The organism is Pseudomonas gregormendelii (assembly GCF_017114825.1).
Taxonomy (GTDB): domain Bacteria; phylum Pseudomonadota; class Gammaproteobacteria; order Pseudomonadales; family Pseudomonadaceae; genus Aquipseudomonas; species Aquipseudomonas gregormendelii.
Genome location: NZ_JADEVO010000025.1, coordinates 1 through 55,757 on the forward strand (window position 1 = coordinate 1; position 55,757 = coordinate 55,757).

Here is a 55,757-nt window from a genome sequence, read left to right on the forward strand (position 1 = left end):
ACCGCCCGCCGCACCAGCGACCGCCATCAGAATATCGACAGTAGTGCGCAGCCAGCCGGGAATCTCGTCATCTACCGGCAGGTAGCGGTGGGTGCCGCCGCCGATGAGCACGTTATCCGAACCGCTGGAGATCGTTGCGCCGCAGGTGATCTTGTCGCCCTTTCGGGCCGCTGCAGTGCCGTTGATGAAAACGTTGGTCGAACCCTCTGCGACCTGCACCGGACCTGGATGCTTGTCGCAGGCGCCAATGCTTTTTTCGACATGGGCAGCCTTGCGACTGTTAACAAATACGTTGTCCGACGCAATGACGATGGTGCCGGAGGGCGAGGAAAAACTACTGCCTATTTTCTCTCCCAAAGAGGTCAGCAGGCTACCTCCGACGCCTGCGGCCAGACCCGCCAAAAGCGCCACACCAAACCCACAGGTGAACGTCGCGATAGCGACCGTGGCAATCAATGCAATCCCGAGCGCGGCCCCAATCAGGAACCCGCCCAGGGCACTGGTGTGGCTTATTTCATCGCCAAACCTTGCGGCTTCGAACATGACCGTTACTCCTGTTCGCTGGAGTCGGTCTTGGTAGCGCCGGGCTGGCGAGGCTGGAAGCTGGCAAGCAGGTCAGCCCAGTTCTGATTCTGCTCACTGCTGAAGTCAGCCTGCGCCGTGGTGGAGAAAATGATTGCGCGGCCCGGCTCGATCAGGAATGCCGCCTGGCGCTGATAGAACGGGCGACCATCGGTCATGTAATACGCATCGATCTGGATGCCTTCAATCGGCGCAGTGCTGGAAAGCTCCACCGCCTTTTTGCCCAGCAGGGTGTAGCCACGCAGTTTCGATGCGAGCATTTTTACCTGGCGGTCTACGTAGGCCTTGAGCACCTCGGCCGGCAGGAGCATGTCCCTGGAGATGGTGATACTCAGTGGTGCAGGAATGCTCGCCCCCAGCACAAACATGTTTACCGTGCGGTCCTGAAAACCCTGCGGCAACGCGATGCTGCCTTCCTGCAATTCATAATCCATGTGATGTAAATTCCTGAAATCGAAAAAATTAGGTATCAGCGGGCCGCGAGGCCTTCGAGCATGCTGTCGAAATCAACCAGCCATAGACTCAGCGCAGGCTTGGTCGGATCAATCACGCACGAAATATTCAGCCATTGCACTTCGTCACGCCCGGCGACAGGAACGATGGCGCCCACCAGACGTCCGTGGCGTTCGGCGTGACCGGTCTTGAAGTGAAAATCCACGCACTTGGCGGCATTGCCTGCCAGGCTGTACTCGCGCTGACGGATGATGCGCAGCTGCGGATAAATCGTGTGGAACGACTGCACGGAGCCGTCAAAAAGATTTTCAAGATTCTGGCCCTGCGCCACATCGCGACGATTGATCGTCAGGATGATTGGCTCGCCTTCGTGCTCGATGGTTGTCTGAATATCGCGGAAGTTGAAACCCGATGGAAATGCCAGATTGAACCCGCCGAAGTTGAAGCTGCTCGGCGCGTCTTGCAGGGCAACCACAGGTACAGGTTCTGCCTCGGCCTCTGCTTCGACTATCGGTGCATTCTGCTGTTCAAGACGAGCCGCTTCCTCCAGCGCAATGCGCTTGGCAGAAATTCGGTCATAGAGGCTGGTTCTGGTCATTGGCACGATTCCCTAGTCATTGATCCGAACCTCGGAGCCGGTGATTTGGGTGGTGTCCGTGCTGGTAGTGGTGATCGTCTTGCCTCTGATCTCAATGCCGGCCGGAGTTAGCGTGATGCTGCTTTCTCCGACCTGCAAAATAATGTGCTCCTTGGCACTCACCTGAATGAACTGGTTATCGACCTGAATCGTCAGCGAGCCTTCCTGGACATTCATCACCGTGTCTTTCTTGATCGTCTCGGTATGCGTGCCACCCACCGTGATCGTGCGATTGCTGCCGACACTGTGGGTCTCATCGACCTCGATCTCGGTGTCCATGTTGCGCTCGGCGTGCATGATGACCTGCTCGGCGCCGGCCTTGTCTTCAAAGCGAAAGAAGTTCGCCGTGCCGCCGTCGCCTTTCATCGACCGCGTCAAAAACCCGCTCTGCGTCTTGTTCGCCGGCAACGACCAGGGCGGCGTGTTCTTGCTGTTGTACAAACTGCCCATGATCAACGGCCGATCAGGATTGCCGTCGAGGAACACCACCACCACTTCATCGCCAACACGGGGAATGAGGATGCTGCCGAAGCCACCGCTGGCGCCGGATTGGGCGACGCGCACCCAGCAGGAGCTTTTGTCGTTGAACTCGCCGTAGCGGTCCCAGTGGAACTGCACTTTCACGCGGCCCATTTCGTCAGTGTAGATTTCTTCGCCGGGCGGGCCGACGATGATGGCGGTCTGAGGACCACTGATCAACGCACGCGGGGTGCTCATCGGTGGTTTAAATGGAATTTTACGCCTAATGCAAATGAACTGGTTTTGGTAAAACGCTTCTCCTCCACCGGTATAGTTATTACGTCCAAAGTGCTTCACGCTCAATATCAGAAACTGCCGATCTTCTACCGGGCCGGTATCGTGATCATAGTGCTGAGTCAATTCGAAGTAGTAACCTGGCTGCATTGCACGACAATTACTTTTACCTTGAAATGTTTTTCCTTGTACTTCCATCGCCTCCAAGCGATTGCGCGCGATTTGCTGTCCGTGCTCAGGATCTGAGTAGCCATACAGCCCTTCGTATTCAAAAACCTCGTATTGTCCTACGTCACCTTGCTTGGCAATGGTTTCGAGCTGCACTTGGTTTGAGAAGTTAGGCTGTTTGTAATCGAACGACTTCAACGAAAGTCGGGTGGAATGAAATGTACGCTGGGAAGACCATTCAGTAATCGAGTCAAACTCTTCGGTTACGGAGGCCGTATGAAAACGGATAGACGGCTGACCCGGTAGCGGTCCAAAGTTAAGACTTTCGTCAAAAATAACCATGCAGTGGTTATCTGCGCTGTGTTCGAAATTAAAAAACAAACCTTCCTGCTGCAATAACCTTAATACAAAATTAAGATCCGACTCCTGATATTGAGTGCAGTAGCTGACGGGTTTCAGAGGACGACTCAACCTGAATTCGTAACTCGCGAGACTGAGGTAATAGGCAAAAACCTCTTTTATAATCTCTTCCACGGTTTTGTCTTGAAATATACGCGAATCACGGCGTCTACTTAAAATCCACAGCCATGGAACAACCTTGGCTACGTAATTGGCAACACCACCGTTAGCACCAACGTGATTAAAATGCGAACAATGCCCACTGATTACTTTTTTTCCGCCATCGGCCAATGTAATTTCCATGGAAACTTTCTTGCCGATCAGCTTTTTAAGCTCGATGGTCGCATCGCTGGACAAGAGCTGTAATTCGTACTCAAAAAGAATAGAAAGCCCTTCTTCGCCGGCAAAACTCTCGAGGATCAATTCCTGCTCGGGAGGCAACGGAGAGTCGAAGGTGATGAGGCGATTATTCTGGGCCGTAATTTGGCCGATGAGGTCCGATATCATTCGCTGCATCCTGCAAAAATTTAGCCTGAAGCCCGCGATGGAAACCTCTTGAAAGTTCTTTGTCAAGGTACCGATACACTGGCGTGTAGTGGCACTTAGCCTGTTTGATTTTATCTTGCCCTCGGTGCACCCTGCTGCACGAGCGCTTGCCACGCCGGGCAAGGGGACATGCAAACAGGGAGTTCGCCATGAGTTTGAGTGACACGCAACTCAACCAACTGGATCAGGAAATGGACGCTAATCAGCGTGAAATGGTCGTGCTTAGCCTGGACGATGCCAACGCGATGATGGCCGAACGAAATGGCTCATCCAGCCCAGGCACTCAACCAATGCAAATTTGCGCTAGAACGAATCCTGGCATGCTTGATGGCCTCTGGGGTGGCACCCAATCCATTTACAACTCGAGCGTACACTCTTTCGTCAACACTACGTGGGGAGTGCCCACAGCGCTGGGCGCCTACGATGCCTACAACATCAGTCGCTTGCTCAGCGACATAGGTGGGTTCGGAACTAAAATTCGAATTTCGGTAAAAAATGGCAAACAATATTTGATATTGACTGGATACCCGGGACTAAGGAACCGCTTGAAGGGGACCCGCTATGGTATTCGCAATGCGCAATTGGTGGAAATGGGAATAGGAAAATACGGCATACGGGGCTCCTCAATATCAGGATTTAAACTTTCATGTTATGTAGCGGTTGGCGTTGAAGCATTGGAATGGATATTTAACGACGAGGCAGTATTAACAGATCTTTTCGCGGGCGTTGGCGTTGAGTTAATTAAAGCGGGGATTGCATCGGCGATTGGATATGCAGCCGCCTTGGCTGCAGGTGCATTAATCACTACAGCTGCACTCCCAGCAATATTCGGCGCTATTGTAATATTTGCCATCGGCATTGGCCTCAATGAATTGGACAACAAATACAACATAAAGAATAGCGTAAAATCAGGAATGCGTTACGCAGTGGCCAACATACAATATCTACATGAGCAAGCGACCAAGATCACTACCAAGGACTTGCAGCTATACACTGAAGACGTTGCTGCCAGCATCATTCATGAGCTCATAGATCAGGCTTATGATGAAACCAAATCTTGGATTCTCCGAAAAATCCAACCAGGCGAATTCCCACTTCCCAGTTGGCCGAAAGCTCCGGGAATGCCGGACTTATCAAAATTTAAAATACCTAATTTCTAGGCGCCATATGAAAAAGAATACTGGCATGCCATTACACTCCACCTCTCCTCTGTTTTTCAGACTGGGCGCTCTGGCTTTCGTACTGTTCGCAATCATGATCGGTACGTTTTCTATGTATTGGCTCTGGGCACACGTTGTACCCATATACGGACGTATTTACCGAAACGCTCCAGTTGTAGAAACCCCCTATTTAGCTTTCTGCTTACTCATGGCACCACCTGCCATTCTAGTCGCCGTCATCGGGGCCTCCGTTGCTGCGTGGACTGGAAAAAAATTTGACCCTTCAAACAATTCTTTTTTGCATCGTTTCCAAACGCTAATGTTATACCTCTCCGTAAAGACACTTATTTACATCGTGCCCGCCACTATGATTTTGACCACGATTATTTTGCTTTACCGAGACTACACTCCGTGCCCAAAGCTTCTAATATCTGGATCGGCTTGGCAGCTGTTTTGGGTCAACCACGAAAACGCATGTTTTAAACCCACTCGCTACATCAACGATAACTGGCCTTGCAAAATGATCGGCGATCAGGAAGTGTGTATTCAGGTAGACGGCAGATGAATGGCGCCAGTGAGAGTGTCAAACTACTGAAAGAAGAGACACAGAGGCTACGGGCAGCCATTGACGCGCTGAAAGCAAAAGAGCCTGCCGCCGCAAAACTGGCCGTGGAGCTGGAACCGTTGCTGATCCAGGCGGAACGTGGTCAGATTCGGGCTCCAATGGAGTGGAGGGACATCCCCGGACGTTACCTGTTCACGGAAGAAGGCTTGCAGCAGTACGCCGAGCTCGAGCATGCCTTCGCCGAGTTCAAAATCGAACTCACCGGCGGACAATCACCGACGCTGCGTCGACTCAAGGCGCAGATGGAAGAGAAGAAGAACAGCGGCTTGAAGCCTGACTGACAACAGCGCAAACGCGTCACCAAGGAAGATCAATCAGCATGTGCGGCTGTCAATTTTGCAGCCGCAACCACACATCAGGGAGAGATCAGTTTGAAGCAATCCTGTTTCCGCCATGGCCCTTTGGCCTTCATCGCTGCAATGATTTTCACGACGCCCCTGTACGCAGAGGATGCGGAAAAAATACTCGCCGAGGTTGTTAATCAGCAGCAGCAACAGTTACCGATCATGCTCGACTTAGCCACACGCATCGACAACATCACGTACGCAGATCGAACCGTCCATTATAAATTGACGCTGTCGGGGTACGAAGGTCGCCCCGGTGAACAAGCTTATTATCAAAGCTATCTGGCCCAACAAATAAACAAATCCCTGTGCAGCCAAACCGCGTATTTGTTGATTCTGGCTTTAGGCAACAAAATCACTTACCAATACAATAGCGCTGATTTAAAAAACATCGCCGAAGTCACGTTAGCACCGGGTGATTGCAAAAGTTAACGATGAGCACAACATATCAACGCTCGGCTCCAGAGCGGGAGTGCTATTCAGCCACTTGAGCCTACTGAAGTTTTCGTTAGCAAGGTCGCGCCAACGGTAGTATTGGGGCATAGAATCACAAGAATGGGAGAGGTGGATCAGTATCTAGTGCCTGATCGGCGAGAGCGGTCCGCAGCAAAGCTCATTGGCGAAATCGAAAACCAGGAATTACCATGGATATTCTGGCGTTAAGGGCTAGCGGATCAACCTATCCACCTTCCTCATCCCGTCATAGAGACCCTTCAACACAACGACAGGCTCTTGATTCTGGTTGGTCCCGCACCCGATGTGATTTTCAACAGAAACGTCTTCGCACTGTCGATACACGGCGAACTGCTCTGGCAAACCGAAGAAAGCCCCCATGGCACGCAAGTCGATAAACCGTACGTGAATCTCTACTGCGACAAAAACGGGACAGTAATCGCCGGTAACTGGAATGGCGTCAGCTACTGATCAATGGTGGTAGTCGCCGTTGGATTCGTTGCAGGTTTGGCAGTGCAGCGGGCCATGGTTAAATTCGGGGTAGATAATGTGATTGGCAACGCGTTAAAGATCGAGAATCCATAATGATTGACTCAGATAAGCTCAAAAAATTTACGTGGTTTTTATTCGGTTTTTTTGTTTTATTGTTCGCCTTTGGTCATTCTGGGTTTAGGTATTTTTGGCCTGTTTATTTCGTGGTGTCTTTATCTGCATTTATGTGGACCTTGTATCTTGTCTATGCGTGCGAAAAATTTACTCTGTATATGACTTCGATACTAATTACGGTCGTAAGCGTCTTCTGTTTGTTCGCCTCCACCTCGGCCTATTTGGTTGCTGCCAGGTTCTGGGGTAAGACAAGTATTGCTGCCCTTATGATGTGGCCTGTTCCAATAGGGATCGTGACATTGACGTATTTGGTCCTGGCAAATGGCAAATCGTCATTTCATCCATTCGAATATGATGGAATCAAGGTCCAGCCACGCCCGCAAAACAAGCAAAAAACATCGGCCGCATATAGCCCTCTTTTGGTGGCCGGCGCAACCACCTTGGCGGCAAGTATTTTTACTAAAACAGCCGGCTTCCTCACTACCGGTATGGTTGTCCTGTTTGGGATGCTAGCTGTTTCCGTCACAATATTATTCTACGCACGCCACATAATCAGAGGCCTGCGCACCCTCCGCATCCAAGAAAAAACCATGCCCATCCCCTACACCTTCATGCAAATCGACGAAATTCGCGAAGCGCGCAGTCGTTGGTGGTTGAGCAGATTGTTCAAGTGGGTCGCTTCCTGTCGCAAGCAGTCGGGCCCCTGATTTTCGATGATCACTACGTGCAGGCCGCTCAAGCCTGATGACGTGTTACCGGGACGCCATCAAGGGCTTTTCGGAAGACCACTGGCCTGGGGTAGAGATAAACTTTTTCGACTTTAGCGTCGGTTCGCATCATGAGCTGCTGGCTCCGGAGGGCATCGGTAGCACAGCACCCGGGATCATCTGGCCGCTATGAATGTGGGGTTCATTGAGCGGTTACGATCAATCTGCTCAACGGCACCGTCAGGGTTGCTGCCTTTGACAAATAAAGCGCGGCTGACCGAGCTTTACTTCATTTACGTAGGTAGTCATCGCCAGTAACAGATTGTGAAATAATGTTTTTTAGTGCAATTACTCGATATAGCCATCACTTTCAACGGCCATTCTTCAAACTAAAAATCCCACCGAACGACTGGGATTATCCAAATTAGGTGAACCGCTTCACCTTTTTTGAAATTAATTTCAATTAAAAATTGGATCCACACCCCTCCTCAAACCCTTGAAGCTGCTGGGTTTCAGACCTTAATGTATGGCAAAACCCCAGACTAATGGCCAGCAGACATCATTGCGGCATGTATCAAAAACGAGAAAAAATCCGCTCCCTCGTGAACTTTTGTATGCGGAATGTTGCCATACACCACGTTGCTGGCCACTCGACATTGAAAGGCCAGTATTCAAAGACACTTTATTCCTGGCAGGGCGATTCCTTGGTGACAGACATCAGGGATTGCACTTTGCGAACAGGTGTTCATTCGAGAAATTAGTAGCTCTTCGCGCCAGCCTGTCGATGTACGGCGGGCCACAGCGAAGTGTTCAAGGACGATGTACCGATGACTCAGACGTTTGACGTTGAAGCACTGATCAAATTGCGCAGCCAGACCCGGGCCATTTCCGATGCGCTCAAGGTTCAGGCTTCGGATTACCTGTCGACCCTGGCCTTGCTGATCCGTCCGCAGTCGTTTTTCGGTGAGTACCTGCAAGGCGCGCAGCGCAGCAGCGGGCGTGAGACCCAGCACCATTTCAAAGAGCTCAAGGAACTGTACGACCGCATCGGTTCGGCTGCGCCGTTCCAGCTGGTCAACGAACTCGAAGTGCCCTTGAACCTGATCAGCACCACGCCGGAACTGTTCCCGCTGGAATACGACAAGGTGCTGTCCCAGAGCGGTCAGGTCATTCGCATTACCAGCCCGGTGCGCTGGGTGATCGGCTTCAGTTCGTTCGAACTGGCACGTTTTCGCACCGTGATCAAAGACCCCAATCGCAGCAGCGCCGAGCTGTATCGCTTCGTCGTGCACTACCTGGTGCTGTTCTACTGCCTGAGCAAATCCCCAGGCTTGAGCCGACTGCTCGATGGCCTGCGCTTTCCCGTGAGTTTTGAACGCCTTAAAGACTTCGGTGACCTGCCCTTCTGCGTCATCAGCTCGCCGGTGCGCGCGCAGTTGCCCGACGAAGCGGTGATCCGCAGCAGCACCCAGATTGCCGGCAACAGCAGCTTCGAAGAGCTGGTGGGCCACGACAATATTTTGCAGATGAACGATGAAATCCGTCAGCGCCTGCTGCTGACGATCGAAGGAATGTAACGCGCCCGGCCGACAGTTCAGCCGAACGCAAACGACTTGCAGCGAATTGGTTCGCACCAGGAGATGACGATGGCGAAGAAGGAAAGTACCCAGCACAAACTCGACCGCGTTCGCGCGCCTCGGGTCCATATCACCTACGACGTGGATATCGGTGACGCTCAGGAAAAGAAAGAGCTGCCCTTTGTCGTCGGTGTGCTGGGCGATTTCTCCGGCAACCCGCTGGAGCCGCTGCCGAAGCTCAAGGACCGCAAGTTCATCTTCATCGACCGTGACAATTTCAACGGCGTGCTCAAGGGCATCAAGCCGCGCCTGACTTATCGGGTCGACAACACCCTGGCCAAGAACGGCACGCAGCTGGGCGTCGAGCTCAACTTCAATGCCCTGGAAGACTTCGAGCCACAGAACGTGGTCAAGCAGGTCGAGCCGCTGCGCAAGCTGCTGGAAGTGCGCAACAAGCTGGCGGACCTGCGCAACAAGATGGGCGGCAACGACAAGCTCGAAGAGCTGTTGATGGACGTGTTGCAGAACACCGAAAAGTTGAAAACGCTGGGCAAGGAATTCGGCCGTGAAGCTGCCGTCCCTGCCACCGATGGCAAAGAGTAGGAGCCTGAAGATGAACGACAAGCAAACCGTGACTCAACAGGACAGCGAACTCGTCGAAGTGGAGAACTTCGCCCCGCAATCCTCCCTGCTCGACAGCATCATTTCGGAAAGCCGCGTGGCCCGCTCCGAGACCGAGCGTACCCGCACCCGTGACCTGATCGGTGAACTGGTCGGCCAGGTGCTGGAAGGCGAGATGACGCCGAGCAAGGACCTGATCGCCGTGCTCGATGCGCGCATCGCCGAAATCGACGCGATGCTCTCCGAGCAGATGAACGAGATCATGCATGCCCGCGAATTCCAGCAGCTGGAAGCGTCGTGGCGAGGCCTGAAGTATCAGGTGGACCAGACTGAAACCAGCACCACGCTGAAGATCCACCTGCTCAACGCCTCGAAGAAAGACCTGGTGCGCGACCTCAAGGCCGCCTCGGAATTCGACCAGAGCGCGCTGTTCAAGAAGATCTACGAAGAAGAATACGGCACCTTCGGTGGTGCGCCGTTCGGCATGTTGCTGGGTGACTACGAGTTCAACCGCAGCCCCGAAGACATGTACCTGCTCGAAGAAATCTCCCACGTCGCCGCTGCGGCCCACGCCCCGTTCATCTCGGCGGCCTCGCCTGAGCTGTTCGGCTGGGACTCGTTCACGGACATGTCCGGCCCACGGGACCTGGCGAAGATCTTCGACACCGTCGAATACGCCAAGTGGAAGTCGTTCCGCGCCTCGGAAGACTCGCGTTATGTCGGCCTGACCCTGCCCCACGTGCTCGGTCGCCTGCCGTACGGCCCGGATACCACGCCGGTGGAAGAATTCAACTTCGTCGAAAGCGTCGATGGCCGTGACCACAACAAGTACCTGTGGATGAACGCCGCCTACGCCCTGGGCACCCGGGTCACCGACGCGTTCTCGCGCTACGGCTGGTGTGTGGCGATTCGTGGCGTGGAAGGCGGTGGTCTGGTCGAAGGCCTGCCAACTCACACGTTCAAGACCGACGACGGCGAAATCGCCCTCAAGTGCCCCACCGAAATCGCCATCACCGACCGTCGTGAAAAAGAGCTGTCGGACCTGGGTTTCATTCCGCTGGTGCACTGCAAGGGCACCGACTACGCCGCGTTCTTCGGCACCCAGTCGGCGCAGAAGCAGAAGCAGTACAACACCGATATCGCCAACGCCAACGCCCGTCTCTCGGCGCAGTTGCAGTACATCTTCGCCACCTCGCGTATCGCGCACTACATGAAGGCGATCATGCGCGACAAGATCGGCAGCTTTGCTTCGCGCAAGGACGTCGAGCTGTTCCTCAACAAGTGGCTGTCGAGCTACGTGCTGCTGGACGACACCGCGAGCCAGGAAGCCAAGGCCAAGTTCCCGCTGCGTGAAGCCCGTGCCGAAGTGTTCGAGGTTCCGGGCAAGCCAGGCGTGTACAAGGCCGTGACCTACCTGCGTCCGCACTACCAGCTGGACGAACTGACCGCATCGCTGCGTCTGGTTGCCGAATTGCCGCAATCGACTCGCGGCTGATCTGCATCGTTGCCAGGGAGGCAGTATGAGTAGTCAACACAGGCTGTTGCCATCGCTGCTGGATCGATTGCTCGACGATCATCCGCACCAGTCCATGGAAGCTTCATCGCAACGCTTGTGTTCGCTGGCCGATTACAAGGCCAGCATCGTCCGCGACCTGGAGGTACTGGTGAACACGCGCCAGTCCCTGGTCGCCAACGAGCTGGAAGGTTTCGTCAATCTGGGCGGGACCATCCTCGACTACGGCATGCCCGACTTCACCAGCCGCAGTGTGCTGGACCCGCAGGATCGCCTGCTCATCCAGCGCCAGCTGGAGAAGGCGATCACTGTCGGCGATCGACGGTTTCGCAGCGTCAAGGTGCAACTGCTCGCGCAACAAACCGGCCAACGCATGCTGACCTTCCGCGTGGACGCAGTACTGCGCCTGCAGGACATCACCCGTCAGGTTTCCTTTGACGCGGTGCTGCAGGTCAATACCCAGGAATACAAAGTGCAGAACCTCAACTGATGCTCGACGATCTGCTGCCCTATTACGAAAAGGAACTGTCGCACCTGCGCTTTCTCGGCCAGGAGTTTGCGAGCCAGTACCCCAAGATTGCTTCGCGGTTGCTCATCGAGGGCGATAACTGCGAAGACCCGCACACCGAGCGCCTGATCGAAGCGTTCTCGTTCCTGTCCGCTCGCGTGCACAAAAAACTCGATGACGAGCTGCCGGAAATCGTCGAGTCGTTCCTTGAAGTGCTGTACCCGCATTACCTGCGCCCTACCCCGTCGATGTCGATCGTCGAGTTCAACCTGGGCAAGCAGGAGAAAATCACCGAAGCCTTCCGCGTGCCCCGGCACACCGAGCTCAGTGCCAACCCGATTGACAGCGTGGTGTGCAAATTCCGCACCTGCTACCCGGTCGAGCTGTGGCCGGTGGTGGTGCATCAGGCATCGTTCATCGAGATGGAACGTTCGGCGTTCAACGGCCACAGCGCCGACCTGGTCGCGCGCCTGCGCATCGGCTTGCGGGCCACCTCGGATGTGCTGTTCGGCAAGATGGAGATCGACCGCCTGCGGTTTTTCCTCGACGGCGAAAGCACCCTGATGCTGCAGCTCTACGAGTTGCTGTTCAACAACCTGGCCAAGGCCACCCTGAGTTTCGAAGACCAGGGCCGCACTCGCGAAATCACCTTGCCGGCGGACGCCCTGAAAGCGGTTGGCTACGGTCTGGACGAAGGCCTGGTGGACTACTCCGAGCGCTCATTCCTCGGTTATCGCCTGCTGCACGAGTACTTCACCTTCCCGGACAAGTTCATGTTCTTCGACCTGTCGGGGTTCGCGCGGCTGCTGGCGGGGAAGAATCTCGAAAAGATCGAGATCAACTTTTACTTTTCCGATTACGACCTCAGTGATCGGCTGTCGCGCCTGACCCAGAACATCGGGCGCAACAACTTCAAGCTCAACTGCACGCCGATCATCAACCTGTTCCGCCAGCAGGCCGAGCCGATCCACTTGACCCACGCCCAGCACGAATATTCGGTGACGCCGGATGTGCGCCTGCAAGGCCAGGCCGAAGTGGTGTCGATCGATCGGGTGCAGCGGGTGCGCAAGGTTGGCGGCATCGACCAGGTCGCCACCTGCCATCCGTTCTTCGAACCCCGTGGCGACCAGGGCCCTGGCCAGAGCTTCTGGATTGCCCGTCGGCGCCCGGTGCAGAACCGCCAGCAGGACGGCTCGAACATGGTCATCCGGGTGGTGGATCGCGAGCTCGAACTGCTCAACTCCAGCAACGACACCTTGAGCATCCGTCTGACCTGCAGCAACCGCGACCTGCCGCTGATGCTGCCATTCGGTGGCGAACGCGGCGATTTCAACATTCCCGGCAACTCGGTGATCAACGACATTCGCTGCCTGCGCAAACCCACCGCCACGGCGCGCGTGCCCTTGGGCAACGGGGTGATCTGGCGGCTGATTTCGCACCTGTCGCTCAACCACATGTCGTTGGTGTCCCGGGGCCGCGAGGTGCTGCTGGAGCTGCTGTCACTCTACAACTACCGCAACGTGTCGGCGATCCGCAAACAGATCAACGGGATTGTCTCGGTCAGCAGCGAACCGGTGGTGGCGCGCATTGGTCACCCACGGCCCAACTTCGTGCGCGGCGTCGGTATCACCCTCAATTTCGATGAAAGCCAGTACACCGGCAGCGGCGTGTTTTTGTTCGGCATGGTGCTGGACCACTTCTTCGGCCAGTACTGCAGCATGAACAGCTTTACCCAATTAACCCTTCGCACCTTGCAGCGCGAAAAGAGAGTCGTCCAATGGCCACCGCGAACCGGCGATCAACCCCTGGTCTGATCGACCAGGCACGGGCTGAGCCGCACCGATTCGAGTTTTTCCAATTGGTGCGCTTGCTCCGCCTGCATTACAGCAGAACCGGGCGCATGGACCTGGACACTCGACCGCACGAAGACCCTCTGCGTTTTCGCTCGCAGCTGTCGCTGAACTTCCCTGCCAGTGAAGTCAGCGACCTGCAGTTCGAGCGCGAAGGCAAGGTGTCGGCGGCCGGCCTGCCGCTGTCGGAAGTGCAAGTGACGTTCATGGGCCTGGTTGGCCCCTCGGGCGTGCTACCACGGCCGTACACCGAGTTGCTGATCGACCGGCACGTCCAGTACCGCGACGACGCCGCGCACGCGTTCCTGGATATTTTCTCGCACCGCATGACCACGCTGTTCTACGAGGCCTGGCAGAAATACAAGTTCTACATCGAGTACGAACGCAACGGCACCTCGGACTTTGACCGCTACTTGCTCAACCTGGTGGGCTTTGGCCCCGAGGCGCAGAAACAGAAGTTCGACAAACAGGGCTCACCGCTGCGTCGGGAATTGTTCAGCTATTTCTCCGGGTTGTTCGCGCAGAAACCGCGCAATGCGATGAACCTCGAAGCGATGCTCAGCTTCTATTTTTCCCTGCCGTTCAAGGTCAAGCCGTTTGCCGGTCGCTGGCTGCACCTCGACGCCAGCCAGTGCACGCAGCTGGGGCGCAAGAATGCCGTGCTCGGACAAAGCGCAGTGGCCGGCAACCGGGTCTGGGACTACCAGTCGTGCGTGCGCATCGAGCTGGGCCCCCTGGACCTGGCCGACTACCAACGCTTTCAGCCCGGCACCGCGGACTACCAGAAACTGGTGGAGCTGGTGCGCTTCTATGTTGGCGCCGAACTGGACTTCCAGCTCGCGCCCAAGCTCAAACCCGAAGCAGTACCCGTTGCTCGCCTGGGTCGCCAGGGCAACGTATCCCTGGGCTGGCTCGGCTGGCTCAAACGCCCTGGTGTCGACGTGGCACCGTCCCGTTGCGCCCTCTTCCACATTCCTTTTGATGGGGTCTCCCTGTGAACCTGAAGTCCCTGTTTGCCAAACTCAACGACACCAGCCGCACCGCCACTGAAAGCGCTGCCGCCCTGTGCCTGTCGGAGCAACATTACGACGTCGAGATCGAGCACCTGTTATTGCAGTTGCTCGACAGCAACGACAACGACCTGCCGGCCATCCTGCGCCATTACGACGTAGTGCCCGACCGCCTGCAGGCACAGTTGATGACGGCACTGGGGACGTTCAAGAAGGGCAATACCCACACCCCGGCACTGTCGCCGCACATCACGCGCATGATCGAGCAAGCCTGGGTGCTGGCCTCTATCGAGTTCGGCCAGGCGCAGATTCGCACCGGCCACCTGCTGCAGGCTTTGCTGGATGACAACGAGCTGCGCCGGGTGGTGATCGCCTCCGCCCCGGAGCTGGAAAAAATCAACGCCGACGACCTGCGGGTCAACCTCGGCGCACTGGTGGAAGGCAGCGCCGAATCGCAACAGGCCAAGCCCCTGTCCGGCGCGGACGTCACGCCCCGCAGTGCAGTCAAAGGCAACGGCAAGACCCCGGCCCTCGATCAGTACACCATCAACCTGACGCAAAGCGCTCGCGAAGGCCGGATCGATCCGGTGCTGGGGCGCGAGTTCGAAGTGCGGCAGATGGTCGACATCCTCACGCGCCGACGCCAGAACAACCCGATCCTGACCGGTGAAGCCGGCGTGGGCAAAACCGCGGTGGTCGAAGGCCTGGCGCTGCGCATCGTCCAGGGCGACGTGCCGTCGGTGCTCAAGGACGTCGCCATCCACACCCTCGACCTGGGCTTGCTGCAAGCCGGTGCCGGCGTCAAAGGCGAATTCGAAAACCGCCTCAAGTCAGTCATTGAAGAAACCAAGCGCAGCCTGCACCCGATCATCCTGTTCATCGACGAGGCACACACCCTGATCGGTTCCGGTGGCCAGGCCGGGCAGAACGATGCCGCCAACCTGCTGAAACCGGCGTTGGCCCGCGGTGAACTGCGCACCATTGCTGCGACCACCTGGGCGGAATACAAAAAGTACTTCGAGAAAGACGCCGCCCTCGCCCGCCGCTTCCAGGTGGTCAAGGTCGAAGAGCCGGACGAAGACAAGGCGATCCACATGCTGCGCGGCCTGCTGGGCAAGATGCAGGATCACCACAAGGTCACGGTGATGGACGAGGCGCTGGTGCAAGCCGTGCGCCTGTCCAGCCGCTACATCACCGGCCGCCAGCTGCCGGACAAGGCCGTCAGTGTGCTGGACACCGCCTGCGCCCGGGTCGCCCTTGGGCAATCGGCGCAGCCGGGGCCGCTGGAAGCCTGCAAGCGCCAGATCGACAACCTGCAGGCCGAAATCAACGTACTGGAGCAGGAAGCCGGCAAAGGCAGCGACCACTCGCGCCGCCTGGCCACCCTGCACAGCGAGCTGGGCACCGAACAGCAAACCCGCGAGGCCCTGGAACAACAGTGGCAGCGCGAACTGCAGCTGGTGGAGCAACTGGGCGCGCTCAGCCATCCGGACAACCAGGCCCCGGATGCCCGGCAGATTGCCGCCGTACGCGCCGAACTGACCAGCGTCCAGGGCGAACAACCGCTGGTGCATGCCCTGGTGGACGGCGGGACTATCGGCGAAGTGATTTCCGGCTGGACCGGCATTCCCCTGGGCAAGATGCTGCGTGACGAAATCGACACCGTGCAGCGCCTGCCTGAACTCTTGGGCGAACGCGTACTCGGCCAGGACCATGCGCTGCATGAGATCGGCAAGCGCATCAAGGTGTCCCGGGCCCGCATGGAAGACCCGAACAAACCGATCGGGGTGTTCCTGCTGCTGGGCCCGAGCGGCGTCGGCAAGACCGAAACCGCCCTGGCCCTGGCCGACACCCTGTACGGCGGCGAGCGCAACCTGATCACCATCAACATGTCCGAATACCAGGAAGCCCACACCGTCTCGAGCCTCAAGGGTTCGCCACCGGGCTATGTCGGTTACGGCGAAGGCGGCGTACTCACCGAAGCGGTGCGGCGCAAGCCTTACAGCGTAGTGCTGCTGGACGAAGTGGAAAAAGCCCACCCGGACGTGCTCGAACTGTTTTTCCAGGTATTCGACAAAGGTGTGCTGGATGACGGCGAAGGTCGCGAGATCAACTTCCGCAACACCGTGATCATCCTCACCTCCAACACCGGTACCGACCGCATCATGCAGTGGTGCCTGAACGCCGAGCAGCAACCCACGCCGGAAGACATCGTCGAGGGCCTGCGCGACGAGCTCAACCAGGTGTTCAAGCCGGCTTTCCTCGGGCGCCTGAGCATCGTGCCGTACTACCCGGTGCAGGACGCGATCCTGGAGCGCATCGTCGGGCTGAAACTGGAACACATTCGCCAGCGCTTCGAGCGCAACCATCAGGCGGTGCTGAGCTACGACGCAGCGCTGGTCAAGGCGATAGCCTCGCGCTGCACCGAAGTCGACAGCGGCGCGCGCAACATCGACAACATTCTCTCGCGAACGCTGATGCCGGAACTGGCCCAGCGCGTGCTGGAGCGGATGGCGCAGGACAAGCCGATCCAGAGCTTGAAGATCGAATTGGGCAGCGACGGCGATTTCGCCTACAGCCTGTGCTGAACGAGCATTTGAAGGTGAGCATCATGGATAACACACATTCAGGGAAGCGACTGGCGCAGCCGGCATTGGCCAAGTGCCTGACGGCCGCCGCAATGATGATGGTGCTGACCGCCTGCGGCGTCACCGACCGCGTGGGCAAGCGCGTCGACGACACCTGGGCCGGCGACATGCTGTTCGGCGATAACGAAAAGGTCATCCTGACGTCTGACGGCGGCAATCAGCTCAACCCCGACGAGTCGGGCAAACCGCTGTCGGTGGTGCTGCGCGTGTACCAGTTGAGCTCGCTGGAGCGCTTTGCCTCCACCGACGCCGACTCGCTGTGGGACAACCCGCAACAAGCCCTTGGCAACACCCTGATCGAAAACCGCGAGATCACCCTGCTGCCCGGCATGGGTCAGGTCGATCGCTGGCCGTTGAACAAGGCGGCGCGCTACGTCGGGGTCGCGGCGTTTTTCCGCCTGGACGAGAACAGTCGCTGGAAGGTCGCGTTTGACGCCAACTCCCTGCGCAAGGATGGCATCTGGTTTTCTTCCGATGGCTTGCGCGTGCTGGTGGACAACAACACCGTCAGCGCCGTTGGCGGCGTCGACGTGTTGAACAAGCCCAAGACCGCCGAACAACTGGCACAAGCTGCCGCGCAACCGGCAGAAGACAGCATGACCCAGCGCCTGCAGGACGCGGCCCTGGAGCAGGCGCAGGACACCGCTACCAGCTCGGCGAAAAAAGCCACCGAATCAAAATTAAACTCTCTATTGGAAGGCGTTCATGAGTAAGCAAAGCCGGGTGATGTGGTCGGAGGGCATGTTCCTTTTACCGCAGCATTTCCAATATCAGGACGAGTTCCACCAGCACCAGCTGGCGGAATCGACGCTGCGCAGCACGCCCTTCCATTGGGGCGTGCAGATGCTCCAGGTCGATGAAGAAGCCCTCGCGACCGGCTCGTTGCAGCTCAAGCGGCTCAAGCTGGTGTTCCCTGACGGCAGCCTGTTCGACGCGCCGCAGCACGACCCGCTGCCCGCCGCCCGGGACCTCAAGGACCTGCTCAAGAGCAACGACTTCAAGGTCTACGCCGCACTGAAACTGCCTGAACCCTTCGGCATGAACTACGTCGAGGACGGCCAGGAACAGAAAAGCGCGCGGCGTTTTCGCAAGCAGTTCGACACCCTGCCGGACCTCAACGAAGGTGATCTGGAAAACGAGATCACCAGCCTGCGCCTGAACGTGGTGATGCTGATCGATGGCGACAACCTCGACGGTTACAGCTACTGCCCGATCGCCCGGCTGTCGCGCAATAACATCGGCGGCTTCAACCTCGATGGGCATTTTGTCCACCCGACGCTGCATGTGGGCACTCACGAAACCTTGATCGGCCTGGGCAAACGTTTGCTCGGTGCCCTGCACTCCAAGAGCGCCGCACTGTCCGGTCGGCGCCGCGAGCGTGCGGACCAGATCGCCGAGTTCGGCTCCAGCGACGTCACCCTGTTCTGGCTGCTCAACACGGTGAACCGCGCCCACCCCGGCCTCGCGCATCTGCTTGCCCACCCGCGCCTGCACCCCGAGCGCCTGTACTTGTTCCTGGCGGAACTGGCCGGTGGCTTGCTGACGTTTTCCCTGGACACCCAGCTCAACGATATCCCCGAGTACGACCATCACGACCCGGCAGCGTCCCTGGTCAAGCTCGACGAGATGATCCGGGTGCTGCTCGACAATGTCGTGCCGAACCAGTGCGTGGTGATCAACCTGACCCAGACCAAGCCGTCGTACTGGCAGGGGCAGTTGCTCGACCCGCGCCTGGCCGATGCCGACTTCTATATTTCGGTGCACGCCGACATGCCCGGTTCCAGCCTGCTGGAACTGGTGCCACGGGCGTTCAAGGTGGGCTCGCCGGAAGACATCGAAGTGGTGGTCAACAGCGCCATGCCCGGCGTCACGCTCAACCACTCGACGCGCCTGCCGAATGCGATTCCTGTGCGCCTGGACAACCACTATTTCTCCATCGAGCCCCATGGCCGCGTGTACGAACGAATGATGAGCGCCCAGGCCATCTCGTTCTACGCACCCAGCGCCTTTACCAATCTCAAGCTTGAACTGATGGCGGTACTCAAATGACTGAAGCCGTAATGCAAGGCGCCGTGGCAGCCGCCACCGACAAACCGGTGCTCAAGGACCTGGTGCAGGACTTCATCAGCATGGCGCTGATCGTGCGCAAGGGCCGTCAGGTGACGTCGGTCACCGCGTTCGAGGCCAGCGTCGACACCTTCTTCGCCACCCTGGAGCGCGAAGCCCGCAGCGCCGACTACAGCGTTGAACAGGTCAAGGACACCCAATACGCCCTGTGCGCATTCCTCGACGAAAGCGTGCTGCGCGCCGAAGACAAAGACAATCCGCTGCGTCGCCACTTCGAGCTGCAGCCGTTGCAGTTCCGCTATTTCGGCGTGCACCTGGCCGGCCAGGGTTTCTTCGAGAAAATCGATTCGCTGCGCAGCGACGTCAAGCAGAATCTCGACGTGCTCGAGGTGTATCACCTGTGCCTGGCACTGGGTTTCGAGGGCAAATTCGCCGCCGGAGAGAAAGACCAGCTGCGCTACCTGGCCAACACCCTGGGCCAGGACATCGCGCGCTACCGCAAGAGCCCCAAAGCCCTGTCGCCGGATTGGGCCCTGCCTGACCAGGTGTCGCAGATGCTGCGCTACGAAGTGCCTGTCTGGGTCTACCTGGCCCTGATCGCGCTGGTCTGCGTCGGGGTTTACCTGACGCTGGACTGGCTGTTGGCCAAGGACGTCGCCGCTTTGTCCGAACAAATCAGCCAGCTGTTCAGTGCCTGAATCCAGGTCAGGTAATCGAGTCAGGAAGACATGAAGACATTATTGCGTTTGTTGAAAAGTTTTTGGTTTGTGGTTCCGGTCCTGTGGCTGGCGAGCCTGGCGGTCTGCTGGTTCGTGGCGCCGCACGTGAGCTGGCTGCGCGGTTATGCGCTGGAGGCGATGGCGATCATCAGCGCCTTCTATCTGTTGCTGATCGTGCTGCGCCAATACCAGCGCATCCGCGCCGAGCACAACCTTGAGCACCTGGTGCAGCTTGAAGTCGATCGCTCGCTCAAGTCCAACGGCGAATTCCGCGACCAGCAAGTGCTGCGCGAACGCCTCAAGCACGCCATCGCGATGCTGCGCACCGACCGCTCAGCCGGTGGTGGCGGCTCATCGGCGCTGTCCGACCTGCCGTGGTACCTGGTCATCGGCATGTCCGGCGCCGGGAAGACCTCGCTGCTGACCCGCTCCGGCCTGTCCGCAAGCATTGCCAACAGCGCCAACGACACCCAGAGCGGCACCCAGCATTGCGACTGGTACTTCAGCCCCGAAGCGGTGTTGATCGACACGGCCGGGCGTTACCTGCGCGACGACCAGTCCGCCAGCGAATTCGCCGCCTTCCTGCGCATGCTGAAAAAGCAGCGCAGCAAGGCCGCCGTCAACGGCCTGGTACTGGTGGTGAGCCTGCCGGAATTACTGGCATCGAGCGCTGGGGAGCGTCACACGCTGGCGGCGCAATTGGTCTCGCGCATCGAGGAATACACCGATTGCCTGGACGCCAACCCGCCGATCTATCTGATGCTGAGCAAGACCGACCAACTGCCAGGTTTCAGCCAGGCCTTCGAAGGCCTGGACCTCAACGAGCGCCAGCAACCCCTGGGCATGACCTTCGGCCTGTCGGAGATCCGCAACCAGGGCCTGCGTCCGGTGCTGGATGCCAAGCTGGCCAACCTGCACAGCCACATCCGCCGTCACGTCGACGCGCAGATGATTGCCCTGGGCGCCGATGCCAACAGCGCGCTGCTGAATTTCCCGAACTATTTCTCCGAGCTGTCAGCGGTGCTGGAGCAGTTCCTCCAGCACTTCGCCGATCACCGTCATGCCGGCGCGCCCCTGCTGCTGCGCGGCCTGTATTTCACCAGCGCACTGCAGACCGACCAGCAACTGAGCCAGGTGTATGAAGACGACCTCGCCGAGTCGTTTGCCCTGCAACCGCATGCCGGGCAGGACGCGGACAGCGACGGCAGGAAAATCAGCGACCGCAGCTACTTCATCACCGATACCTTTCGCCGGGTGATTTTCCCCGACCGCGACCTGACGCTGTACCAGTCGCGCCAGGGCCACAATAAATCCCTGAGCCCTGTGCTGCTTGGCGTGGCGCTGCTGGCCGGGCTGGGGTTCATTGGCTGGCAGGCGCTGTCGTACCAGAACAACCGCCAGTGGCTGGCTTCCTTGCGCGATCAGTTGAATCAGCTGCAGCAGTCCCCGGACCGAGCGCAATTGCTCGCCTCGGGCCAGGGCCTGGAATTGCTGCGCAATCAGCTCAGCGCCATCGAGAAACACCGCGCCCAGGGCGTGCCGCTGCAACTGAGTGCCGGCCTGTACCGTGGCGATGACATCTACCAGGTCGCGCAAAATGCCTATCTGCAGCAACTGCGCTCCCAGGCACTGGAACCGGTGACCTTGCAGTTGCAATTGCAGATGCGCGCATTCAACGAATTCGCCAGGACCATGGACCCGCAAAACGCCCTCGTCGCCGCACCGGCCAAGGCCGGCAGCACCAAAGCCAAGGCGCAGTCCCAGGGCTTGAAACTGCCCACCCGCCTGAGCAGCGTGCCGCGCAGTGCCGGTGAAGTCAGCAGTCGCCTGAGCGGCAGCGCCAGATCTGCTGCGACCAAGGTGCGGGGCGATGCGATAAACAGCCTGCGCAACCCGGCCACCGCCAGCGATGCCGCCGATCTGTCGGCGACGACCGGTGGGCTGTCGTTGTCCGAGGAAATGCTCGGGCGCCTGGACGAGCGTCAGGTCGAGTCGATCATCGAATCCTACAACGCGCTGAAGCTGTACCTGATGCTGACCCAACCGGACTCGCACCCGGAGCCGGAGTTCGTCGGGGCTGCTTTCCCGGCCGCCTGGGCCAATACCGCGACGGCGCAGAACCCGGTGAGCACCGAGGTGATCCAGGACAACGCGCCGGTTTACGTCCAGCTGCTGAAAAACCGCCAGGCGCCTACCCTGCCGCGCAACGAACAGTTGATCAGCGAAACCCGCAACAGCTTGAAGTCATTCATGATCTCCAGCTCCCTGGTGGACCGCGAATACCTGCGCCTGCAACTGGAATCCAGCCGTCAGTTCCCCGCCGTCGGCCTGAGCGATCTGGTGCCCTTGCCCGGTCGTCAATTGCTCTACGGCAGCGAGGCCGTGCCGGCGATTTTCACCCGCCAGGGCTGGGAGCAGTTCGTCAAGCCGGAGCTGATCAAGCTGGTCTCGGGCAACCTGCGCAACGAATCGGACTGGGTACTTGACGGTGAAGGCGGCGACAGCCTGGTGCAGAAAGCCAACTTCATCCGCGAGTTCATGACGCGCTACAAGCGCGACTACACCCAGGCCTGGTACGGCTTCATCGACAGCGTCGGCGTGCGCCATTTCACCGACATGGCCAACGCCACCCAGCAACTGTCGCTGCTCAGCGACGTGCAGAATTCGCCAGTGAAAAACCTGCTGGCGGCGGTCAACGACAACACCCAATGGGACGTGCCGGCACCGCGCACCACCGAGCAACCGGGGATCAAGCGCGATGACGGTTTCTGGGGCAAGGTCTCGGGCATTTTCGATGGCCAGGACACTTCACCCAACGCGCTGATTTCACCGCTGCCAGCAGTGGATGATGGCAGCCTGGCCAAGCGCTTCGAGCCGGTATCGCGAGTGTTCGCGGTGCAGAACGCCGAAGGCGCCGACAGCACCATCATGGATCGCTACCTGGCAGCGCTGCGCAAGCTCAAGGTGCGGATGAACAACATCCAGCGCTCCCAGGACGTGGGTAAAAGCAGCAAGCAGCTGATCAGCGAGACCCTGGAAGGCCAGCAGAGCGAAGTCACCAGCGTGCGCAACTACGTCGAGACCACGGTGGATACCAGCCAGGGCGGCCTGTCGAGTTCGCTGCAAGGGCTGTTCAGCCTGCCGATCCAGTTCGCCTGGGAGACCCTGCGCGACCCGGCCGGCGAACAGATCGCCAAGGCCTGGGCGCAACAGATTTCCAAGCCCTGGGAACAGGTCATGGCGCACCGCTTCCCGATTGCCGCTGGCAGTCGCAACGAAGCGTCGGTGAAGGATCTGCAGCGTTTCGTCGACCCCGAGTCCGGCCTGCTGCCGAACTTCAAGCGCAACGAAATCGGCAACCTGTCCGGCGGTGAAGGCCTGGGCATGAGCAGCGCGAGCAAATCGGCGCCGCTGGTCAACCCGAACATGGTCAACAGCATCGACAAGGCCAGCTCCCTGGGCCAGGTGATCGCCAGCCTGTCGGACCGCGAGAACGGCTTTGAAATCATGCTGGAACCTTCGGCTTACTTCACCGACATCATCTTCACCCTCGATGGCCAGGTGCAGCATTACCGCAATGGCAAGACCAGCTGGAGCCGCTTCTCCTGGCCCGGCACTACCACCGCTCCGGGGGCACGCATGGACGTGGTGACCCTGACCGGCGAACGCATCACCGTGTTCGACTACCCTGGGCGCTGGGGCCTGCTGCGCATGAACGACAGTGCGCGGGTCAGTGACCTGGACGGCATCCAGCAACGCTTCAGCTGGAACACCGCCAGTGGCCAGGTCAGCCTCGCCGTGCGCAACTACGGCGGCGTCAAGCTGACTGACCTGGCCAACGTCAAGGCCTTGAGTTCGCTCAATGCGGCAGGCGGGCGGGTCCAGTGAGCAGGCTGGCACTGAACCAAGGGCGCGGCCAATGATTGGCTGCTTCGGCAAGGTGCCCGCGAGCCCGGACTTCGTCAGCCTGCACGGCGCGGCTGACGACGTCTGCGAGTTCGATGGCTGGCTGCAAGGCGCCCTCGCGGCCCTGCAGCATCGCGAAGACTGGCGCAGCCTGTTCGACGCCTTGCCGCTGTGCTTTTTCAGCTACCGCGCACGCAGCGGCAACTGGCTGCTGGGCGGGCTGATCAGCTCGATGGACGCCAGCCAGCGGCGCTACCCGTTCTTCATTTTCCAGACAGTCAAAGCCGCTGAAGCCGAGCCCTTCGTCAACCCCTTCACGTTGGGCGAGCTGTTCAGCGCGCAGATCAAGCCGTTGCTGCACATGGCGGCCCAGGGCGAAAGCACCGCGGTGCTGTTCGAACGCATCAAGGCCCTGCGCCCGCTGCAGGCCCAGGACTTCGACCTGTTCCGCCGGGTGCACGGCAAATTCCTGGTGAACTTCAACCTGCGCGACATTGCTACTGCACTGGAAGGCTCGTACCCGGAGTTCGTCACCAATGCCGTGCTGACCCGTCTGCAAGCCTTGCACAGCCCCCTGCGACACGGCACGCCGATCGGCATCACTCTGCCCTTGCCGGCGGAGCGCGGTTTGAAGAACCCGACCGCCGATCTTTGGCTCACCTGGCTCACGCGCATGACGCCGGGCAAGGCCGTGCCGCAGGTGAGCCTGCTGGCGGACGACTTCATGCGCCCGCGCCTGATCTGCTTTGCCTCACGCACCACCAGCAACGCCTACCGCGTACTCACCGGCTGCGGCGACCGCGCGCAGAGCTATGACGTGCTGGCGTCCTTCGATGCCTTTGACGAGCACCACCTTGCACCCGCTTTTCCCGCAATCGACCGTCCCCTTGATGACGCCATCGACCGTTTTGTCGATGCCCTGGATTCGAAGTCTGTATGAACAAGATCAAGTATTACTTCCTGCGGTATCAACCCTACATTCTGGGGATCGCCTTCTTCCTCTCGATCTTCGTGGTCTGGGGCATCGGCCGGGCGTTGGACTTCAGCTCGCTGAACAGCTTGCTGACCGGCATTGGCGTGTTCCTGCTGCTGGCGTGCGGCTACGTGCTGCTGCTCTATCGCGGGGTGTCGCGGCATCACAACCTTGAAGGGCTGCTGCGCGATGACGCCGACCAGGCCGTGTTGAACGCCAGCCCGGGGGATCGCGAGGAAGTCAGCCTGCTGCGCGAACGCCTGCTGCAAAGCATCGAGCGCCTGCACAACAACAAGCCCCGGGGCAGCAACCCCAAAGACGCGTTGTACGCCCTGCCCTGGTACCTGGTGATCGGCCAGCCAGCGGCCGGCAAGAGCACCATGCTCTATCAGTCGGGCTTGAACTTCCCCTACGCCGAACGCGAAGGCGCCCGGGTCGCCGGCTTGGGTGGCACGCGCAATTGCGACTGGTTTTTCAGCTCCGAAGCCGTGCTGCTGGACACCGCCGGACGCTACATGAACAACCAGGAAGAAGCCGGCAAGTGGCGCGCTTTCCTGCAACTGCTGCGTCAGCATCGCCAGCGCCGGCCGCTCAACGGCTTGATCGTCACCGTGAGCATCCACGACATCCTGCAAGCGTCCCTCGACGACCAGGAACGCATCGCCAAGCGCCTGCGCGAACGCATCCAGGAAACCCACGCGCTGCTGGAAGTGCGCCTGCCGGTGTACCTGGTGTTCACCAAGTGCGACCTTGTGCCGGGTTTTGCGCCCTTCTACCGCCAGCTGGATGAAGCGGCCCGCGGCGAGGTGATGGGCAAGACCTTTGCCCACAAGGGCTATGAACAGGCGGACTGGGGTCGGCAATTTGGCGTGGCGATGGACGAGCTGGTTGCCTACTGGCAGCAGGTGGCGAGCCGGCAACTGGTGACCCAGGACATTCAGATCACCCGCCAGGATTCAGCGGTGTACCGCTTCCCGCTGGAACTGGCGGCGCTGAAACCGCGCCTGCAATTGTTCGTCGATGCGCTGTTGCGCGCCAACCCTTACCAGAAGGCCGAACTGCTGCGCGGCTTCTATTTCACCAGCGCCCTGGACGCCGACCAGCCGGAGCTGGGGGGCCACGCCCGCCAGGTCACCGAGCGCTTCTCCCTGGAGAACGACCAGGCGAGCGTCGGCGGTGACGCGCAACCGCGCCCGCTGTTTATCAATAGCCTGTTCCGCAAAGTGATCATTCCGGACCAGCATCTGGTGGCGCTGTATACCACCAACCATCGTGAACGCCGGCGCAAAGCGGCGTGGATCGGTTGCGCCGGTGTGCTGGCGATGCTGCTGTGCGGCCTGCTGGGCTGGTCTTACGTGAACAACCGCAACACCGTGCAGAGCATCTCGACGGAACTGGCCCAGGAGGCGTCCGCTGACGCGGCGGCGACAGGCCAATACACCGAGTGGCAAACCCTGGACCGCATGCGCTTCTGGACCGCTCACTACTACGCCCGGCATCACCAGGACGGTGTGCCGCTGCGCATGCGCCTGGGGTTGTACCAGGGCTACAAAGTCGAGCCGCTGCTGCGCAGCGAGTATTTCAGCCGCCTGGAAAGCGTGATGCTCAAGCCAACAGCGGACAACCTGACCCGATCGCTGTACCTGCTGACCACCCTCAAGGTGTATCAACGCAACACTCAGCAGCTGTTACCCGTGACCGGCGTCGACAGCGTAGAACCCAAGGCCCTGCCCAACGACAACCGCGCGCAGTCCATCGCCGCCTTCGGCAAGACCACCCTGGACACCTACGTGATGCTCTCCCGGGCCCAGCGCGAGAAGGCTGACCCGGCGTTCCTCAAGGCGAAAATCCCGGACTACTGGTACCCGGCGATTGCCCGCCAGACCGGCCAGACTATCGGTGCCGCCAACGGTGATCCGGGGGCCAATCAGGACTACGAGTACGCCAGCCGGCAGATCAATTTCTACAGCGACCAGATCCACGAGCAGGACGTGCCGCGCATTCTCGACAACGCGTTCCTCACCTCCAGTTCGCGCAACTACATCAACAGCCTGCTGAGCCAGTCGCTGCGCTCGATTGAGACCATCACCCTGGAGTCGGACACCCTGTTCGCCTTTGGCCGCGCGGACTTCCAGAGCCTGAAAACCGCAGGGCAAAGCCAGCTCAGCGCCATCGCCGGCAAGCTGCTCAACACCCCGGACATCGGCAAGATCATCATCGCCGGTCACGCCGACCAACTGGGCGACCTGCAGGGCAACTTGCAGGTGTCCAGGCAACGCGCGCAGACCATCAAGACCTATCTGGTGGGCAAAGGTGTCCCCGGCGAGCTGGTCGAAGCCGTCGGCGAAGGCAGCACCAAGCCTCTGGTCAAGTGCGACATGACACAACCCCGGGCGCAGCTGATTCAGTGCCTGGAGCCTAACCGCCGGGTGGAAATCGAAGTGCGGGCGATCAACTGAACGCGCGCCACCAGAGCAAGAAAAATCGCTGCCCGGGTCGACTCGATACACGAGCCGGGCAACGGTAAGACACCTCTCTTGAGCGTATTCAAAGAGGTTAAAACGAAGGGCTGTCGACTGCTCGCAGCGGCACCTTTAAATGAAGGTAAGGAGAAATTAGAAATGGCATTTGACGCATACATCCAGATCGAAGGCATTCCAGGCGAAGTACTGGACGAAAAGCACAAAGATTGGATCGAAGTGCTGGGCTATGAGTTTGGCGCGACCCAGGCCACCTCCGCGACGGCAAGTTCTTCGGGCGGTGCTTCTTCGGAACGCGTGGTGTTGAGCAACTTCACCATCCGCAAAGCTGCCGATAAAGCCACTGCCAAGCTGTTTGAAGCGTGCTGCAAAGGCACCCACATTGCCAAGATCCAGCTGAACGTGAACCGTGCCGGTGGCGACAAGGTGACCTATCTGACCTACAACCTCGAAGAAGTAGTCGTGGCCTCCGTCAATACCGTTGCCGGCGGTAGCAAGGGCGGCAAGGACGAAGCGGAAAGCGATCTGCCTGTCGAAGAAATCAGCTTCAACTTCGCGCGCATCAAGACCACTTACACCCAGCAGAGCCGTGCCGATGGCCAGGGCGGCGGCAACGTCACCGGCGGTTGGGACCGCACCGCGAACAAGGTGTTCGCTTAAGTCTGCAGCGTTAGCGGGCCGTGCGAGCGGCCCGCCTTAAGCACTGCGCCCGTGGTCCGGGCGCGGTGTTCTTTTATCCTGATCAGAGTTGCCTATGTCTGAATTTCTCAACGACCTTTCCCTGGCCGAACTGACAGCGCCCATCAATGAGGGGAGCGGTGAAGACCTGAGCTTTTCCACCTTGTTTGACCAGGTGAAAGAAGCGCGTCGAGCAGACCCCGATTATCTCACCCAGGGTGATTGGCAAACCGACCTCAAATCTTCGGATTGGGACCTGACCATCACCTTGGCCGCACAGGGCCTGGCTCGCCAGAGCAAGGACCTGATGCTGGTCGCCTGGCTTAATGAAGGCCTGGCGCACAAATACCATTTTGTCGGTATCACCTTTGGCCTGACGCTGGCCGAGCGCATCCTGGATACGTTCTGGGCAGACCTGTTCCCATCGCTGGAAGACGGCCTCGATGAACGCGCCGCACGTCTGGCGTGGTTAAAAGCCTCGCTGGCGGACGTCGTCGGCGGTTTGCCGATCACCCAGGGCCAGCAGTTCGGCCTGCTGCGTTACGACGAATCCCGGCACATCGAAAACCTCGCGCTGCAAAATCCCCAGGCCATGCGTGCCGCGATTGACGAAGGCAAGATCAACGCCGAGGTGTTCCAGCGTTCGGTGGTACTGACCGACTCCGACCACCTGCGCCTCAAGGCCGGCGAAATCGCCGCCAGCCTGCGCGCTTGCCAGCAGCTGCAGAGCACCGCGGACCGCCTGTTTGGCGCGGATGCCCCGAGTTTCGCCGCGCTGACGGACGTACTGACCCGTGCCGGGCAACTGGCCGAGAAACTGCTCAAGGACCGCGGCATCGAGCTGCACCCCGCCCCCGTTGCGCCCGTCCAGCCAAGCGTTGTCGACCAACCCGCAGGTGCCGCCATGACCCAGACCCAGCCAGATCCCTCATCCATCCCCCTGCGCACCACCCCCCTGACCCGCGACGAGGCCTTCACCCAACTGGCGGGCATCGCCCAGTTCTTCAAACAGACCGAACCGCAAAGCCCGGTGCCGTACCTGATCGAACGCGCGATCAAATGGGGCAACATGCCGCTTGAGGGCTGGCTGAATGATGTGATCAAGGACAGCAACGTCGTGGACAGCATCCGTGATGTGCTGGGGACGAAGGAATCGAAAGGCTGACAGCCGCGATCAACTGTAGGAGCTGCGTAGGAGCTGCGTAGGAGCTGCGTAGGAGCTGCGTAGGAGCTGCGTAGGAGCTGCGTAGGAGCTGCGTAGGAGCTTGCTCCTACCATGAATGCTGAAGCATCCCCCCGCAAATTCCTGCACCACCGAAAAGAAAGGGAACTGGCGATAAGCCATTAGAGTCGTAATGGCTTCGCCTGGAGAATCGGATGCGCCCCCTGCATTTTCAAATCACTTACCGCTTGAACGACGCTCGACAGGTCTTTGTCCAGCCCGATTCACACATGACCGATGCCGATGCCTGGTATTACGCCTGCCTGCACGCGGGTGTCGGCTTGGCCTATGGCGAGGATCCGGCGCAACAGGGTCTGGCTGAACTGCGGGCGCAGGCGCAAAAATGCGGGTTGACCGACGTCAGGTGGGAGGCGCTGCCGTGACAGTGACAGCGGCGCGGATAAATCCCGGGCAAAAAAAAATCCCAGGCAGCTGATGGACGCCTGGGACTTAAAAATGCATAAACCGTGGTGGTGAACGCGGGGCGAATATTACTTAATATTTCCCACTGTAACAAGATGTTTTAATTAACCATAAAGTTACTAAGGTTTCTAAGCCATTATATATCCACATGTTTTTTAAGGATGCGTTACATGAACCAGCGATATTCCCGCGCGCTGATTTCGTTCATGAATGCCAAATGATCCTGCCGTTTGTTCTCGCAATACACATCGACAAACTCCGCCCCCAAGCCTTCGCGAACTGAGGCGTGGCCTTGCATGGCCTGCACGGCTTCGAGCATTTGCGTGGGGAAATCAATGCCGCTGGTGCGATCTTCGTTTAACGCAGGTATCGGTTCGCGGCCGGCTTCCAGACCTTGTTCCAGACCGATCAGAATCGCCGCCAGCACCAGGTACGGGTTGGCATCTGCGCCGGCCAGGCGATGTTCGACCCGCAGGTTCCTCGCATCCGAATCCGGCACCCGCAGGCAGGCGTCGCGGTCTTCATAGCCCCAGCTGGCGTGGGTGGCGGTGTTCACCGTGCCACTGAGGCGGCGCATGGCGTTGTGGTTCGGGGCGAAGATCGGCATGCAGTGCGGCAGCACTTCCAGGCACCCGGCGACGGCATGGCGCAAGGGTTGCTGGTTGTTGGCTGCCAGCAGGTTGTTGCCGGCCTCGTCGTAGAGGCTGACGTGCACGTGCATGCCGCTGCCGGGGTGCTGCACGTAGGGTTTGGCCATGAAGCTGGCGCGGTAGTTGTGCTTGAGGGCCACGCCCCGGGTGCTGCGACAGAACAGGGCCGCCCAGTCCGCGGCGCGCAATCCATCATCAAGGTGACCGAAGTTGATCTCGAACTGACCGGGGCCCAACTCGGCCGTGATCACAGTGGTTTCGATACCCTGCTCCCGCGCAGTTTCGACCATGTCATCCAGCACCGTGGAGAAACGCGACAAGCGCTCGATGTGCATGTTCGGCTGGTCATCCGCATCATCGCTAAGCGGGTCCCGGGCGAACTGCGGCAGGCCGTCGCGCAGTTGACGATCAAACAGATAGAACTCCAGTTCGAAGGCAACCACCGGAAAAATGCCTTTGCCCTTGAGCCGTTGCAGCACCTGCGCCAGGACCTCGCGAGGCTCGAATTCGATCGGCTTGGCGGTGCCATCGGAGGTAATCAGCATCTGCCCCAAAGGTTGCTTTTCCCAGTTCACCAGCTTCAGCGTACCGGGCACGAGGCGGCGGGTGGCATCCGGGTCGCCATCGTTGAAGCAGTAGTCACCGATCTTGAACAGGCCGCCCTGAGTGCCCAGCAGCACGCAGTTCTGCGGCAGTTTGAGAACGCTTCCGGCCGCGACCTTTTCGAGCATCTCGATCGGGTAGCGCTTGCCATAGAAGTGCCCGGGGATATCCAGGGCGATCAGGTCGACATAGCGAACGTCCGGAAAGCGCTGACGAAACGCACGTACTTCAGCAACCAGATCAGAGCAGACAGCATCCATCATTGTGTTCCTTGTTGTTTTATCAGGTGTAGACCCAGAGCACGCGGGTAAGCCGGTCACCAAGATTGCCGTAGCGACAATGGGTGTGACTGGCCAGTTGAAAGCTGTCGCCGGTTCGCAGCGTGACGGGCTGGGCGTCATCGAGCCACAACGTCAGCTCGCCTTCGAGCACGTAGCCGCCCTGCTCCGAGCTGTCGTTCATATGCCGGTCGCCACTGCTTGCCCCTGGTTCCAGGCGGCTTTCGAGCATCGAGAACGAGGCGCGCATTTTTGGCGAGACCAGGATGTCGGTGATGCCATCGGCGTAGTACAGGGTGCGGCGCTCGTCCGGGCGGGTGACCCACGGCAGCGCCATGGGTTTGGGCAGGCTGTAGAAGTAGGTGGTGGGCACGCCGAGGGTTTCGCTGATGGCCGTCAGGTCTGCCACTGTCGGCCGGGACAACCCACGCTCGACCTGGGAGAGAAAACCCACCGAGCGGCCGATTTTGTCCGCCAGCTCCTTGAGCGTGTACTTTTTGTGTTTGCGCAAGTCCTGGATCAGGATCGCCAGCGCCGATATTTCTTCTTGCATGTCCATCAGAAGGCTCCGGAAATTGTGCGGTTCACAGACTGTCGCGCAGTCGATACCAGGCCTTGCCCACGGCTTCGAGCGGCGCGGCCAGGTACTTGCCGCCGGGAAAACGCTCGTTGACCAGCCCTTGGTACAGCGCAAGGTCATCCGGCTGGCCGAGTATCGCGTCGGACACCGCGCGGGCCCCGGCCAGTGTCGGCAGCACGCCGTGGCCGGAGTAGCCCTGCAGCCAGTAAAGGTCACCCCGACGACCAATGTCGGGCGTGCGCTTGAGGGTCAGATCGATGTGCCCGCCCCAGGCGTATTCCAGGTCCACGCCTTTGAGTTGGGGAAACACCCGCTCCAGAAACGGCCGGGTCGCGGCGCCGATGTCCTTGGGCATGCCCCCCAGGTAAGTGCAGCCGCCGCCGAACAGCAGGCGGTGATCCGGCGTGCGCCGAAAGTAATCGAGCACGAATTGATTGTCGGTCACGCACACATTGCGCGGCAGCAGTGCAATCGCCTGCTGCTCTGCCAGCGGTGCGGTTGCGACCTGATAGGTGCCGACCGGCAGTACGCAACTCGACAGTTGCGGGTCCAGTTGATCCAGGTACGCATTGCACGCCAGCACCAGTACATCGGCGCGAATGCGCCCACGCTCGGTGGTGACCACATACCCGCCGCGTTCCTGGCGATAATCCAGCGCCTTGCTCTGTTCATGGATACGGCCGCCGGCTCGCTCGATGGCGGCGGCCAGGCCGAGTGCCAGTTTCAGCGGGTTGAGGTGCCCGCCTTCGGGGTCGAACAGCCCGGCCTGGTAACGGTCACTCGCCACCCAGTTCGGCAACTCCGCCCGGGGAATGAACTGCAAGGCGTCGTGGCCCCACTTGTGGCTGGCCTCGTGTTGCCACTGCGTGAGCAGGCTGACCCGTCGCGGCATCACTGAGGTCCAGAGATGGCCGGGGCGGTAATCGCAGTCGAAATAATGCCGCCCGGGCAGGTCCCGCAGTTCCCTCGCCGCCCAGCGCATGCTGTCCCACAGACGCCGCGCGCGCTCGTACCCCAAAGCGGCCTCCAGCGGCGGCATGTCGCAAGACCAGCCAAGAATGGCCTGCCCGCCATTGCGCCCGGACGCCGCCCACGCCACCCGACTGGCTTCCAGCAACGTCACGCGTTTGCCGGCGAGCGCCAGGCGCAAGGCCGTGTGCAACCCGCTGAACCCCGCCCCGATGATCAGCACCTCGGTGTCCTGCTCGCCCACCAGCGGGTCGCGCTCTACCAGCCGATCGGCGCAGGTGTGGGCGTAATAGCTGGGGACATGCTGGGGGGATTGGTGAAACATGCGGGCCTCATGAAATTTTATTATTTAAATTTCATGAAAATTTACACAGATTATTTCACATAGGCAAGTGTTCATCCCTGGGGCCGACGTGCGCCTACGTCGTGCCGTGAGTCGTCATATGCCGTCGTGCGCCGTCATGCGCCGTCGTGTAGGAGCTGCCGAGTGCAACGAGGCTGCGATCTTTTGGCGGCTGCCCTCAAAAGAACAGGATCAAAAGATCGCAGCCTCGTTGCACTCGACAGCTCCTACGGGGCAATCAGGCAATCAGGCAATCGGGATCAGCGGATCGGCAGCGGCCCACGCGGATTCACGATTGGCTGCAGGCGGATAGATCCACTGGGTGTTGATCTGGGTCTTCAACGCCTTGCCTTCCTGACGGACCAGCTTGACCTGGCGATCCCACCCTTCGGTGTACACCGCGCCCCAGGCCCCGAGGTCCAGGCAGGTCACGTACTTGGGCTGGCTGTAGGGCGTCGGGGCGACACCGAGCAATTGGGCGGCGACGTTGTTGCCGGCGTGGCGACCGAGGACGATGGCATGCTGGCAGGTCATCAGAGCATGGTTGCCGATGTCATCGGACGACGCGTAGGCCACATCGCCGGTGGCAAAGATGTCGTCCTGGCCAATCACTTTCAGGTGGCTGTCCACATGCAGGCGGCCCAAGGCATCGCGCTCGCCGGGGATCTGTTCGGTGAGCGAGCTGGCACGTACGCCGGTGGTCCAGATCACGGTACTGGCTTCAATGCGCTGCCCATCGGCCAAGGTCACTCCGTCGGCATCGACGCCGGCCACCGACGATAGTCGGAGATAAAACATGTCTCTTTACAGCGCGGGCGTCGAGTACGGCATTCATTGCCTGCTGTTTCTGGTGGGCAACCGTGGCGAGACCCGGGAGGCGAGCGTGCGCGACCTTGCCGAGCTGCAAGGAGTACCGCTGGATTACCTGGCCAAGATCTTTACCCGGCTGGCCAAGGCCAAGCTGGTGAGTGCCACCGAGGGCGTGCGCGGCGGGTTCAAGCTGGCCCGCCCTGCTGACGAAATCAGCCTGCTCGACATCGTCAATGCGATCGATGGCCAGAAGCTGATTTTCGACTGCAAGGAAATACGCGGGCGGTGTGCGTTATTCGAGGGAACTACGCCGGAGTGGGCGCTGGATGGCCCCTGTTCAGTGCACGGCGCCATGATGGTGGCGCAAAAACGCATGGAAGAAGCACTGGCCCAGCAGACCATTCTTGATCTGGCGAGGAAGGTCGGGCGCAAGGCCCCGGCAGAATTCTCCGAGCAGGTGGACACCTGGATCACTGATCGGCGCGACAGGAAAAGCGCCAGCGCCCAAGGCATCCCGCTGACCGACATCAGCGACTGAACACCAGCGCGGCTGAAGCCTACAGGCAGTCGCGCACGGCCTGACGCAGCGCGCCGGATTTGGCCCAGGGCGGCCCCTGGTAAAGGGACACGCGGCTGCCATTCTTGTTCTTCACGATATCGAGGATCTCGTCTGCGGTGATCATGCCGGGGGCATTGATCCGGTAGCCGTTGGAGATCGAGGTCTGGCGCGTGGCCGAGACTTGCTTCTGCCATAACGGCAAGACGCACGCGGCGTACTCCTTGGGCGGCTTCTCGCTGTACTTGCTGACGTTCGGTTCACCGGGCACGACGGAAGCGGGCAATGAACAACCCGCCAGTGTCGCCAGCATGATTCCTGCGATGAGCATCCGCATGAAGGTTTCCTTCGCTTAAAAAGGAAAATGTAGCGCGTGCCGGCGCAGACATCCATCTGATACACAAAAGCTCATCATTGCCCGTTGTTATCGGGCGTCTCGTAAGTTCGCGCATTCAGGTAATTCATCCAGCGCTCATAGGCCTCGTGTTGCCATTGAGTGACCCGCTCCCACTCCGGGCCGCTGAGCTGATGGGCGGATATCAGCTTCATCATTTCCGTGGTGGCCGCATCCAGATCAACGATCAGCTCATGGGCGTGAAACCTGAAATCATCGGTGGTCGTCATTTGAAAGTGACCTCTGACACAGCGCGAAATCGCTACTCCAATACGACAGCGCCGCTGCGGGCTCGCTTAATCTTCCCGACCAAAGGCAAACGCCTGCGCGCAGCGACACAACTTCCGTCACGGTGAAAAGGGTCTAGTATTCCGAGACGGAGAATCATTGCAGGAGGTCAGCATGTGGCTTAACGAATCGGAACAGCAACTTCGGCGGGACTTGCAGGGCGTTGCCTCGGACCTGCGCTGGTCGGCGGTAGAGCTTTTGCGCATTGCCGAGCAATTCCAGCAGGCGGGCAACGAGGTGGACGCCAAAGCCGCCAAGCGCCTGTGTGAAGTGCTTCAAGGGGATGAAGAGCGCCTGGCGCAGTATGCCGGGGAAGTGAAGGCCAGGGCGATCACGCGCAACCAGGCGCACTGAGCGAACGGGTGGCGAGGGAGCATGCTCCCCCGCCACCGCACATTTAACGCAAGCCGCTACTGTTTAGTGGCAGGTCTGGGCGATCTGTCGCGGTAGCCGGGCAAGGACGCCGCAAAGGCCAGCGCCTCCTCGCGGCTGGCAAACGCGCCCAGACGGTCGCCTTTGGTGCAGACACGCCAAGGGCCATTGTTCACGCTGAGCACGTCGTAACCGTTCATATGCATCTTATTTAGCATCGGTGCACTCATGACAACCTCCGTTGCGCCATCATCTCCAGGATTGACCTCTCTACCTTACACCTGCTCCTGGCGAACGTACTGACCAGACGTCGTGACGACAGCGATTGCACTTTCACCCTCCTCCCGGGCTCCAATCATCTGAAACCCTACGCTGCACGGTCTGAATATTGCAGTTTCATGACATTATTGTGACAGCCAATATCTGGATAGAGCATGAAAGTACGCGCCACCGTTATCTGCGAGCAGGATCGCCACATACTTCTGGTACGCAAGCATAGATGCCGCTGGACCCTGCCCGGAGGCAAGGTCGAGCGCGGCGAAACCGTTGCGGACGCGGCCAGACGCGAGCTTCAGGAGGAAACCAGCCTGGGGGTCGACGAGCTTCTGTACCTGATGGCACTGGAATCCGGCGACACCTGTCACCACGTGTACGAAGCGTCGGTGGTGGATTACGAGGTCGCGCGGCCGACCAATGAAATCGTCGACTGCATCTGGCACCCACTCGATTCGGTGCACAATCTGAGCACCAACGATGCCACGCTGCGCATCGTCAGGGCGTTCCAGCGTCGGCTCTAGGGTTGCTCATGCCTGGGCCAGTCAGCCCTGGTCGCCGCCTCCCACGGGCATGACCATGCCGGTGATGTAGGAGGCGTCGTCGCTGGCCAGAAACAGAATTGCACCTGCCTGCTCATCAAGCGTGCCATAGCGTTTCATCAGGCTGCTATCGAGCGTCTGGTCGACGATCTGCTGGTACCACACCTTCTCTTCGGCACTCTGTTCGGCGTTATTGCGCGGGATGACCCGTGGCGGCGCATCGGTGCCGCCGGGGGCCGTGGCATTGACGCGAACGCCACGCCCGGCCGTTTCGAACGCCAGGCACGCGGTCAGTGCGTTGACCCCGCCTTTCGCCGCACCGTAGGGCACACGGTTGATGCTGCGAGTGGCAATGGAGGAGACGTTGACGATCGCCCCGCTGCCTTGCTCCAGCATGAACGGCAGTGCGGCATGGCAGCACCACAGGGTCGGGAACAGCGAGCGACGCACTTCGGCTTCGATCTGCGACGCTTCGTAGTGCTCGAAAGGCTTGGCCCAGATCGTCCCGCCGACGTTGTTGATCAGGATGTCCAGGCGACCAAAACGTTCAACGGCGGTCTGCATCACGCGCTCGCATTCGCTGTATTGCTCGAGATCGGCGGTCAGCGCGAAGCTGCCCTGGCCCAGTTGCTCTTGCAGCTCGAACACCAGCTCGGAGCGGTCGACCAGGATCAGCCGCGCACCTTCGGCCGCCATGCGTTCGGCGACCCGCCGGCCGATGCCTTGCGCGGCGCCGGTGATCAGGGCGACTTTTTCGTGGAATCTGTTCATGTGTACCTCAATGGCTCAGGTGCAGCAGTTCTTGTACGGGCTCACGCCGCGCTGGCGGCGAATTTCTCGTAGTAGAAATTGGCCGGGGCGATGCCCTGTTCGCGAATGTACTGGCTGACCGCCTCGACCATCGGCGGCGGGCCGCACAGGTAGACGTCTACGTCACCATCGTTCAGATGCCGTGGCTCGATGTGCTGGGTCACATAGCCCTTGAGCGGGTGCTGGCTGTCAGGGCTGGCCACGCAGGCGCTGAAGCTGAAGTTGGGGATGCGGGCGGCGAAGGCTTCGAGGCGATCGAGTTCCACCAGGTCGAAATCATGGGTCACGCCATAAATCAGGTGCAACGGATGCTCACTGCCCTGCTCGGCGATCTTCTCCAGCATCGCTGTAAATGGCGCCAGCCCGGTGCCACCGGCCAGCAGCAACAACGGACGACGGATGTCGCGCAGGTAGAAGCTGCCCAATGGCCCGGCCAGGCTCATGCTGTCGCCGGCCTTGGCCATGCCGGTGAGAAAACTGCTCATCAGCCCCCCAGGCACGTTGCGAATCAGGAAGCTCACTTCGCCGTCATGCTGCAGCGAGCTGAAGGAGTAGGCACGGGTCTGGGTACTGCCCGGGACCCCAAGGTTGACATATTGCCCCGGCAGGAACGCCAGTTTGTTCAGGGCCTCGCCCTTGATCGACAGTGCAATGGTGCTGTCGGACAGCTGGCGCACGGCGCTGATGGTTGCTTCAAAGCTGGCCTGCCGGGTGCGGCAGACATCCGAGGAAGCCGGCACCCGCACCACGCAGTCGCTCTGGGCGCGCATCTGGCAGGTGAGGACAAAACCATGTTCGGCTTCGTCGGCAGTCAGGGCGTCATCAATGTATTCCTCGCCCAAGTCATAACGACCGGCTTCGGCAAAACACTTGCAGGTACCGCAGGCGCCGTCGCGGCAGTCCAGCGGGATGTTGATGCCCTGGCGATACGCGGCATCGGCCACGGTTTCACCTGGATTGGCGTCGATGAACCGGGTGACGCCGTCTTCGAAATTGAATGCGATGGAATGAGTCATGGCGACGGCCTCACAAATGGTAGACATCAATGACCTGACGAACATAGTCGTTCTTCAGGATCACTTTCTTGGCCTTGATCAGCGGGTTGTCACCGCGCATGTCCAGGGTGTAGAAACTGCTGCCGAAGTAGCTGTCGACGGTCTTGTAGCGAAAGCTCAGGGTGTGCCAGTTGAAGCGCACCTTGCAGATGCCGTCGGCCTGTTCCAGCAGTTCGATGTTGCTCAGGTTATGCGAGGTGCGGGTGTCCGGCACGCTGGCGCTGGAGCGTTCGGTCTTGATGCGGAACACGCGGTCTTCAAGGCCGGTGCGATTGCCGTACCAGATCAGCGAGATTTCCCGCTGCGGGTCCTCGGTCAGCTCGTCGTTGTCGTCCCAGGACGGCATCCAGAAGGTCGCGTCCGGCGCGTACAGTTCCAGCCATTCATCCCACTGGCGATCGTCGAGGTAGCGCGCTTCGCGGTAGAGGAAATCGCGCACGGATTCGTAGGTAATGGTCATCACACTGTCTCCACGTCGATCAGCTTCGCCTGCTCGGCGGCCAGCGCCTTGAGCATGGTCTGCTGCCAGTACTTGTGCTGCAGCACGAACAGACCTTCGTCTTCGGTGCGCACGCCGCTGAGCAACGGCTGCAGGTCGATTTCCCTGGCTGCCTCATCGGCGCCTTCGACCCAGTGCTCGGCACCGCGGGACATGTCGTTCCAGGCGGTGACGCTGCCCTGGTAACCGGTCTGGCAGGAACGAAACTCTTCGAGATCGTCCGGCGTCGCCATACCGCTGACGTTGAAGAAGTCCTCGTACTGGCGAATGCGGCTGGAGCGCGCGTGATCGCTTTCGCCTTTAGGCGCGATGCAGTAGATGGTGATTTCCGTGCGGTTGACCGAGATCGGCCGGGCAATGCGGATCTGCGAGCTGAACTGGTCCATCAGGTACACGTTGGGGTACAGGCACAGGTTGCGCGAGTTCTCGATCATCCAGTCGGCGCGAGCCTTGCCGAAGTCCTGGGCGAGCTCGTCGCGGCGCTCGTACAGTGGGCGGTCTTCCGGGTTGGCCCAGCGGGTCCAGAGCAGCATGTGCCCCTTGTCGAAGGAATAGAAACCACCGCCCTGCTTGGCCCAGCTGCCGGCGCTCATGGTCGGGTTGGTATCGCCGGCCTCGCGCTGCTTGCGCTGGTTCTGGGTGGCGGCATAGTTCCAGTGCACGGAGCTGACGTGGTAGCCGTCGGCACCGTTTTCCGCAGTGAGTTTCCAGTTGCCTTCGTAGATGTAGCTGGAAGAACCGCGCAACACTTCGAGGCCATCGGCGGATTGATCGACGATCATGTCGATGATCTTGGCCGATTCGCCAAGGTGTTCCACCAGCGGGACTACGTCGGCCTTGAGGCTGCCGAACAGGAAGCCGCGATAGGATTCGAAACGGGCGACCCGGGTCAGGTCGTGGGAGCCTTCGCAGTTGAAGCTCGCCGGGTAACCGGCCGCCGCCGGGTCCTTGACCTTGAGCAGCTTGCCGGAATTGTTGAAGGTCCAGCCGTGGAACGGGCAGGTATAGGAGCTCTTGTTGCCGGATTTGTGCCGGCACAGCATCGCGCCGCGGTGACTGCAGGCGTTGATGAAGGCGTTGAGTTCACCGTCCTTGTTGCGCGCGATGAAGATCGACTGGCGCCCCATGGTGGTGGTGTAGAAATCGTTTTTGTTGGGGATCTGGCTTTCGTGGGCGAGGTACAGCCAGTTGCCTTCGAAGATGTGTTCCATCTCGAGGTCGAACAGCCGCGGGTCGGTGAACATCTCGCGTTTGCAGCGATAGATGCCCTGCTCTGGATCGTCTTCAAGCAGGGATTGCAGGTATTCGGGTCGCAGGGTCATGGCCGCCGCCTCCATTGTTTTTATTTCAGGCAGGGCCATGCTAGGACGGGGGGACGGGACGGACTATCCGCAGGGTGCAGACCTGTATCCGTTTAGTGCAGCTCTGTGGGGCCGCTGCGTAGGAGCTGCGTAGGAGCTGTCGAGTGCAACGAGGCTGCGATCTTTTGATCTTGAAAAGCAAAGTCAAAAGATCGCAGCCTCGTTGCACTCGACAGCTCCTACAGAGGTATTGGTGGTGTTTGCGGGTTCAATGCCGGCGCTTGAGGGTGTCCGAGGGCAGTTCGCCGAATTGTTTGCGGTAGCTGTCGGAGAACCGTCCCAGGTGCAGGAAGCCGTAATCCATCGCCACTTCGGTGACGTTGCGCACGATGCAGGTCGGGTCACTGAGGCAAGCGTTGACTCGTTCCAGGCGCTTCTGGCGGATGTAGTTTTTCGGCGTGGTGCAGGCGTTGCGTTCAAACAGGCCATATAACGAACGCAGGCTCATGCTGGCCTGGCGCGCGAGTTCCTCGCTGTCGATGTCGTGCTTGAGGTTGCGGGCGATGAAATCGGCAATCGCTTCGAACGTCGCAGCCTGCGAACCGAGTTCCAGGCGGCTGACGTTGGTCTTCATCAGGCTGAGCATCTTGCTGACGATGATCTGCGTGTAGTGCTCCTGCACCCGGGGAATCTGCTCGGTGGCCTCGGCCTCCTGGCAAATCATCGCCAGCAGATTGACGAAACCTTCCAGTTCATTGAGCTGGTAGCGGTTTTCCAGAAACCGTACGCCCTGCCCCGGATAACGCCAGCGCTGCTCGTCGCAGACCGACTCCAGCAACGAGGCAGGGACTTTGAGGATGAATTTTTCGCAATCGTCGGAATAGGTCAGATCCACCGGATCGTCGGGGTTGATCAGCAGCAATTCGCCGGGGGCGAAGTAATGCTCCTGGGCGTGACCACGCCACAGGCAATTGCCGCGCAATAACACTTGCAGGTGATAGATGGTTTCCAGCGCGCCCGAGGTGACGCGAACGCTGCCGCCGTAGCTGATACGGCACAGGTCGAGGCTGGCGAATTTGCGATGATTGAGACTGGCCAGGGGTTGCCCGGCACGGGGCATCAGGATGCAATGGTTGCCAACATGCTGATTGACGTAGCCCGACACGGCGTAGGGGTCGGCCTGGTCGAATACCGTGCTGCGCTGACTCAACAGTTGCGCGTGCATCATCGGGTCACTCTCGTTGTTGTTATAGATGTTCTGGTCATTCTAGAGCAGTACCGGCACCGATGTACGAGTTGACCGACACGTGGGAGCGGGCAAATCTTGCAGGAGCCTTATGCATCGCCATCGCCGGCAAGCCTGGCTCCTGCAGATTTGTGGCGAGCCAAAATCCCGCGCACACCCGGGCCCCTGTGGGAGCCTGGCTTGCCAGCGATGGCGGCATCACATTCACCATCGCCATCGGGGGCAAGCCGGGCTCCTGCAGGTTGTACGGGGATCAGTCTTCGAGTGCGCGAACCCGCTCCATGCGTTGCTGCTCTTGCGGCTGGGCCGAGGACTGCAAGGTGAAGTCGAAGACGATTTCAGCAAAGCGGCCGCTGACACCGTAGGCCGCAGCGCGGGCCTGGTCTTCGCTGAAGGTGATTTTGGCGATCAACTCGTCACGGGTGGCGTAGGCGAAGTCATCGTGCAGGTACTCATCGCCGTCCAGGTTGATCTGGGTGGTGAGGTGGCGATGGTCTGCGGCCGAGATGAAGAAATGGATATGCGCCGGGCGCTGGCCGTGACGGCCCAGTTGATCGAGCAGTTGCTGGGTCGGGCCATCCGGTGGGCAGCCGTAGCCTGACGGCACGATGCTGCGGAAGCGATAACGACCCTCGGCGTCGGTCACAATGCGCCGGCGCAGGTTGAATTCCGATTGGCTGCTGTCGAAGTAGGAGTAAGTCCCACCGGTATTGGCCTGCCAGACGTCCACTACCGCACCTGCCAGAGGTTCGCCAGCGGTATTGAGCACCTGGCCCTGCATGAACAGCGGCACGCCCGGATCAATGCCATCGTCGAGTCGAGCCTCGAAGTTGGACAAGGGGGCACCGGCCACGTACAGCGGGCCTTCGATGGTGCGCGGGGTGCCGCCAGCCTTGCCGGCCTGCTCGTCTTCGGCATCCATCAACAGATCCAGATAGTGCTCCAGCCCCAGGCCCGCGACCACCAGCCCGGCCTCCTGGCGCGAACCCAGCACGTTGAGGTAGTTGACGGCTTTCCAGAACTCTTCCGGCGTTACCGCCAGGTCTTCGATGATGTTCACCGAGTCACGCAGGATGCGGTAGATCAGCGCCTTGACCCGGGGGCTGCCAGCATCGTTGTGCAGGCCGCTGGCTTCTTCGAGAAATTGCTGGGCAGCAGCAGTATGGGAAATCTTGACGTTCATGGTGGTTCCTCATCTTGTAATTATTAGCGTAGCGAACTGAACTGGCTGGGTTCAGCGGTCATCCTCGCGAATCGACGAAGGATGCCGGCACATCGCGGTGACTTCGATCGCCATGTACGGGTAGAGCGGCAATTGCATCAGCAGGTCGTGCAGTTCCTGGACACTGTCGACGTCGAACACGCTGTAGTTGGCATACAGCCCGGCAATGCGCCACAGGTGGCGCCACTTGCCCTGGTCTTGCAGGCGCTGGGAGAAGGCCTTTTCGTCGGCCTTGAGTCTGGTGGCCAACTCGGTATTCATGTCGACCGGCAGGTTCACGGTCATCTTTACGTGGAACAGCATGATGCACTCCTCAGACTTGATGAAGAACAGTGGAAGACTTGTCGCGGCGGAAAAACGCCAGGCGCTCTTCGTCCAGTTTCAGGCCCAGGCCCGGGGTGGTCGGTACATGCAACTCGAAATCGCGATACTCCAGCGGTTCGCTGAGGATGTCTTCAGTCAGCAGCAACGGGCCGAACAATTCGGTGTCCCAGGCCAGTTTGTTCAGGGTGATGAACGCCTGGGCCGAGGCCATGGTGCCGATGCCGCCTTCGAGCATGGTGCCGCCGTACAGCGCAATACCCGCCGCTTCGGCGATGGCCGCAGTCTTGAGCACTGCGCGCGGGCCGCCGTTCTTGGCGATCTTCAGGGCGAAGATCGACGCGGCGCCCTCACGGGCCAGGTTGAAGGCGTCTTCCACACATTCGATGGATTCATCGGCCATGATCGGCGCCGGGCTCATGGCGTTCAGGCGCGCCATGCCGGCGCGGTTGTTGCGCGAGATCGGCTGTTCGATCAGGTCGATGCCGTTGGTGCCGAGAATTCGGCAGGCACGGATGGCCACCGCTTCGTCCCAGGCCTGGTTGACGTCCACCCTGACGCTGGCGCGATCACCCAGGGCTTTCTTGATGGCGATCACATGCGCCAGGTCGCGATTGACTTCACCGGCGCCGATTTTCAGCTTGAAGATGCGATGGCGGCGCAGGTCGAGCATCTGCTCCGCTTCGGCGATGTCCTTGGCGGTATCGCCACTGGCCAGGGTCCAGGCCACCGGCAGCGCATTGCGCACCCGGCCACCGAGCAATTCGCTGACCGCCAGGCCCAGGCGCTTGCCCTGGGCGTCGAGCAAGGCGGTTTCGATACCTGACTTGGCGAAAGTGTTGCCACGGATGCTGCGCTCCAGGCGCAACATTGCAGCATTCACATTGGCGCTGTCCTGGCCCAGCAGCAGCGGTGCGAAGTGGCGGTCGATGTTGGTCTTGATGCTGTCCGGGCTCTCGTTGCCATACGCCAGGCCACCGATGGTGGTGGCTTCGCCGATGCCTTCGATGCCGTCGGCGCAACGCACGCGAATGATCACCAGCGTCTGGTTCTGCATGGTGTGCATGGCCAGCTTGTGCGGGCGAATGGTCGGCAGATCGACGATGATCGTCTCGATCGATTCAATGGCTGTTGCAAGCATTTCGATACCCGTCAGGTTCTTGGAGTTCTGGACCCGATTCTGGTACGGCTTTTTTCTGGAAGCCAATATAGAATTGGTCTGACTTGATACCTTAAAGGTATGCAGCCGATCAGCTTTTGGAGGTTCCATGGAACTGCGTCACCTGCGCTATTTTCAGGTGCTGGCGAAAACCCTCAACTTCACCCGCGCCGCTGAGCTGCTGCACATCGCGCAACCGCCCCTCAGCCGGCAGATTCAACAGCTGGAGGATGAGCTGGGCGTGATGTTGCTGGAGCGCGGCCGGCCGTTGAAGTTGACCGATGCCGGCCGGTTCTTCCATGAACATTCCAGTGCGCTTCTGGAACAGCTGGGCAAGGTGTGCGACAACACCCGGCGCATAGGCCAGGGGGAAAAGACCTGGCTGGGCATCGGTTTTGCGCCATCGACGCTTTATGGGGTGCTGCCGGAATTGATCCGGCGCTTGCGCAGCGGCGAGCCACTGGAGCTGGAACTTGGGCTGTCGGAATTGACCACGCTCCAGCAGGTCCATGCCCTCAAGGCTGGCAGGATCGATATCGGCTTTGGACGAATCCGCATCGACGACCCGGCCATTATCCAGACCGTGCTCACCGAAGACCGGCTGGTCGCCGCCCTCCCCGCCGGCCACCCACTGCTGGGCGCGCCGATCAGCCTGCGGGAGCTGGCCAGGGAACCGTTCGTACTGTACCCGGGCAATCCGCGGCCAAGTTATGCCGACCATGTGATCGCCCTGTTCGAGTCTTATGGTGTGAGCATCCAGGTGGCGCAATGGACCAATGAGTTGCAGACCGCGATCGGCCTGGTCGGGGCTGGCATCGGCGTCACCCTGGTGCCGGCGTCTTTGCAGTTGTTGCACCGTGACGACATTGGGTTTACGGCACTGCTGGAGGACAACGCGACTTCACCGATCATCCTCAGCCGGCGGGCGGGCGATGTGTCGCCGGGGTTGAAGCACTGCCTGCAGATGATCGATGAGTTGTTGCCGCGCGCGCTGGAATCCACTCAGGACACCTGAGCTGCAGCCTGGGGCAGGAAGCGCGCTCAACCGGCGAACGCGCGGCGCCCGGCGTTCATTTCCGTGCGCAGTTCGGCAATGAGGTTGTTGATGTCGCGGATGGTGGCCAGGTCCGCTGTGGAGACATTGCGGACCAGCAGCACAACCTCGTGGGTATCAGGATCGAATACGGTGATTTCCAGCAATCCCAGGCTCTCCGTGCATTCACAGGACAGCGGCTCGAAACCGGATTCCACAATACTGGAAAGGACTGCAATGGGGACCATGGCTGACGACTCTGGCGGCAGTTAATGGAAAAGATCCCATTGACGATAGATGCACTTCGCCCATTGCGCGCACGCCAAATGTTATCCAGCTCTCACTTTGAGCGTTTTTCAGCGTGAATCCCCAGACCAGATCCAGTTCCACAGGCCCGGCAGTTGCTCCGGCTGCGAACTGTCGCGCACGGTGCGCGCCAGAGCGGCCCGTTGCAGAGCAGCGGTGTCATCATAAAAAGGTTTTTGCGCAACCGTCACCCCTGTCTCCCGGGCGCTGTCGAGGAGAATCTGCAGATACTCGCGCGCATGCCTTGCGGTGTAGCGGTTGAGATCATGAAAGGTCACCACCACGGGAATCACCCCGTCCACCACCGGCAATTGACCTTGCGCGATACGCTCGCGAACTTCGGACATCGAACGCAGCATATGCGATCGCCGCCGCGGGCTGGCGTTAAACCCCCAGATCTTGCCGTCGTTGGCACTGAGGTCCGTCAGCAGCATGTGCAGGCCGTGCCGCTGATAGGCGGCGAAGGTGCGCTTGTCGTAACTCCAGAACGGCGGCCGCAGCAGGACAGGCGCCGCGCCGGTGATCGCGGCGATATCGGCGCTGCCATTGGCGAGCGATTGCTCCAGCGCCTGATCGTCCAGGGATCGATGGTTGCTGTGTCCGGGGGTGGCGGTGTGAAAGCCGATGACATGACCTTCAGCCTGTTCCCGACGCATGACCTCGCGCCCAATCTCACTGCCCCCGGCCCTGGAAGCCCGGGTCTGCACGAAAAACACCGCCTTGATGTGCGGTTGCAGCGGATTTTGCGCGAGGCTGTCGAGAACAGTCAGCGTCGGGTTCCAGAAACTTGAAGCACTGGGGCCGTCGTCGAAGGTCAGTAAAAAGCGGATGGGAGGTTGCGCCGTTAAACGTTGTTCGGTTTGCGGGGTCATTGCTATAGGAGCAGCAATGCAGCCGACCAGCCCGGTGGCTAGAACCAGTGGAGCGAGGAGTTTGTACAGCTGTTTCATGGTTTGCCTTGGCCAGGCGATGCGGTGGATCAGTCTACATTGATGGTGAATGATAAGCCGCCATCGCGAGCAAGCTTTGCTCCCACAGGAGGTCATATGCAGACATATAAGCGCAGCGCGCCGGCTTGACGCCTTGGTCGGCCCGAAGGCCGCCACGGCGAGCTGTAGATTGCAGGCGCCCCGTTAACCACGCTGGCCGAACGCAGGCATTGCGCAGCGGGGAAACCGGCAAGGATGCCGGTTTAGCCGCGCTGGGCCAGGGATGGCCCATCGCGGCGACCCGCGGAGTAATGCCGGAGTGAGGGCACACCGAGCCTGAGCGAGGTGCCGAGTGGTGGGGCAAGAGCGCTTTGGTTACTTTCGCGCTTTTCGAAAGTGACCCGCCGTAAGGGCGGAACCCTAAGCAGCCGTTACCGCAGCAATGGATATGTACACAAAGCAAGATCAAAAGATCGCAGCCTCGTTTCTCTCGACAGCTCCTACAGAAGAACGGTGTAGCGCGCCGTAAGGGCGGGACCAGCTACTGCAGCAGCGGATATGTACCCGACCACCGGAGGACCAACCCATGTGCGGACGCCTGACCCAATACCGTGGCATTCACGATTTTGTCGCAGCACTGAGCATCCCCGACGCACTGATCAACCATATCGGCGATGAACCCCTGGCCCGCTACAACGCCGCCCCGACCACCCGTCTTGCCCTGCTGCATCTGGAAAACGACGGCCTGCACGCCGACCTGGTGCGCTGGGGTTGGCGACCGCACTGGGCCAAAGACCGCGCACCACCCATCAACGCCCGAGTGGAAAAGGTCGCCCACGGCCCCTACTTCCGACCCATCTGGCCGCACCGGGCCATCGTACCGGTAGACAACTGGTTCGAATGGGTCGACAGCGGCGACGGTAGCAAACAACCCTGGTTGATCCGCCGCAAGGACCGGGCTCCGGTCTACTGCGCCGCCATTGGGCAGTTTCCCGCAGCGGCCGCCGAACCCACCCCCGAGGACGGCTTTGTCATCCTGACCGCCGACAGCGCCGGCGGCATGCTCGACATCCACGACCGCCGCCCCATCGTGTTATCGCCGGAACTGGCCGAGGAATGGCTCGACCCCTCCACACCCAGGGAACGCGCCGAACAGATGGCATTATTTGAAGGTGAAGCCAGCGAAGTGTTCGAGTGGTTCCGGGTCAGCAAGGCAGTCGGCAATGTGCGCAACCAGGGCCCCGAATTGATCGAACCGCAAGCCTGAAAGGAACCGTTAAATCTGCAGGCCCTCGCAACGTTACACATAGTGTTTCACCCATGTAACAGTCCAATGAAATATGGCCATTTGCCGCGCCAACCGCCTGTCTGACAATTTAATTGTCATACATACATTCAGGGGCAGTGCCGCTAGCATGCGCGCCGCATTTCCACGGACGGAAAACCCAGAAACTCCAGCCTTGCAGAGAACCCAGTTGCGCGACGATTCCTACATCCAGCAAGTCAGCAGTGTCGAGTGTGTCCACCTCTCGACTACGGAACGTTATCAACTCGATTGTTTCATCGGGCAATACATCAAGACCCGAGACCTGGCCTCAGTGCCCAATATCGATACCACGCTGCGCGCAACCTTGCAGCGCTACCCGGGCAAGCCGCCGGTGATGGTCAATGAACTGAATGCCTGGATCGACAGGAAGTTGGGCTATCGGGCAACGCACCCCGATTTCTGCGAGCAGGAAGATGTCTGAGCGTCCCTCTGAATCGCGGCAGCGCCTGCACACAAGCTTGCAGGCGCCGCCGCGAGCGAAAAGTACGCTTCAAGGTTTCAGCGGGCGCTCCTGATCACGGTCCGAGAGTTCTCGACTGTCGTCATGTTTCCAATCTTGCGTCGAACGCTTTTTCTGCTCTTCTATTTCCTCTTGCGTAGGCTCATCCGGGTCCGGCTGCTTGGGTTCATTCGCCATGTTCGCCTCTCTTCCTGAAGGGATCGTTAATCGGTTTAAGCGTAGAACAGATTCACAGCCACCAACGCAGCACGAAGAACACCGCCATGCTCAAGAGCATGCTGAGCAAGGTGCTGCGGGTGTACAGCACAAGCCCCACCGCCACCAATGAACTGAGCAAGTACGGGTTGTCCCATTGCAGGTTCAGTTGTTTGTCCGGCATGAACACGATTGGCCCGCAGATGGCGGTGAGCATGCCCGGCACGGCAAAGCCGAGAAACTGCCTGGCGTTACTGCTCAGGCGCACGGGCAGGCGCGGCTCCAGAAACACGTAGCGGTTGAGGAACACCAGCGCACCCATCCCGAATATCACCGCCCAGACCATCATGCTGTTTGCCTCAGATAAAGTTTGTTGCACATAAATCCCGCCGTCATACCTGCCAGCCCCGCCAGCACCAGCGCCGAGCCCCACTGCCAGTAACTGAACAGCACGGAACAAAACAGCGCCACCGCGACGCACACCACCGTGGGCACGTTACGCACCACCGGGGTGATCAGGGCAATGAAGGTTGCGGCAATCGAGAAGTCCAGGCCCAGGTGCTCCAGCCCCGGGATGCTGCTGCCGAGCACGATGCCGGCCAGGGTGAAAAGATTCCAGGCCACGTAGAACGTCAACCCGACGCCAAGGGCGTACCAGCGATTGAACTGCTGCTTGTCATGCTGGCTGGTCAGGGCGAACAGTTCGTCGGTCAGCAAAAAGCCCAGACCCACGCGCCAGCGTCCCGGCAGCGGTGAGATCACCGAGCGCAGGCTCATGCCGTAGAGCAGATGCTGGGAGGTCAGCAGCAGCGTGGTCAGCAGTATCGAGAAAATCCCGGCACCGCCCTTGAGCATGCCGATGGCCACCAGCTGTGCCGCGCCGGCAAACACGATGCTCGACAGGCCCTGGCCTTGCAGGGGCGTGAGGTTGGCTTCGATGGCCATGGAACCGGCCAGCAGGCCCCAGGGCGCAGTCGCCAGGGACAAGGGAAGGATCGCCACGGCGCCGCGCAGGAATGCGCTGCGGGGCATATGAGCGTTGGACATGACGTTCTGCGACCGGAAAAAAGACCTGCAACTTTGCCAGTACTTACCCGCGAAGGCATGCACAATTTCGAGTTATTTGCCGGCCATCGACCGGGTAACATGGTGCGGTCCATCCGGCACACCCAGGGAAGCCCACATGCTGTACCGAATCGCCGCCGACGGGCTGGTGCTGTTTCATCTGCTGTTCATTCTGTTCGTGCTGTTCGGCGGGCTGCTGGTGCTCAAATGGCGCCACTTGGCGGTGCTGCACCTGCCTGCGGTCGCGTGGGGTATCTCGGTGGAAGTCTTTCACCTGATGTGCCCGCTGACCGACTGGGAGAACCGCATGCGCGATGCCGCCGGCCAGAGCGGCTACGGCGGTGGTTTTGTCGAGCATTACATCTGGCCGGCGATCTATCCCGCCGGCCTCACCCCGGGCATCCAGGTGGGCCTGGGCGCCGTGGTGCTGGCGCTGAACCTGTGGGTCTACCTGCGGCTGGTCAGGCGTTTGCGGCGAGATGGGCGCCACTGAATCTACTTGTCGATCACGCTCATGTTGCGCCCACTGGCCTTGGCCACGTACAGCGCCCTGTCGGCGGCACGCACCAGGTCGTCGGGCTGCTCATGCGCGGCCGGGTCCCAGGCGCAGACCCCGACGCTGACGGTGACCACCCCTTCGACGCCCTCGCTGTGTTCGATCGCCGCCAGCTGCACCGCCCGACGAATTTTTTCCGCCACCAGGAAGGCGCCCACATAGTCGGTGCCCGGCAGCACCACGGTGAACTCTTCGCCACCGTATCGGGCCGCCAGATCACCTGGGCGCTTGATGTGCGAGTTGATGATCGAGCTGATCTTGCGCAAGGATGCGTCGCCCGCCACGTGGCCGTACAGATCGTTGAAACGCTTGAAATGATCGACATCAATCAACAGCAGCGCGAGGTGAGTCTGGGTGCGCCGGGCGCGGCGCATCTCGGTCAGGATGAACAGATCGAACTGGCGTCGGTTGGACAGGCCGGTCAGGGCATCTTCCAGCGCGAGCAGCTCCAGGCCGCGATTGACCTCGAGCAGTTTTTCCTGGGCGTCGAGCCGCACACTCTGAATGCGATTCTGCTGCTGCATCAGCCGGATCAGCCGATAACCGAGGGCACCCAGAAGCCCGAGGAACAGGGCCACGATGCCGGCACTGAGCAGCGATGCCTCGCGCCAGCTGGCTAACACTTCGTCCTGATTCAGCGCGGCGAATACAATCAGCGGGTACCCTTCGACCCGGCGAAAGCCCACCACCCGTTCCACGCCATCGACCACCGACCGGACCCTGGCCGTCCCGGCGTTCCCCAACGGCAGCAACTGGGTAAACAGCGGGCCATTGGCCACACTACTGCCGACTTCCGATTCCTTGAACGGACGGCGCACGACAATCGTGGCGTCATCGGCGATCAGGTTGATCACGCCGTTCTGGCCCATGTCGATGCTGTCATAGAGCGCGAGGAAATGGCTCAGGTGGATGGTCGCCAGCGCCACGCCGGCAAAACTGCCGTCCGGATGATTGACCCGGCGCGACACCGTCATGATCCATTCGCCACTGGAGCGGCTCTTGATCGACGGGCCGATGTGCGGTCCACGATCAGGATGATCGCGGTGGAAGATGAAGTATTCCCGGTCCGAGTTATTGGCGTTGGGCAGGCCGGCGCCGTTGGAGTTGGCGATCCACTGCCCGCTCTGGTCGTAGACAAACAGGCCGTGCAACTGGCTCAGCTCCCGGCGCTGCACCCCAAGCAGGCGTTGCATCCTGGGCAGGCGCGCCGATTCGATGCCTTCGTTTTCCAGACGCTCGACCAGCGTCAGCAGCAGCGTGTCAGCCTGCTTGATTGACGCCTGCGCCTGCCAGGCCAGGGCCTGCGCAAGGTTGGACATCGCCACTTCCTTGTCGCGCAGGTGGTACTGGCGCGAGTTCCAGACTTCCCAGCCGGCGACGGTGGCCATCGACACGCACACGGCGATCAGGAAAAACACCAGTGAGCGGATTTTCAGCCTGGACACCGCCTGGCTGCTGTTCAACAACATGGCCGGTTGGGTGTTATCGAGTCGATCGTTAATGGACAGCTGTCCCATGTCATTCCCTGACCTCTTATGGTGTCGGCGTCTGCTTGAGGGCGTCGATCCAGGCGGGATCCAGTCGTGTCTGCCCGGTTTCGATACCCAGCGCTTCCATTCGCGCCTTGTGCTGGTCAATCTCGCGGTTCAATTGCCCGTGGTCGCTGGAGTTGCCGTCCAGCTCATGCATCTGGGTCAGCCCCAGATGATAGAAGCGTAGCAACTTCATCGCGTGGGGATCATCGCGATCCACCGCCGCCGTCACCTGATGCATGACATTGGTAATGCTCATCAGGCTGCGCTTTAGCTGCCAGCCATACACGGCGGCCGCCATCCACGGCTGGCTCCAGAACAGCCCACGCATCAACGCGACCATCAGCAACACCGCCACGAACACCCCGCCGACGTTAAAGCGCATGTTGTCGCCGCCCGGCTCGCCGAATACGGCCACCGCCACGCTCGACAACAGCATCGCCAGCACCAGGAACACCAAGGCGATAATCACCGTGCTGCGCCGCGTCTGTTGTCGATAGGTCTGGGCGTTCATTGGCTGGATTTCAAACATTACGACAGGGTTCCTTGCATCAGGTCATAGATTGAGGGGCAAAAGACTGCGGGGCATTATCGCCTCATCGACAGATTTAGCTATGCTGGAGCTCCTTTTCATCTTTTCATCGTCAAAGGGCAACGTGGCGATACCGCGCAGTTCGTGCCATCTTCTTTCATGGATACACACTATTCGGATGCCATTTACCGGCCCTTCGTGTGAATGACATCGTTTTAAGGATCATTGAATGACCCAACGACATGTAATCAACGCCTCTGTCAGCCCTAAAGGCAGCCTGGAAACCCTTTCCCAACGTGAAGTCCAGCAACTGAGCGAAGCCGGTTCCGGCAGCACTTACACCCTTTTCCGCCAATGCGCCCTGGCCATCCTCAATACCGGCGCGCACGTTGATAACGCCAAGACCATTCTCGAAGCGTACAAGGATTTCGAAATCCGCATTCACCAGCAGGACCGTGGCGTGCGCCTCGAATTGCTGAACGCCCCCGCCAACGCGTTCGTCGACGGCGAAATGATCGCCAGCACCCGGGAAATGCTGTTCAGCGCCTTGCGCGACATCGTCTATACCGAAAACGAGCTGGACAGCCAACGCATCGACCTGAGCAATTCCCAGGGCATCAGCGACTACGTCTTCCACCTGCTGCGCAACGCCCGCACCCTGCGTCCCGGCATCGAACCGAAGATCGTGGTGTGCTGGGGTGGCCATTCGATCAACACCGAGGAATACAAGTACACCAAGGAAGTCGGCCACGAACTGGGGCTGCGCAGCCTGGACATCTGCACCGGCTGCGGCCCCGGCGTGATGAAAGGCCCAATGAAGGGTGCGACCATCGCCCACGCCAAGCAACGCATCCATGGTGGCCGCTACCTGGGCCTGACCGAACCGGGAATCATCGCCGCCGAGGCGCCGAACCCGATCGTCAACGAATTGGTGATCCTGCCGGACATCGAAAAACGCCTGGAAGCCTTCGTGCGAGTGGGCCACGGCATCATCATTTTCCCGGGCGGCGCCGGCACGGCCGAAGAGTTCCTGTACCTGCTCGGCATCCTGATGCACCCGGACAACGAAGGCCTGCCCTTCCCGGTGATCCTAACCGGGCCCAAGCATGCAGCGCCTTACCTGGAGCAGCTGGACGCGTTCGTCGGCGCAACACTGGGCGATGCGGCGAAACAGCACTACGAGATCATCATCGACGACCCGGCCGAAGTCGCCAGGCAGATGACCCAGGGCCTCAAGGCGGTCAAGCAATTCCGCCGCGAGCGTAACGATGCGTTCCACTTCAACTGGCTGTTGAAGATCGACGAAAGCCTGCAACGCCCGTTCGATCCGACCCACGAAAACATGGCCAACCTGAACCTGAGCCGCGACCTGCCCGCCCACGAACTGGCCGCCAACCTGCGCCGGGCGTTTTCCGGCATCGTCGCCGGCAACGTCAAGGACAAGGGCATCCGCCTGATCGAGGAACACGGGCCGTATCAGATCCGTGGCGATGCCGCAGTCATGCAGCCGCTGGATCAACTGCTCAAGGCCTTCGTCGCCCAGCACCGGATGAAACTGCCGGGTGGCGCGGCGTATGTGCCGTGTTATCGAGTGGTGGCCTAGCACCAGCATCTGTGTACGCCGGACATCTCTGTGGAAGCCGGGCTTGCCCGCGATGGCGTCTGCGGATTCGACATTGATGTGACCGGGAGATTGCTATCGCGAGCAGGCTCGCTCCCACAGGGGATTGACGGTGTGCGCAGAATTTGTGTACGGCGGACATCTCTGTGGGAGCGAGCCTGCTCGCGATGGCGGTGTACCTGATGCAGCGATGCTGGCCGCTGCCACAGGTTAGCGCTCGTTCAGCCGGTCATAATTTATCGGCATCAATCACTGCTTTGGCAAAGGCCTTCGGGTCTTCCTGGGGTAGGTTGTGGCCGATACCGCCCTTGATCAAGCGGAACTCATACTTGCCGGTGAAGCGTTTCGCATAGTCCTCGGGAGCTGGATGCGGCGCGCCGTTGGCGTCGCCTTCCAAGGCGATGGTCGGCACGCTGATGGTGGGCGCCTTGGCCAGCTGCTGTTCCAGGGCCTCGTAACGGCTTTCCCCTTGTACCAACCCCAGGCGCCAGCGGTAGTTGAAGACGGTGATCGCTACATGGTCGGGGTTGTCCAGGGCTGCAGCGCTGCGCTCGAACGTGGCATCGTCGAAGGCCCACTTCGGTGAGGCGAGTTCCCAGATCAACCTGGCGAAGTCATGACGATTTTTCTCATACCCGGCCTGGCCGCGATCGGTCGCGAAATAGAACTGGTACCACCACTGCAACTCGGCCTTGGGCGGTAACGGGTTCTTGCCTGCCGCCTGGTTGCCGATCAGATAACCGCTGACCGCCACCAACGCATCGACCCGCTCCGGCCAGAGCGCCGCAACGATGTCTGCCGAACGTGCGCCCCAATCATAGCCACCCAATACGGCCTGCTTGATCTGCAGCGCGTCCATGAAGTCGATGACATCACTGGCCAGTGCGGCAGGCTGGCCGTTGCGCAGCGTCTTGTCGGAGAGAAAGTGTGTATCGCCATACCCCCGCGCATAAGGCATCAGCACGCGATAACCCTGCGCGGCCAACAAAGGTGCCACCTCGGTGTAACTGTGAATATCATAAGGCCAGCCGTGCAGCAGAATGACCACGGGGCCCTCGGCCGGACCCACCTCGGCGTAAGCTACATTCAGCAGACCGGCCTGTACGTGCTTCAACGGGCCGAACACGGCAGATGGATCGACTTTGGTGCTTACCGTAGCCGCCGCGGTCGCGGTTGCGGTGGTGCTGGCCTGCACGTTGGCCGTAACCAGGAGGCCCAACTGCAGCAACACCGCAGCAAGGATCGAAGGCCCCACCAGGCGCCGGTGCTTAGCGGTTGTAATGGTCGACAAGGCGTTGTTCACGTCGGGTGACTCCTGCAGGTGGCGGATGAGCAGTCTGCTCTCGATGAAGTCTATTTGGCCGGCCCGAGGTATCCACGTTGTGTCGTAAAACCTGTGCTATCGCGACATAACGTGTCCCACGGTGCGACGGATACAGTCCGATACAAAACCCAGAGTTCAATAACAAGAGAATCGAGCGATGGAACACGTCAACCACATCCTGATTGTCGACGACGATCGGGAGATCCGCGAGCTGGTCGGTAATTACCTGAAGAAGAACGGCTTGCGCACCACAGTCGTGGCCGATGGACGGCAGATGCGCAGCTTTCTGGAGGCCAACCAGGTGGACCTGATCGTGCTGGACATCATGCTGCCCGGCGACGACGGCCTGCAGCTGTGTCGCGAACTGCGCTCGGGCAAGCACAAGGCGACGCCGATCCTGATGCTCACGGCGCGCAACGATGAAACCGACCGAATTCTCGGGCTGGAAATGGGCGCCGATGACTACCTGACCAAACCCTTCTCCGCCCGCGAACTGCTTGCCCGCATCAACGCCGTGCTACGGCGCACGCGGATGCTGCCGCCTAACCTGCTGGTCAGCGAAAGCGGCCGCTTGCTGGGCTTCGGTCGCTGGCGCCTGGACACCACCGCCCGTCATCTGCTGGACGAAGATGACACCATGGTCGCCCTGAGTGGTGCCGAATATCGGCTGTTGCGGGTGTTCCTCGACCATCCCCAGCGCGTGCTCAGCCGCGATCAATTGCTGAACCTGACCCAGGGTCGCGACGCCGACCTGTTCGACCGCTCCATCGACCTGCTGGTCAGCCGGTTGCGCCAACGCTTGATGGATGACTCGCGCGAGCCGACCTACATCAAGACCGTGCGCAGTGAAGGGTATGTATTTTCCTACCCGGTGCAGATGCTCGGCGCACAGGACTGAATCAGCACAGGCCGATCAACATCCTTGATAAAGACTATGCCCATGGGTGTTTTTTCATCGACGGGCTGCAGCTCTACAGT

At 60.0% G+C, this 55,757-nt stretch carries 57 protein-coding genes and 1 pseudogene; 31 read left to right on the plus strand and 27 right to left on the minus strand.

The window, feature by feature from the left end:
- From IMW75_RS17305 to IMW75_RS17320, 4 genes are all read right to left on the minus strand, one after another.
- On the minus strand, positions 1 to 543 hold a 543-nt coding region (locus IMW75_RS17305), incomplete at its 3' end, for a PAAR domain-containing protein (protein WP_205893311.1).
- 5 nt (positions 544 to 548) lie between these two features.
- Positions 549 to 1,016: a DcrB-related protein gene (locus IMW75_RS17310; protein WP_205893312.1), complete on the minus strand. Its 468-nt coding sequence runs from the start codon at positions 1,014 to 1,016 to the stop codon at positions 549 to 551.
- A 35-nt stretch (positions 1,017 to 1,051) separates the two neighbouring features.
- A complete protein-coding gene (locus IMW75_RS17315) occupies positions 1,052 to 1,633 on the minus strand; it encodes a hypothetical protein (protein ID WP_205893313.1) in 582 nt (193 codons plus the stop codon).
- A 12-nt stretch (positions 1,634 to 1,645) separates the two neighbouring features.
- Entirely contained in the window at positions 1,646 to 3,499 is a 1,854-nt protein-coding gene (locus tag IMW75_RS17320) for a type VI secretion system Vgr family protein (protein ID WP_205893314.1), read from the minus strand.
- A 188-nt stretch (positions 3,500 to 3,687) separates the two neighbouring features.
- Here IMW75_RS17320 and IMW75_RS17325 point away from each other — a divergent pair, with 188 nt between their 5' ends.
- The 22 genes from IMW75_RS17325 (at position 3,688) to IMW75_RS17420 (ending at position 29,588) form a co-directional block, all read left to right on the plus strand.
- Positions 3,688 to 4,698, plus strand: a complete 1,011-nt coding sequence (locus tag IMW75_RS17325) for a hypothetical protein (RefSeq protein ID WP_205893315.1) — start codon at positions 3,688 to 3,690, stop codon at positions 4,696 to 4,698.
- Between the two features lie 25 nt (positions 4,699 to 4,723).
- The gene (locus IMW75_RS26975; protein ID WP_414704653.1) at positions 4,724 to 5,263 is read left to right on the plus strand and encodes a hypothetical protein; all 540 of its coding nucleotides are present in this window, start codon (positions 4,724 to 4,726) and stop codon (positions 5,261 to 5,263) included.
- Complete coding sequence (locus IMW75_RS17330; protein WP_205893316.1) at positions 5,260 to 5,604, plus strand: hypothetical protein; 345 nt, start codon at positions 5,260 to 5,262, stop codon at positions 5,602 to 5,604. The genes IMW75_RS26975 and IMW75_RS17330 overlap by 4 nt, the downstream gene beginning before the upstream one ends.
- Before the next feature lie 90 nt (positions 5,605 to 5,694).
- Complete coding sequence (locus IMW75_RS17335) at positions 5,695 to 6,099, plus strand: hypothetical protein (protein ID WP_237142299.1); 405 nt, start codon at positions 5,695 to 5,697, stop codon at positions 6,097 to 6,099.
- Between the two features lie 249 nt (positions 6,100 to 6,348).
- On the plus strand, positions 6,349 to 6,591 hold the full coding sequence (locus IMW75_RS27540) for a DUF7957 family protein (RefSeq protein WP_479687545.1): 243 nt from the start codon (positions 6,349 to 6,351) through the stop codon (positions 6,589 to 6,591).
- 113 nt (positions 6,592 to 6,704) lie between these two features.
- Positions 6,705 to 7,433, plus strand: a complete 729-nt coding sequence (locus tag IMW75_RS17340; RefSeq protein ID WP_205893317.1) for a hypothetical protein — start codon at positions 6,705 to 6,707, stop codon at positions 7,431 to 7,433.
- Positions 7,434 to 8,260: 827 nt separating this feature from the next.
- A complete protein-coding gene (locus tag IMW75_RS17345) occupies positions 8,261 to 9,010 on the plus strand; it encodes a hypothetical protein (RefSeq protein WP_122839498.1) in 750 nt (249 codons plus the stop codon).
- Between the two features lie 69 nt (positions 9,011 to 9,079).
- Positions 9,080 to 9,613 (plus strand): type VI secretion system contractile sheath small subunit, encoded by a 534-nt coding sequence (gene tssB, locus IMW75_RS17350; protein WP_122839497.1) that lies wholly within the window; start codon positions 9,080 to 9,082, stop codon positions 9,611 to 9,613.
- 10 nt (positions 9,614 to 9,623) lie between these two features.
- Entirely contained in the window at positions 9,624 to 11,126 is a 1,503-nt protein-coding gene (gene tssC / locus IMW75_RS17355; protein ID WP_122839496.1) for a type VI secretion system contractile sheath large subunit, read from the plus strand.
- A 25-nt stretch (positions 11,127 to 11,151) separates the two neighbouring features.
- Positions 11,152 to 11,634, plus strand: coding sequence for a type VI secretion system baseplate subunit TssE (tssE, locus tag IMW75_RS17360; RefSeq protein ID WP_205893318.1), 483 nt, complete (start codon positions 11,152 to 11,154; stop codon positions 11,632 to 11,634).
- Positions 11,634 to 13,466: a type VI secretion system baseplate subunit TssF gene (tssF, locus tag IMW75_RS17365; protein WP_205893319.1), complete on the plus strand. Its 1,833-nt coding sequence runs from the start codon at positions 11,634 to 11,636 to the stop codon at positions 13,464 to 13,466. Before tssE ends, tssF begins: the two co-directional genes overlap by 1 nt.
- Entirely contained in the window at positions 13,430 to 14,500 is a 1,071-nt protein-coding gene (tssG, locus tag IMW75_RS17370) for a type VI secretion system baseplate subunit TssG (protein ID WP_205893320.1), read from the plus strand. Before tssF ends, tssG begins: the two co-directional genes overlap by 37 nt.
- Positions 14,497 to 17,100: a type VI secretion system ATPase TssH gene (gene tssH / locus IMW75_RS17375; protein ID WP_205893321.1), complete on the plus strand. Its 2,604-nt coding sequence runs from the start codon at positions 14,497 to 14,499 to the stop codon at positions 17,098 to 17,100. The genes tssG and tssH overlap by 4 nt, the downstream gene beginning before the upstream one ends.
- A gap of 23 nt (positions 17,101 to 17,123) precedes the next feature.
- The gene (tssJ, locus tag IMW75_RS17380; RefSeq protein ID WP_205893322.1) at positions 17,124 to 17,873 is read left to right on the plus strand and encodes a type VI secretion system lipoprotein TssJ; all 750 of its coding nucleotides are present in this window, start codon (positions 17,124 to 17,126) and stop codon (positions 17,871 to 17,873) included.
- Positions 17,866 to 19,209, plus strand: coding sequence for a type VI secretion system baseplate subunit TssK (gene tssK / locus IMW75_RS17385; protein ID WP_122839491.1), 1,344 nt, complete (start codon positions 17,866 to 17,868; stop codon positions 19,207 to 19,209). Before tssJ ends, tssK begins: the two co-directional genes overlap by 8 nt.
- Positions 19,206 to 19,925 carry a type IVB secretion system protein IcmH/DotU gene (icmH, locus tag IMW75_RS17390; protein ID WP_205893323.1) on the plus strand — a complete coding sequence of 240 codons (720 nt, stop codon included), beginning with the start codon at positions 19,206 to 19,208 and terminating at the stop codon, positions 19,923 to 19,925. Before tssK ends, icmH begins: the two co-directional genes overlap by 4 nt.
- A gap of 30 nt (positions 19,926 to 19,955) precedes the next feature.
- Complete coding sequence (locus tag IMW75_RS17395) at positions 19,956 to 23,834, plus strand: type VI secretion protein IcmF/TssM N-terminal domain-containing protein (RefSeq protein WP_205893324.1); 3,879 nt, start codon at positions 19,956 to 19,958, stop codon at positions 23,832 to 23,834.
- Positions 23,835 to 23,865: 31 nt separating this feature from the next.
- Complete coding sequence (tagF, locus tag IMW75_RS17400; protein ID WP_205893325.1) at positions 23,866 to 24,792, plus strand: type VI secretion system-associated protein TagF; 927 nt, start codon at positions 23,866 to 23,868, stop codon at positions 24,790 to 24,792.
- Positions 24,789 to 27,284 carry a type VI secretion system membrane subunit TssM gene (tssM, locus tag IMW75_RS17405; RefSeq protein ID WP_205893326.1) on the plus strand — a complete coding sequence of 832 codons (2,496 nt, stop codon included), beginning with the start codon at positions 24,789 to 24,791 and terminating at the stop codon, positions 27,282 to 27,284. Before tagF ends, tssM begins: the two co-directional genes overlap by 4 nt.
- A gap of 162 nt (positions 27,285 to 27,446) precedes the next feature.
- Positions 27,447 to 27,965: an Hcp family type VI secretion system effector gene (locus IMW75_RS17410; protein ID WP_122839487.1), complete on the plus strand. Its 519-nt coding sequence runs from the start codon at positions 27,447 to 27,449 to the stop codon at positions 27,963 to 27,965.
- 94 nt (positions 27,966 to 28,059) lie between these two features.
- On the plus strand, positions 28,060 to 29,148 hold the full coding sequence (gene tssA, locus IMW75_RS17415; protein ID WP_205893327.1) for a type VI secretion system protein TssA: 1,089 nt from the start codon (positions 28,060 to 28,062) through the stop codon (positions 29,146 to 29,148).
- A gap of 212 nt (positions 29,149 to 29,360) precedes the next feature.
- Entirely contained in the window at positions 29,361 to 29,588 is a 228-nt protein-coding gene (locus IMW75_RS17420; RefSeq protein ID WP_045062821.1) for a DUF6555 family protein, read from the plus strand.
- 206 nt (positions 29,589 to 29,794) lie between these two features.
- Here IMW75_RS17420 and IMW75_RS17425 read toward each other — a convergent pair whose 3' ends face one another.
- The 4 genes and pseudogenes from IMW75_RS17425 to IMW75_RS17440 form a co-directional block, all read right to left on the minus strand.
- Positions 29,795 to 31,141, minus strand: coding sequence for a glutamine synthetase family protein (locus IMW75_RS17425; protein ID WP_205893328.1), 1,347 nt, complete (start codon positions 31,139 to 31,141; stop codon positions 29,795 to 29,797).
- A 22-nt stretch (positions 31,142 to 31,163) separates the two neighbouring features.
- Positions 31,164 to 31,718: a helix-turn-helix domain-containing protein gene (locus tag IMW75_RS17430; protein ID WP_045062824.1), complete on the minus strand. Its 555-nt coding sequence runs from the start codon at positions 31,716 to 31,718 to the stop codon at positions 31,164 to 31,166.
- A 25-nt stretch (positions 31,719 to 31,743) separates the two neighbouring features.
- On the minus strand, positions 31,744 to 33,033 hold the full coding sequence (locus IMW75_RS17435) for an NAD(P)/FAD-dependent oxidoreductase (RefSeq protein WP_205893329.1): 1,290 nt from the start codon (positions 33,031 to 33,033) through the stop codon (positions 31,744 to 31,746).
- A 264-nt stretch (positions 33,034 to 33,297) separates the two neighbouring features.
- Positions 33,298 to 33,828 (minus strand): annotated as a pseudogene (locus tag IMW75_RS17440) (FAD-dependent oxidoreductase); the annotation flags it as partial.
- Positions 33,829 to 33,847: 19 nt separating this feature from the next.
- On the opposite strand from IMW75_RS17440, the gene IMW75_RS17445 reads away from it, so the two are divergent.
- Complete coding sequence (locus tag IMW75_RS17445; protein WP_205893330.1) at positions 33,848 to 34,399, plus strand: RrF2 family transcriptional regulator; 552 nt, start codon at positions 33,848 to 33,850, stop codon at positions 34,397 to 34,399.
- Between the two features lie 19 nt (positions 34,400 to 34,418).
- On the opposite strand, the gene IMW75_RS17450 is transcribed toward IMW75_RS17445, so the two are convergent.
- Both IMW75_RS17450 and IMW75_RS17455 read right to left on the minus strand, forming a co-directional pair.
- Complete coding sequence (locus IMW75_RS17450; RefSeq protein WP_045062833.1) at positions 34,419 to 34,754, minus strand: hypothetical protein; 336 nt, start codon at positions 34,752 to 34,754, stop codon at positions 34,419 to 34,421.
- 74 nt (positions 34,755 to 34,828) lie between these two features.
- On the minus strand, positions 34,829 to 35,041 hold the full coding sequence (locus IMW75_RS17455; protein ID WP_205893331.1) for a hypothetical protein: 213 nt from the start codon (positions 35,039 to 35,041) through the stop codon (positions 34,829 to 34,831).
- Positions 35,042 to 35,213: 172 nt separating this feature from the next.
- On the opposite strand from IMW75_RS17455, the gene IMW75_RS17460 reads away from it, so the two are divergent.
- On the plus strand, positions 35,214 to 35,453 hold the full coding sequence (locus IMW75_RS17460; protein ID WP_205893332.1) for a hypothetical protein: 240 nt from the start codon (positions 35,214 to 35,216) through the stop codon (positions 35,451 to 35,453).
- 56 nt (positions 35,454 to 35,509) lie between these two features.
- Here the strand turns inward: IMW75_RS17460 and IMW75_RS17465 are convergent, their stop codons facing one another.
- On the minus strand, positions 35,510 to 35,701 hold the full coding sequence (locus IMW75_RS17465; RefSeq protein ID WP_205893333.1) for an SPOR domain-containing protein: 192 nt from the start codon (positions 35,699 to 35,701) through the stop codon (positions 35,510 to 35,512).
- 204 nt (positions 35,702 to 35,905) lie between these two features.
- Between IMW75_RS17465 and IMW75_RS17470 the strand changes: the two genes are divergently transcribed.
- Positions 35,906 to 36,268, plus strand: a complete 363-nt coding sequence (locus IMW75_RS17470) for an NUDIX hydrolase (RefSeq protein ID WP_045062840.1) — start codon at positions 35,906 to 35,908, stop codon at positions 36,266 to 36,268.
- A gap of 21 nt (positions 36,269 to 36,289) precedes the next feature.
- On the opposite strand, the gene IMW75_RS17475 is transcribed toward IMW75_RS17470, so the two are convergent.
- The 8 genes from IMW75_RS17475 to IMW75_RS17510 form a co-directional block, all read right to left on the minus strand.
- Positions 36,290 to 37,057 carry a 1,6-dihydroxycyclohexa-2,4-diene-1-carboxylate dehydrogenase gene (locus tag IMW75_RS17475; RefSeq protein WP_205893334.1) on the minus strand — a complete coding sequence of 256 codons (768 nt, stop codon included), beginning with the start codon at positions 37,055 to 37,057 and terminating at the stop codon, positions 36,290 to 36,292.
- Positions 37,058 to 37,098: 41 nt separating this feature from the next.
- Positions 37,099 to 38,112 carry a benzoate 1,2-dioxygenase electron transfer component BenC gene (gene benC, locus IMW75_RS17480; protein WP_205893335.1) on the minus strand — a complete coding sequence of 338 codons (1,014 nt, stop codon included), beginning with the start codon at positions 38,110 to 38,112 and terminating at the stop codon, positions 37,099 to 37,101.
- Positions 38,113 to 38,122: 10 nt separating this feature from the next.
- Entirely contained in the window at positions 38,123 to 38,611 is a 489-nt protein-coding gene (gene benB, locus IMW75_RS17485; RefSeq protein WP_045062847.1) for a benzoate 1,2-dioxygenase small subunit, read from the minus strand.
- The gene (benA, locus tag IMW75_RS17490; RefSeq protein WP_045062848.1) at positions 38,611 to 39,972 is read right to left on the minus strand and encodes a benzoate 1,2-dioxygenase large subunit; all 1,362 of its coding nucleotides are present in this window, start codon (positions 39,970 to 39,972) and stop codon (positions 38,611 to 38,613) included. Before benA ends, benB begins: the two co-directional genes overlap by 1 nt.
- Before the next feature lie 247 nt (positions 39,973 to 40,219).
- Entirely contained in the window at positions 40,220 to 41,179 is a 960-nt protein-coding gene (locus IMW75_RS17495) for an AraC family transcriptional regulator (protein ID WP_272873859.1), read from the minus strand.
- Positions 41,180 to 41,450: 271 nt separating this feature from the next.
- Entirely contained in the window at positions 41,451 to 42,380 is a 930-nt protein-coding gene (gene catA / locus IMW75_RS17500) for a catechol 1,2-dioxygenase (RefSeq protein ID WP_205893336.1), read from the minus strand.
- Between the two features lie 51 nt (positions 42,381 to 42,431).
- Complete coding sequence (gene catC, locus IMW75_RS17505) at positions 42,432 to 42,722, minus strand: muconolactone Delta-isomerase (protein ID WP_122839455.1); 291 nt, start codon at positions 42,720 to 42,722, stop codon at positions 42,432 to 42,434.
- A 10-nt stretch (positions 42,723 to 42,732) separates the two neighbouring features.
- Positions 42,733 to 43,881, minus strand: a complete 1,149-nt coding sequence (locus tag IMW75_RS17510) for a muconate cycloisomerase family protein (protein ID WP_177328605.1) — start codon at positions 43,879 to 43,881, stop codon at positions 42,733 to 42,735.
- A gap of 127 nt (positions 43,882 to 44,008) precedes the next feature.
- Between IMW75_RS17510 and IMW75_RS17515 the strand changes: the two genes are divergently transcribed.
- Positions 44,009 to 44,914, plus strand: coding sequence for a LysR family transcriptional regulator (locus IMW75_RS17515; RefSeq protein WP_205893337.1), 906 nt, complete (start codon positions 44,009 to 44,011; stop codon positions 44,912 to 44,914).
- Between the two features lie 26 nt (positions 44,915 to 44,940).
- Here the strand turns inward: IMW75_RS17515 and IMW75_RS17520 are convergent, their stop codons facing one another.
- A complete protein-coding gene (locus tag IMW75_RS17520; protein WP_045062862.1) occupies positions 44,941 to 45,180 on the minus strand; it encodes a DUF1652 domain-containing protein in 240 nt (79 codons plus the stop codon).
- A gap of 108 nt (positions 45,181 to 45,288) precedes the next feature.
- On the minus strand, positions 45,289 to 46,188 hold the full coding sequence (locus tag IMW75_RS17525; RefSeq protein WP_205893338.1) for a polysaccharide deacetylase family protein: 900 nt from the start codon (positions 46,186 to 46,188) through the stop codon (positions 45,289 to 45,291).
- A gap of 565 nt (positions 46,189 to 46,753) precedes the next feature.
- Between IMW75_RS17525 and IMW75_RS17530 the strand changes: the two genes are divergently transcribed.
- Both IMW75_RS17530 and IMW75_RS17535 read left to right on the plus strand, forming a co-directional pair.
- Positions 46,754 to 47,434, plus strand: coding sequence for an SOS response-associated peptidase (locus IMW75_RS17530; protein WP_205893339.1), 681 nt, complete (start codon positions 46,754 to 46,756; stop codon positions 47,432 to 47,434).
- A gap of 208 nt (positions 47,435 to 47,642) precedes the next feature.
- Positions 47,643 to 47,915, plus strand: coding sequence for a hypothetical protein (locus IMW75_RS17535; protein ID WP_205893360.1), 273 nt, complete (start codon positions 47,643 to 47,645; stop codon positions 47,913 to 47,915).
- Positions 47,916 to 47,984: 69 nt separating this feature from the next.
- Here the strand turns inward: IMW75_RS17535 and IMW75_RS17540 are convergent, their stop codons facing one another.
- The 3 genes from IMW75_RS17540 to IMW75_RS17550 are packed head-to-tail and all read right to left on the minus strand — an operon-like array spanning position 47,985 to position 49,196.
- The gene (locus IMW75_RS17540) at positions 47,985 to 48,131 is read right to left on the minus strand and encodes a hypothetical protein (protein ID WP_177328566.1); all 147 of its coding nucleotides are present in this window, start codon (positions 48,129 to 48,131) and stop codon (positions 47,985 to 47,987) included.
- A gap of 52 nt (positions 48,132 to 48,183) precedes the next feature.
- Positions 48,184 to 48,495: an AzlD domain-containing protein gene (locus tag IMW75_RS17545; protein WP_205893361.1), complete on the minus strand. Its 312-nt coding sequence runs from the start codon at positions 48,493 to 48,495 to the stop codon at positions 48,184 to 48,186.
- On the minus strand, positions 48,495 to 49,196 hold the full coding sequence (locus IMW75_RS17550; protein ID WP_045060423.1) for an AzlC family ABC transporter permease: 702 nt from the start codon (positions 49,194 to 49,196) through the stop codon (positions 48,495 to 48,497). Before IMW75_RS17550 ends, IMW75_RS17545 begins: the two co-directional genes overlap by 1 nt.
- 136 nt (positions 49,197 to 49,332) lie before the next feature.
- Here IMW75_RS17550 and IMW75_RS17555 point away from each other — a divergent pair, with 136 nt between their 5' ends.
- Entirely contained in the window at positions 49,333 to 49,707 is a 375-nt protein-coding gene (locus IMW75_RS17555; protein WP_205893340.1) for a DUF2784 domain-containing protein, read from the plus strand.
- 2 nt (positions 49,708 to 49,709) lie between these two features.
- Here the strand turns inward: IMW75_RS17555 and IMW75_RS17560 are convergent, their stop codons facing one another.
- Complete coding sequence (locus tag IMW75_RS17560; protein WP_205893341.1) at positions 49,710 to 51,287, minus strand: GGDEF domain-containing protein; 1,578 nt, start codon at positions 51,285 to 51,287, stop codon at positions 49,710 to 49,712.
- A gap of 16 nt (positions 51,288 to 51,303) precedes the next feature.
- A complete protein-coding gene (locus IMW75_RS17565) occupies positions 51,304 to 51,834 on the minus strand; it encodes a DUF3087 domain-containing protein (RefSeq protein ID WP_045060420.1) in 531 nt (176 codons plus the stop codon).
- A gap of 229 nt (positions 51,835 to 52,063) precedes the next feature.
- Between IMW75_RS17565 and ppnN the strand changes: the two genes are divergently transcribed.
- The gene (ppnN, locus tag IMW75_RS17570; RefSeq protein ID WP_045060419.1) at positions 52,064 to 53,437 is read left to right on the plus strand and encodes a nucleotide 5'-monophosphate nucleosidase PpnN; all 1,374 of its coding nucleotides are present in this window, start codon (positions 52,064 to 52,066) and stop codon (positions 53,435 to 53,437) included.
- Positions 53,438 to 53,684: 247 nt separating this feature from the next.
- On the opposite strand, the gene IMW75_RS17575 is transcribed toward ppnN, so the two are convergent.
- A complete protein-coding gene (locus tag IMW75_RS17575; RefSeq protein WP_205893342.1) occupies positions 53,685 to 54,758 on the minus strand; it encodes an alpha/beta fold hydrolase in 1,074 nt (357 codons plus the stop codon).
- Between the two features lie 178 nt (positions 54,759 to 54,936).
- Between IMW75_RS17575 and IMW75_RS17580 the strand changes: the two genes are divergently transcribed.
- Complete coding sequence (locus IMW75_RS17580) at positions 54,937 to 55,677, plus strand: response regulator (protein ID WP_205893343.1); 741 nt, start codon at positions 54,937 to 54,939, stop codon at positions 55,675 to 55,677.
- The last annotated feature ends 80 nt before the right edge of the window (positions 55,678 to 55,757 follow it).

Coding starts and splice junctions, on each gene's coding strand:
- IMW75_RS17310 (WP_205893312.1), bottom strand. CDS start 1,016: ATGGATTATGAATTGCAGGAAGGCAGCATCGCGTTGCCGCAGGGTTTT.
- IMW75_RS17315 (WP_205893313.1), bottom strand. CDS start 1,633: ATGACCAGAACCAGCCTCTATGACCGAATTTCTGCCAAGCGCATTGCG.
- IMW75_RS17320 (WP_205893314.1), bottom strand. CDS start 3,499: ATGATATCGGACCTCATCGGCCAAATTACGGCCCAGAATAATCGCCTC.
- IMW75_RS17325 (WP_205893315.1), top strand. CDS start 3,688: ATGAGTTTGAGTGACACGCAACTCAACCAACTGGATCAGGAAATGGAC.
- IMW75_RS26975 (WP_414704653.1), top strand. CDS start 4,724: ATGCCATTACACTCCACCTCTCCTCTGTTTTTCAGACTGGGCGCTCTG.
- IMW75_RS17330 (WP_205893316.1), top strand. CDS start 5,260: ATGAATGGCGCCAGTGAGAGTGTCAAACTACTGAAAGAAGAGACACAG.
- IMW75_RS17340 (WP_205893317.1), top strand. CDS start 6,705: ATGATTGACTCAGATAAGCTCAAAAAATTTACGTGGTTTTTATTCGGT.
- IMW75_RS17345 (WP_122839498.1), top strand. CDS start 8,261: ATGACTCAGACGTTTGACGTTGAAGCACTGATCAAATTGCGCAGCCAG.
- tssB (WP_122839497.1), top strand. CDS start 9,080: ATGGCGAAGAAGGAAAGTACCCAGCACAAACTCGACCGCGTTCGCGCG.
- tssC (WP_122839496.1), top strand. CDS start 9,624: ATGAACGACAAGCAAACCGTGACTCAACAGGACAGCGAACTCGTCGAA.
- tssE (WP_205893318.1), top strand. CDS start 11,152: ATGAGTAGTCAACACAGGCTGTTGCCATCGCTGCTGGATCGATTGCTC.
- tssF (WP_205893319.1), top strand. CDS start 11,634: ATGCTCGACGATCTGCTGCCCTATTACGAAAAGGAACTGTCGCACCTG.
- tssG (WP_205893320.1), top strand. CDS start 13,430: ATGGCCACCGCGAACCGGCGATCAACCCCTGGTCTGATCGACCAGGCA.
- tssJ (WP_205893322.1), top strand. CDS start 17,124: ATGGATAACACACATTCAGGGAAGCGACTGGCGCAGCCGGCATTGGCC.
- tssK (WP_122839491.1), top strand. CDS start 17,866: ATGAGTAAGCAAAGCCGGGTGATGTGGTCGGAGGGCATGTTCCTTTTA.
- icmH (WP_205893323.1), top strand. CDS start 19,206: ATGACTGAAGCCGTAATGCAAGGCGCCGTGGCAGCCGCCACCGACAAA.
- IMW75_RS17395 (WP_205893324.1), top strand. CDS start 19,956: ATGAAGACATTATTGCGTTTGTTGAAAAGTTTTTGGTTTGTGGTTCCG.
- tagF (WP_205893325.1), top strand. CDS start 23,866: ATGATTGGCTGCTTCGGCAAGGTGCCCGCGAGCCCGGACTTCGTCAGC.
- tssM (WP_205893326.1), top strand. CDS start 24,789: ATGAACAAGATCAAGTATTACTTCCTGCGGTATCAACCCTACATTCTG.
- IMW75_RS17410 (WP_122839487.1), top strand. CDS start 27,447: ATGGCATTTGACGCATACATCCAGATCGAAGGCATTCCAGGCGAAGTA.
- tssA (WP_205893327.1), top strand. CDS start 28,060: ATGTCTGAATTTCTCAACGACCTTTCCCTGGCCGAACTGACAGCGCCC.
- IMW75_RS17420 (WP_045062821.1), top strand. CDS start 29,361: ATGCGCCCCCTGCATTTTCAAATCACTTACCGCTTGAACGACGCTCGA.
- IMW75_RS17425 (WP_205893328.1), bottom strand. CDS start 31,141: ATGGATGCTGTCTGCTCTGATCTGGTTGCTGAAGTACGTGCGTTTCGT.
- IMW75_RS17430 (WP_045062824.1), bottom strand. CDS start 31,718: ATGGACATGCAAGAAGAAATATCGGCGCTGGCGATCCTGATCCAGGAC.
- IMW75_RS17435 (WP_205893329.1), bottom strand. CDS start 33,033: ATGTTTCACCAATCCCCCCAGCATGTCCCCAGCTATTACGCCCACACC.
- IMW75_RS17445 (WP_205893330.1), top strand. CDS start 33,848: ATGTCTCTTTACAGCGCGGGCGTCGAGTACGGCATTCATTGCCTGCTG.
- IMW75_RS17450 (WP_045062833.1), bottom strand. CDS start 34,754: ATGCGGATGCTCATCGCAGGAATCATGCTGGCGACACTGGCGGGTTGT.
- IMW75_RS17455 (WP_205893331.1), bottom strand. CDS start 35,041: ATGACGACCACCGATGATTTCAGGTTTCACGCCCATGAGCTGATCGTT.
- IMW75_RS17460 (WP_205893332.1), top strand. CDS start 35,214: ATGTGGCTTAACGAATCGGAACAGCAACTTCGGCGGGACTTGCAGGGC.
- IMW75_RS17465 (WP_205893333.1), bottom strand. CDS start 35,701: ATGAGTGCACCGATGCTAAATAAGATGCATATGAACGGTTACGACGTG.
- IMW75_RS17470 (WP_045062840.1), top strand. CDS start 35,906: ATGAAAGTACGCGCCACCGTTATCTGCGAGCAGGATCGCCACATACTT.
- IMW75_RS17475 (WP_205893334.1), bottom strand. CDS start 37,057: ATGAACAGATTCCACGAAAAAGTCGCCCTGATCACCGGCGCCGCGCAA.
- benC (WP_205893335.1), bottom strand. CDS start 38,112: ATGACTCATTCCATCGCATTCAATTTCGAAGACGGCGTCACCCGGTTC.
- benB (WP_045062847.1), bottom strand. CDS start 38,611: ATGACCATTACCTACGAATCCGTGCGCGATTTCCTCTACCGCGAAGCG.
- benA (WP_045062848.1), bottom strand. CDS start 39,972: ATGACCCTGCGACCCGAATACCTGCAATCCCTGCTTGAAGACGATCCA.
- IMW75_RS17495 (WP_272873859.1), bottom strand. CDS start 41,179: ATGATGCACGCGCAACTGTTGAGTCAGCGCAGCACGGTATTCGACCAG.
- catA (WP_205893336.1), bottom strand. CDS start 42,380: ATGAACGTCAAGATTTCCCATACTGCTGCTGCCCAGCAATTTCTCGAA.
- catC (WP_122839455.1), bottom strand. CDS start 42,722: ATGCTGTTCCACGTAAAGATGACCGTGAACCTGCCGGTCGACATGAAT.
- IMW75_RS17510 (WP_177328605.1), bottom strand. CDS start 43,881: ATGCTTGCAACAGCCATTGAATCGATCGAGACGATCATCGTCGATCTG.
- IMW75_RS17515 (WP_205893337.1), top strand. CDS start 44,009: ATGGAACTGCGTCACCTGCGCTATTTTCAGGTGCTGGCGAAAACCCTC.
- IMW75_RS17520 (WP_045062862.1), bottom strand. CDS start 45,180: ATGGTCCCCATTGCAGTCCTTTCCAGTATTGTGGAATCCGGTTTCGAG.
- IMW75_RS17525 (WP_205893338.1), bottom strand. CDS start 46,188: ATGAAACAGCTGTACAAACTCCTCGCTCCACTGGTTCTAGCCACCGGG.
- IMW75_RS17530 (WP_205893339.1), top strand. CDS start 46,754: ATGTGCGGACGCCTGACCCAATACCGTGGCATTCACGATTTTGTCGCA.
- IMW75_RS17540 (WP_177328566.1), bottom strand. CDS start 48,131: ATGGCGAATGAACCCAAGCAGCCGGACCCGGATGAGCCTACGCAAGAG.
- IMW75_RS17545 (WP_205893361.1), bottom strand. CDS start 48,495: ATGGTCTGGGCGGTGATATTCGGGATGGGTGCGCTGGTGTTCCTCAAC.
- IMW75_RS17550 (WP_045060423.1), bottom strand. CDS start 49,196: ATGTCCAACGCTCATATGCCCCGCAGCGCATTCCTGCGCGGCGCCGTG.
- IMW75_RS17555 (WP_205893340.1), top strand. CDS start 49,333: ATGCTGTACCGAATCGCCGCCGACGGGCTGGTGCTGTTTCATCTGCTG.
- IMW75_RS17560 (WP_205893341.1), bottom strand. CDS start 51,287: ATGGGACAGCTGTCCATTAACGATCGACTCGATAACACCCAACCGGCC.
- IMW75_RS17565 (WP_045060420.1), bottom strand. CDS start 51,834: ATGTTTGAAATCCAGCCAATGAACGCCCAGACCTATCGACAACAGACG.
- ppnN (WP_045060419.1), top strand. CDS start 52,064: ATGACCCAACGACATGTAATCAACGCCTCTGTCAGCCCTAAAGGCAGC.
- IMW75_RS17580 (WP_205893343.1), top strand. CDS start 54,937: ATGGAACACGTCAACCACATCCTGATTGTCGACGACGATCGGGAGATC.